At 66.7% G+C, this 51,984-nt stretch carries 46 protein-coding genes, 3 tRNA genes and 1 pseudogene (1 of these 50 cut by a window edge); 24 read left to right on the top strand and 26 right to left on the bottom strand.

The genetic code is table 11. From position 1 onward, the window contains the following. The 3 genes and pseudogenes from B4A39_RS15920 to B4A39_RS15910 form a co-directional block, all read left to right on the top strand. Positions 1-189 (top strand): annotated as a pseudogene (locus B4A39_RS15920) (tyrosine--tRNA ligase); the annotation flags it as partial. Between the two features lie 12 nt (positions 190-201). Next, positions 202-669: a peroxiredoxin gene (locus B4A39_RS15915; protein ID WP_292037564.1), complete on the top strand. Its 468-nt coding sequence runs from the start codon at positions 202-204 to the stop codon at positions 667-669. Between the two features lie 103 nt (positions 670-772). Then, positions 773-1,339 (top strand): bactofilin family protein, encoded by a 567-nt coding sequence (locus B4A39_RS15910; RefSeq protein WP_292037563.1) that lies wholly within the window; start codon positions 773-775, stop codon positions 1,337-1,339. Between the two features lie 49 nt (positions 1,340-1,388). On the opposite strand, the gene prfB is transcribed toward B4A39_RS15910, so the two are convergent. The 4 genes from prfB to dapA all read right to left on the bottom strand — a co-directional run bounded on the left by prfB (position 1,389) and on the right by dapA (position 6,476). Further along, positions 1,389-2,508 (bottom strand): peptide chain release factor 2 gene (gene prfB, locus B4A39_RS15905; RefSeq protein ID WP_292037561.1). Its coding sequence is split into 2 segments (ribosomal slippage): positions 1,389-2,438 and positions 2,440-2,508, totalling 1,119 coding nucleotides; the frame shifts between segments, so codons are not numbered across the junction. A 128-nt stretch (positions 2,509-2,636) separates the two neighbouring features. After that, on the bottom strand, positions 2,637-5,021 hold the full coding sequence (locus B4A39_RS15900; RefSeq protein WP_292037579.1) for a penicillin-binding protein 1A: 2,385 nt from the start codon (positions 5,019-5,021) through the stop codon (positions 2,637-2,639). A gap of 103 nt (positions 5,022-5,124) precedes the next feature. Continuing rightward, entirely contained in the window at positions 5,125-5,592 is a 468-nt protein-coding gene (gene smpB, locus B4A39_RS15895) for an SsrA-binding protein SmpB (protein ID WP_292037560.1), read from the bottom strand. After that, on the bottom strand, positions 5,592-6,476 hold the full coding sequence (dapA, locus tag B4A39_RS15890) for a 4-hydroxy-tetrahydrodipicolinate synthase (RefSeq protein ID WP_292037559.1): 885 nt from the start codon (positions 6,474-6,476) through the stop codon (positions 5,592-5,594). Before dapA ends, smpB begins: the two co-directional genes overlap by 1 nt. 116 nt (positions 6,477-6,592) lie before the next feature. Between dapA and B4A39_RS15885 the strand changes: the two genes are divergently transcribed. Further along, on the top strand, positions 6,593-8,623 hold the full coding sequence (locus B4A39_RS15885; protein ID WP_292037556.1) for a lytic transglycosylase domain-containing protein: 2,031 nt from the start codon (positions 6,593-6,595) through the stop codon (positions 8,621-8,623). A gap of 315 nt (positions 8,624-8,938) precedes the next feature. Here the strand turns inward: B4A39_RS15885 and B4A39_RS15880 are convergent, their stop codons facing one another. From B4A39_RS15880 to B4A39_RS15865, 4 genes are read right to left on the bottom strand one after another with little or no spacing between them, the layout of a single operon-like run. Beyond that, positions 8,939-9,706 (bottom strand): ABC transporter ATP-binding protein, encoded by a 768-nt coding sequence (locus tag B4A39_RS15880; protein ID WP_409449554.1) that lies wholly within the window; start codon positions 9,704-9,706, stop codon positions 8,939-8,941. Further along, positions 9,703-10,692 (bottom strand): FecCD family ABC transporter permease, encoded by a 990-nt coding sequence (locus B4A39_RS15875; protein ID WP_292037554.1) that lies wholly within the window; start codon positions 10,690-10,692, stop codon positions 9,703-9,705. Before B4A39_RS15875 ends, B4A39_RS15880 begins: the two co-directional genes overlap by 4 nt. Next, complete coding sequence (locus B4A39_RS15870) at positions 10,689-11,483, bottom strand: ABC transporter substrate-binding protein (protein WP_292037553.1); 795 nt, start codon at positions 11,481-11,483, stop codon at positions 10,689-10,691. Before B4A39_RS15870 ends, B4A39_RS15875 begins: the two co-directional genes overlap by 4 nt. Next, complete coding sequence (locus B4A39_RS15865; RefSeq protein WP_292037552.1) at positions 11,480-12,112, bottom strand: TetR/AcrR family transcriptional regulator; 633 nt, start codon at positions 12,110-12,112, stop codon at positions 11,480-11,482. Before B4A39_RS15865 ends, B4A39_RS15870 begins: the two co-directional genes overlap by 4 nt. A 119-nt stretch (positions 12,113-12,231) precedes the next feature. Between B4A39_RS15865 and B4A39_RS15860 the strand changes: the two genes are divergently transcribed. The 3 genes from B4A39_RS15860 to B4A39_RS15850 are packed head-to-tail and all read left to right on the top strand — an operon-like array spanning position 12,232 to position 15,379. Next, on the top strand, positions 12,232-13,653 hold the full coding sequence (locus tag B4A39_RS15860; protein ID WP_292037551.1) for a glycosyltransferase family 2 protein: 1,422 nt from the start codon (positions 12,232-12,234) through the stop codon (positions 13,651-13,653). A 17-nt stretch (positions 13,654-13,670) separates the two neighbouring features. After that, positions 13,671-14,567: a class I SAM-dependent methyltransferase gene (locus tag B4A39_RS15855; RefSeq protein ID WP_292037550.1), complete on the top strand. Its 897-nt coding sequence runs from the start codon at positions 13,671-13,673 to the stop codon at positions 14,565-14,567. Then, positions 14,567-15,379 carry a TrmH family RNA methyltransferase gene (locus B4A39_RS15850; protein WP_292037549.1) on the top strand — a complete coding sequence of 271 codons (813 nt, stop codon included), beginning with the start codon at positions 14,567-14,569 and terminating at the stop codon, positions 15,377-15,379. The genes B4A39_RS15855 and B4A39_RS15850 overlap by 1 nt, the downstream gene beginning before the upstream one ends. Positions 15,380-15,382: 3 nt before the next feature. Here B4A39_RS15850 and B4A39_RS15845 read toward each other — a convergent pair whose 3' ends face one another. After that, the gene (locus B4A39_RS15845; protein WP_292037548.1) at positions 15,383-16,672 is read right to left on the bottom strand and encodes an MFS transporter; all 1,290 of its coding nucleotides are present in this window, start codon (positions 16,670-16,672) and stop codon (positions 15,383-15,385) included. 60 nt (positions 16,673-16,732) lie between these two features. Further along, complete coding sequence (gene hrpB / locus B4A39_RS15840) at positions 16,733-19,168, bottom strand: ATP-dependent helicase HrpB (RefSeq protein WP_292037547.1); 2,436 nt, start codon at positions 19,166-19,168, stop codon at positions 16,733-16,735. Positions 19,169-19,324: 156 nt separating this feature from the next. On the opposite strand from hrpB, the gene B4A39_RS15835 reads away from it, so the two are divergent. Beyond that, entirely contained in the window at positions 19,325-20,983 is a 1,659-nt protein-coding gene (locus B4A39_RS15835; protein ID WP_292037546.1) for an amino acid permease, read from the top strand. Positions 20,984-21,139: 156 nt separating this feature from the next. Next, positions 21,140-21,224, top strand: a tRNA-Leu gene (locus tag B4A39_RS15830). A gap of 7 nt (positions 21,225-21,231) precedes the next feature. Here the strand turns inward: B4A39_RS15830 and B4A39_RS15825 are convergent. Continuing rightward, positions 21,232-22,056: an NAD(P)H-hydrate dehydratase gene (locus tag B4A39_RS15825; protein ID WP_292037544.1), complete on the bottom strand. Its 825-nt coding sequence runs from the start codon at positions 22,054-22,056 to the stop codon at positions 21,232-21,234. Between the two features lie 120 nt (positions 22,057-22,176). Between B4A39_RS15825 and B4A39_RS15820 the strand changes: the two genes are divergently transcribed. From B4A39_RS15820 to B4A39_RS15810, 3 genes are all read left to right on the top strand, one after another. Then, a complete protein-coding gene (locus tag B4A39_RS15820) occupies positions 22,177-22,515 on the top strand; it encodes a P-II family nitrogen regulator (RefSeq protein ID WP_292037543.1) in 339 nt (112 codons plus the stop codon). A 74-nt stretch (positions 22,516-22,589) separates the two neighbouring features. Beyond that, the gene (glnA, locus tag B4A39_RS15815; protein WP_292037542.1) at positions 22,590-23,999 is read left to right on the top strand and encodes a type I glutamate--ammonia ligase; all 1,410 of its coding nucleotides are present in this window, start codon (positions 22,590-22,592) and stop codon (positions 23,997-23,999) included. Between the two features lie 80 nt (positions 24,000-24,079). Continuing rightward, positions 24,080-24,466 carry a hypothetical protein gene (locus B4A39_RS15810; RefSeq protein ID WP_292037541.1) on the top strand — a complete coding sequence of 129 codons (387 nt, stop codon included), beginning with the start codon at positions 24,080-24,082 and terminating at the stop codon, positions 24,464-24,466. Positions 24,467-24,472: 6 nt separating this feature from the next. Here B4A39_RS15810 and tatC read toward each other — a convergent pair whose 3' ends face one another. From tatC to B4A39_RS15795, 3 genes are read right to left on the bottom strand one after another with little or no spacing between them, the layout of a single operon-like run. Then, on the bottom strand, positions 24,473-25,360 hold the full coding sequence (gene tatC / locus B4A39_RS15805) for a twin-arginine translocase subunit TatC (protein ID WP_292037540.1): 888 nt from the start codon (positions 25,358-25,360) through the stop codon (positions 24,473-24,475). After that, a complete protein-coding gene (tatB, locus tag B4A39_RS15800) occupies positions 25,357-25,911 on the bottom strand; it encodes a Sec-independent protein translocase protein TatB (RefSeq protein ID WP_292037538.1) in 555 nt (184 codons plus the stop codon). Before tatB ends, tatC begins: the two co-directional genes overlap by 4 nt. A 26-nt stretch (positions 25,912-25,937) precedes the next feature. Beyond that, positions 25,938-26,156: a twin-arginine translocase TatA/TatE family subunit gene (locus tag B4A39_RS15795; RefSeq protein WP_207827173.1), complete on the bottom strand. Its 219-nt coding sequence runs from the start codon at positions 26,154-26,156 to the stop codon at positions 25,938-25,940. A 110-nt stretch (positions 26,157-26,266) separates the two neighbouring features. Between B4A39_RS15795 and rnhA the strand changes: the two genes are divergently transcribed. Continuing rightward, positions 26,267-26,719 (top strand): ribonuclease HI, encoded by a 453-nt coding sequence (gene rnhA / locus B4A39_RS15790; protein WP_292037537.1) that lies wholly within the window; start codon positions 26,267-26,269, stop codon positions 26,717-26,719. 4 nt (positions 26,720-26,723) lie between these two features. Here rnhA and B4A39_RS15785 read toward each other — a convergent pair whose 3' ends face one another. Genes B4A39_RS15785 through B4A39_RS15775 form a run of 3 tightly spaced genes read right to left on the bottom strand, consistent with a single transcriptional unit; the run spans position 26,724 to position 28,713 of the window. Beyond that, positions 26,724-27,182 (bottom strand): NfeD family protein, encoded by a 459-nt coding sequence (locus B4A39_RS15785; RefSeq protein WP_292037536.1) that lies wholly within the window; start codon positions 27,180-27,182, stop codon positions 26,724-26,726. 3 nt (positions 27,183-27,185) lie between these two features. Next, a complete protein-coding gene (locus B4A39_RS15780; RefSeq protein WP_292037535.1) occupies positions 27,186-28,208 on the bottom strand; it encodes an SPFH domain-containing protein in 1,023 nt (340 codons plus the stop codon). A gap of 25 nt (positions 28,209-28,233) precedes the next feature. Beyond that, complete coding sequence (locus B4A39_RS15775) at positions 28,234-28,713, bottom strand: NUDIX hydrolase (RefSeq protein WP_292037534.1); 480 nt, start codon at positions 28,711-28,713, stop codon at positions 28,234-28,236. A gap of 77 nt (positions 28,714-28,790) precedes the next feature. Here B4A39_RS15775 and B4A39_RS15770 point away from each other — a divergent pair, with 77 nt between their 5' ends. The 4 genes from B4A39_RS15770 (at position 28,791) to B4A39_RS15755 (ending at position 32,989) form a co-directional block, all read left to right on the top strand. Continuing rightward, positions 28,791-30,206, top strand: a complete 1,416-nt coding sequence (locus B4A39_RS15770; protein WP_292037533.1) for an FAD-binding oxidoreductase — start codon at positions 28,791-28,793, stop codon at positions 30,204-30,206. Positions 30,207-30,300: 94 nt separating this feature from the next. Then, positions 30,301-31,074, top strand: a complete 774-nt coding sequence (gene yaaA / locus B4A39_RS15765; RefSeq protein WP_292037532.1) for a peroxide stress protein YaaA — start codon at positions 30,301-30,303, stop codon at positions 31,072-31,074. A 65-nt stretch (positions 31,075-31,139) separates the two neighbouring features. Then, the gene (locus B4A39_RS15760) at positions 31,140-31,937 is read left to right on the top strand and encodes a 3-hydroxybutyrate dehydrogenase (protein ID WP_292037531.1); all 798 of its coding nucleotides are present in this window, start codon (positions 31,140-31,142) and stop codon (positions 31,935-31,937) included. A gap of 17 nt (positions 31,938-31,954) precedes the next feature. Beyond that, positions 31,955-32,989, top strand: coding sequence for a patatin-like phospholipase family protein (locus tag B4A39_RS15755; RefSeq protein ID WP_292037530.1), 1,035 nt, complete (start codon positions 31,955-31,957; stop codon positions 32,987-32,989). A gap of 298 nt (positions 32,990-33,287) precedes the next feature. Here B4A39_RS15755 and B4A39_RS15750 read toward each other — a convergent pair whose 3' ends face one another. After that, a complete protein-coding gene (locus tag B4A39_RS15750) occupies positions 33,288-34,208 on the bottom strand; it encodes an L-threonylcarbamoyladenylate synthase (RefSeq protein WP_292037529.1) in 921 nt (306 codons plus the stop codon). A 169-nt stretch (positions 34,209-34,377) separates the two neighbouring features. Between B4A39_RS15750 and B4A39_RS15745 the strand changes: the two genes are divergently transcribed. Beyond that, the gene (locus tag B4A39_RS15745) at positions 34,378-36,162 is read left to right on the top strand and encodes an acyl-CoA dehydrogenase (protein ID WP_292037528.1); all 1,785 of its coding nucleotides are present in this window, start codon (positions 34,378-34,380) and stop codon (positions 36,160-36,162) included. 88 nt (positions 36,163-36,250) lie between these two features. After that, positions 36,251-37,006, top strand: coding sequence for an energy transducer TonB (locus tag B4A39_RS15740; RefSeq protein WP_292037527.1), 756 nt, complete (start codon positions 36,251-36,253; stop codon positions 37,004-37,006). On the opposite strand, the gene B4A39_RS15735 is transcribed toward B4A39_RS15740, so the two are convergent. Next, positions 36,973-37,788 carry a S1 family peptidase gene (locus B4A39_RS15735; protein ID WP_292037526.1) on the bottom strand — a complete coding sequence of 272 codons (816 nt, stop codon included), beginning with the start codon at positions 37,786-37,788 and terminating at the stop codon, positions 36,973-36,975. The two genes, B4A39_RS15740 and B4A39_RS15735, sit on opposite strands and share 34 nt — an antisense overlap. A gap of 66 nt (positions 37,789-37,854) precedes the next feature. Here B4A39_RS15735 and B4A39_RS15730 point away from each other — a divergent pair, with 66 nt between their 5' ends. From B4A39_RS15730 to B4A39_RS15720, 3 genes are all read left to right on the top strand, one after another. Next, positions 37,855-40,032, top strand: coding sequence for a S9 family peptidase (locus B4A39_RS15730; protein ID WP_292037525.1), 2,178 nt, complete (start codon positions 37,855-37,857; stop codon positions 40,030-40,032). Next, positions 40,029-40,571 carry a GNAT family N-acetyltransferase gene (locus B4A39_RS15725; RefSeq protein ID WP_292037524.1) on the top strand — a complete coding sequence of 181 codons (543 nt, stop codon included), beginning with the start codon at positions 40,029-40,031 and terminating at the stop codon, positions 40,569-40,571. The genes B4A39_RS15730 and B4A39_RS15725 overlap by 4 nt, the downstream gene beginning before the upstream one ends. A gap of 99 nt (positions 40,572-40,670) precedes the next feature. Continuing rightward, positions 40,671-40,747 (top strand) — tRNA-Asp (locus B4A39_RS15720). 102 nt (positions 40,748-40,849) lie between these two features. Here the strand turns inward: B4A39_RS15720 and B4A39_RS15715 are convergent. Beyond that, positions 40,850-42,100, bottom strand: coding sequence for a glycosyltransferase (locus B4A39_RS15715; RefSeq protein ID WP_292037523.1), 1,251 nt, complete (start codon positions 42,098-42,100; stop codon positions 40,850-40,852). Between the two features lie 304 nt (positions 42,101-42,404). Between B4A39_RS15715 and B4A39_RS15710 the strand changes: the two genes are divergently transcribed. After that, on the top strand, positions 42,405-45,710 hold the full coding sequence (locus B4A39_RS15710) for an autotransporter outer membrane beta-barrel domain-containing protein (RefSeq protein ID WP_292037522.1): 3,306 nt from the start codon (positions 42,405-42,407) through the stop codon (positions 45,708-45,710). Positions 45,711-45,770: 60 nt separating this feature from the next. Here B4A39_RS15710 and B4A39_RS15705 read toward each other — a convergent pair whose 3' ends face one another. The 5 genes from B4A39_RS15705 to clpX all read right to left on the bottom strand — a co-directional run bounded on the left by B4A39_RS15705 (position 45,771) and on the right by clpX (position 51,067). Further along, the gene (locus tag B4A39_RS15705) at positions 45,771-46,430 is read right to left on the bottom strand and encodes a YidH family protein (protein ID WP_292037521.1); all 660 of its coding nucleotides are present in this window, start codon (positions 46,428-46,430) and stop codon (positions 45,771-45,773) included. Between the two features lie 102 nt (positions 46,431-46,532). After that, positions 46,533-46,609, bottom strand: a tRNA-Val gene (locus B4A39_RS15700). 37 nt (positions 46,610-46,646) lie between these two features. Continuing rightward, the gene (locus tag B4A39_RS15695) at positions 46,647-46,922 is read right to left on the bottom strand and encodes an HU family DNA-binding protein (protein WP_114816229.1); all 276 of its coding nucleotides are present in this window, start codon (positions 46,920-46,922) and stop codon (positions 46,647-46,649) included. 121 nt (positions 46,923-47,043) lie between these two features. Beyond that, complete coding sequence (gene lon / locus B4A39_RS15690; protein ID WP_292037520.1) at positions 47,044-49,443, bottom strand: endopeptidase La; 2,400 nt, start codon at positions 49,441-49,443, stop codon at positions 47,044-47,046. Between the two features lie 355 nt (positions 49,444-49,798). Then, complete coding sequence (gene clpX, locus B4A39_RS15685) at positions 49,799-51,067, bottom strand: ATP-dependent Clp protease ATP-binding subunit ClpX (RefSeq protein WP_292037519.1); 1,269 nt, start codon at positions 51,065-51,067, stop codon at positions 49,799-49,801. Between the two features lie 193 nt (positions 51,068-51,260). Between clpX and B4A39_RS15680 the strand changes: the two genes are divergently transcribed. Beyond that, complete coding sequence (locus B4A39_RS15680; protein ID WP_292037518.1) at positions 51,261-51,908, top strand: HAD-IB family hydrolase; 648 nt, start codon at positions 51,261-51,263, stop codon at positions 51,906-51,908. 11 nt (positions 51,909-51,919) lie between these two features. On the opposite strand, the gene B4A39_RS15675 is transcribed toward B4A39_RS15680, so the two are convergent. Then, positions 51,920-51,984, bottom strand: the end of a protein-coding gene (locus B4A39_RS15675) for a hypothetical protein (RefSeq protein WP_292037517.1). 256 nt of this gene lie beyond the right edge of the window; 65 of the gene's 321 nt are visible here — the last part of the coding sequence; the start codon falls outside the window, past its right edge; its stop codon occupies positions 51,920-51,922.

Here is a 51,984-nt window from a genome sequence, read left to right as displayed (position 1 = left end):
GTCACTAAGGCCGGTCTGACGGCGTCCAACGGCGAAGCCCGCCGCCTGGCCCAGGGCGGCGGGCTGCGGTTGAACGACGAAGCCATCGCCGACGGCGCCCGCCTGATCGAGGCCTCCGACGTCAATGCCGACGGCGTCATGAAGCTGGCGGCCGGCAAGAAGAAGATCGTCCTGGTTCGGCCGGTCTAAGGAGCAAAGAGGATGACCGACATCACCGAAGGTCAGGCCGCGCCTGCGTTCGATCTCGCCACCGACGGCGACGGCCGCGTCACGCTGGCCGGGCTGAAGGGCCGGTCGGTCGTCCTCTACTTCTACCCAAAGGCCGACACCCCCGGCTGCACGACCGAGGGCCTGGACTTCTCGGCCTTGGCCGCTCAGTTCGCCGCCGTTGACGCTGTCGTCATCGGCGTCTCGCGCGATGCGGTGAAGAAGCTGGATCGTTTCAAAACCAAGCACGACCTCAAGGTCGTCCTGGGCTCCGACGAGGACGGCGTGGTCTGCGAGGCCTGGGGCACATGGATCATGAAGAAGCTCTATGGCCGGGAATATATGGGGGTCGAACGCGCCACATTCCTGATCGACGGCGCCGGCGTGGTCCGCCGCGTCTGGCGCAACGTCAAGGTCAAGGGTCATGCCGAACAGGTGCTTGAGGCTGTCCGCGCGCTTTGATCTGAGGCCAAGCTTGCCTCCGTCGACGACCTGACCCTTACTGCCGCCCAAGGGGCTAACAGTAGGATTAGGCCGGCCTTGCTGGCGAGATGCGGAGAGCACCATGTTCAACAAGAGCAAGCCGTTCGACAACGGCCCGTCCAGCGGCCCGTCCAGCGGTCTGGGGATTCCGCCCGCGCCGGAACCGACGCCCGCCGCGCCTTCAGTGGCGCCCGCCGCACCGCGCGCGCCCGAACCCTCGCGCCCCGCAGCGGCTTCGCGCTCGACCAGCCTGTCGACCCTGTCGGCCGGCGTGAAATACGAAGGCAATATCTCGGGCGCGGGCGAGCTTCAGGTCGATGGCTCGCTGAAGGGCGACATCCGCGTGGTGCGCGTCACCATCGGTGAAGGCGGTTCGGTCGAGGGCACGGTTCACGCCGACGTTCTCGACGTGCGCGGCCGCGTCTCGGGGGCCATCGTCGCCAAGCAGGTCAAGCTGTTCGCCACCGCCCGTATCGAGGGCGACATCACCCAGGAACAGCTGTCCATCGAACAGGGCGCCTGGTTCCAGGGGCGCTGCACCCAGGCCAAGCGCGACACACCGGGCGCCAACATGCTGGACGCCCCGACGCCGGCTGAGAAGCCCGCCGCCGCCAAGGCCGACAAGGTCGAGGCCAAGCCCGCCGCCTGATCAGGCGCAGTCCATAAAGGAAAGGGGCGGCCCGCAGGCCGCCCCTTTTTTAGTTCGCCGCCTCGCGGGTCTCGCCGACCCGGGCCGCCAGGGCCGCGCCCATGAACTGATCCAGGTCGCCGTCCAGAACCCCTTGCGTATCCGAGGTCTCGACCTCGGTGCGCAGGTCCTTGACCATCTGATACGGCTGCAGGACGTAGGATCGGATCTGGTGACCCCAGCCGATGTCGGTCTTGGCGTCCGCTAGGGCCTGCGCCGCCGCCTCGCGCTTCTGCAGTTCCAGTTCGTACAGCCGCGCGCGCAGCATCTTCCACGCCATGTCGCGGTTCTGGTGCTGCGAACGACCGGCCTGACACGCCACGACGGTATTGGTCGGAATGTGCGTCAGGCGCACCGCCGAGTCCGTCTTGTTGATGTGCTGACCGCCGGCGCCAGAGGCGCGATAGGTGTCGGTCCGAACATCGGACGGGTTGATGTCGATCTCGATCGTATCGTCCACGACCGGCGACACCCCGATGGAGGCGAAGCTGGTGTGGCGCTTGGCCGCCGCGTCGTAGGGGCTGATACGGACCAGACGGTGCACGCCCGATTCCGACTTCAGCCAGCCATAGGCGTTGGGGCCCTCGATCAGGATGGTGGCCGACTTGACCCCCGCCTGTTCGCCCTCTTCGTGGGCTTCAATCGTGACCTCGTAGCCGTGGGCCTTGGCCCAGCGCGAATACATCCGCAGCAACATCCCGGCCCAGTCGTTGGACTCGGTGCCGCCGGCGCCGGAGTTCACTTCCAGATAGGCGTCGTTGCCATCGGCCTCGCCAGACAGCAGGGCTTCCAGCTCGGCCCTAGCGGCCCGATCCTTCACGCCGCGCAGCTGTTCGCGGGCTTCCTCGAGGGTGGCTTCGTCGCCCTCCTCATCGGCCATCTCGGCCAGCATGACGCCCTCTTCCAGGGCGCTTTCCAGCTCGCGGACGCTGTTGATCTGGGCTTCCAGACGCGAACGGTCGCGGCTGACGGCCTGGGCCTGTTCAGGATTGTCCCACAGGGTCGGATCTTCGACCCGAGCGTTCAGCTCATCCAGTTTTCGAAGCGAGACATCCCAGTCAAAGACGCCTCCTGAGCAGAGCGACGCTCTGCTCGATGTCGGCCTTCATGGCCTCGACATCCGGTCTCATCGCAAACTCCTGCGAAACAACGCCCTCCCTGCAGCAGACCGCACCGCGTGCGGACCGATTGGGACGGCAAGATGGAAAAACGGCGCGCCTGCGGACAGGCGCGCCGGTTGATGGGTCTAACTAGAGCCTCAGTAGAGCCCGCTCAAGTCCTCTGCCGGCTGCTTCTTCGGCGGCGGAGGGGCGACGGCGGCCGGCGCGGCGGCGGCCGGGGGTTGCGCGGCCTCCTGCTCGCGACGGATCACGTCGTTATAGTTCTGCGGCCCGACGGGCTGGACGGGACGCGGCGCCTCCTCGCGAATCTGGCGCTCGGTGCCCGGGCGGAAGGCCTCCTCGATGCCGTTCACCGTGCGGAAGACGGCGTTCTTGGGCCGCACGAACGGCCGCGCCGGACGTTCCTTCAGAGCCACCTGCATGAAATCGGTGAAGATCGGCACGGCGGTCGCCGCCCCGGCTTCGCCTCCGCCCAGCGAGCGGTTGTCGTCAAAGCCGACGAAGACGCCGACCACGATGTCGCTGGAGAAGCCGACGAACCAGGCCGAGCGATACTCGTTGGTCGTCCCGGTCTTGCCGCCGACCCAACGCCCCAGGCCGCGCGCGCTGGCGCCGGTGCCCCGCTGGATCACCCCTTCCAGCATGGAGCTGATCTGATAGGCGGTGATGGGATCGATGACCTGAGCGCCCCGGTCCTGCAGGCGTGGCGATTCCTGGCCGCTGAACCCGCGCGTGCAGTCGCGGCACTGACGTCGGTCGGCCCGGTGGATGGTCTGGCCGTTTCGGTCCTGCACCATCTCGATCAGATAGGGATCGACGCGACGGCCGCCGTTGACGAAGGCGGCGTAGGCCGCGGTGATCCGATACGGCGTCGTCTCCCCGGCCCCCAGCGACATGGCCAGGTTCGGCGACATGTCGTCGACCACGCCCATCTTCTTGGACAGATCGACCACGTTCCTCATGCCGACCGCCTGAGCCAGGCGGACAGTCATGACGTTGCGCGACAGCTCCAGCCCGCGACGCAGGGTCTGGGGTCCATAATACTGACGGCTGTAGTTCTCAGGCGTCCAGCGGCCGCCATTGGCGCCGCCCGGGAAGCTGATCGGGGCGTCCAGCACGATGCTGGCGGGATTGAAGTCACCCTCCAGCGCTGCTGCATAGACGAAAGGCTTGTAGGCCGAGCCGGGCTGACGCTTGGCCTGGGTCGCGCGGTTGAAGCTGGACAGGGCATAGGAATAGCCGCCGACCATCGCCAGGACGCGGCCCGACTGCGGCTCAATGGCCACCAGGGCGCCGTTGACGGCCGGGACCTGCTTCAGGGCGAACTGACCGCCCTGCGGTTCGACGAAGATGAGGTCGCCCCGCTTCAACGGACGGTTGGCGTTGGCCCAGGCGGCGTCCGACACGATCAGCGAGCCGGTGCGGTTGTCGCGCGCGGTGCGAATGCGGACATTGTTGCCGCTGACGCTTTCGACGGCTGCGGGTTGCCAGGTGCGGCGCTCCGGCGGCGTGTTCTTCTTCAGCGCATCGGCCTGCCAGCCTTCTGCGAAGTCGGTCGTGCCCCAGGCGCCGCGCCAGCCGTGACGACGGTCGTAGCGCTCAAGCCCGTTCATCAGCGCGTCGCGCGCTGCCGACTGCAGCTTCGGGTCCAGCGTCGTCCGCATATAGTAGCCGCCGCGGTTGACCTCTTCCTGCCCGAACAGGCCGATGGCGCGCCGCCGCGCTTCCTCGACGAAGAAGTCAGCGTCGGCGTATTCCGCGCGACGCGGCGCGGCGCGGGTGTTCAGCGGGCGGGCCAGCGCCGTCGCCAGCTCCTCCTGCGTCAGCCACTTGTTGTCGGCCATCTCGCCCAGAACCCAGTCGCGGCGGCCCTTGGCGGCGGCCGGATGGCGCTTCGGATTATAGTTGTTCGGCCCCTTGGGCAGGGCCGCCAGGAAGGCCGCTTCGTCCGCGGTCAACTGGTTCAGCGACTTGCCGAAATAGTTGTAGGCGGCCGAGGCCACGCCATAGGAGCGATAGCCCAGGTAGATCTCGTTCAGATACAGCTCGAGAATCTGTTCCTTAGTCAGGGTCGCTTCCAGACGGCTGGAAAGGATGGCTTCCTTCAGCTTGCGGTTCAGGCTGGATTCGTTGGTCAGCAGAACGTTCTTGGCTACCTGCTGGGTGATGGTCGATCCCCCTTCGAGGCGTCGACCCGACAGCACGTTGAACACGTTCTTGAACATGGCCCGACCGATGCCGGACACGTCGATGCCGCCGTGCTGGAAGAAATGGCTGTCCTCGGCGGCCAGGAAGGCGTGGATCACCTGATCCGGCACCTGGTCATAGGTGACGTAGATGCGCCGCTCGTCCGAGAACTCACCGATCAGCGTGCCGTCGCCGGCGAAGACGCGCGTCGCCGTCGCCGGCCGGTAGTCCGCCAGCTCGGACGCATCCGGCATGTCGTGCAGGACCCAGGCCGCATAGATGGCGACGACCAGCCCGGCCACGGCGATGCCGCCCAGCAGGGCGACGCCCGCCATAACGAACCAGCGTTCGGCTATCTTCACCGTGAACTCCGCAAGACGCGCCCCAGGAATTGTCGTTTATCGCGCGTCGCCCGCGCCGCAAAGCGGAACCGCAAACTCAGCCCTTGTCGCGCAGCAGACGGGCCTTGTCGCGCTGCCAGTCACGTTCCGCCGAGGCCTCACGCTTGTCGTGCAGCTTCTTGCCCTTGGCCAGGGCGATCTCGAGCTTGGCCTTGCCTCGCTCGTTCAGATAGAGCCGGACCGGAATGATCGTCCGCCCGTCGCGCTGAACCGCACCGATCAGCTTGTCGATCTGCTTGCGATGCAGCAGCAGCTTCCGATGGCGGCGCGGCTCATGGTTGAAGCGATTGGCCTGCTTGTAGGGCGGGATGTCCGAGTTGATCAGGACGATCTCGCGTCCCTCCACTGCGGCGTAACTTTCGGCGATGTTGGCCCGTCCGTCGCGCAAAGCCTTGATCTCGGTGCCCAGCAACTGGATCCCGGCCTCGATGTAGTCCTCGAGGAAATAGTCAAAGCGGGCGCGCCGGTTCTCGGCGATCACCTTCTTGGGCGCGTCGGCGGCCATCAGACGACCCCGGCTTCCACCATGGCCTGATCAATCTGCGGCTTGACGGCGTCGCGGGTCCGGGACAGCGGCAGGCGAACCTCCTCGCTGCACAGGCCCAGCTTGGCCAGGGCGTATTTGGCCGGCGACGGCGAGTTGTCCAGGAACAATCCCTTGTGCAGGCCGATCAGGCGGTCCTGCCAGGTCCGCGCCGTGGCGTAGTCGCCCGCCGCGACAGCCTCGTACATGGCGACCATGGCTTCCGGCGCGACGTTGGACGTGACCGAAATCACCCCCACCCCGCCAGTGGCGGCGTAGCCCAGCCAGGTGGTGTCGTCTCCGCTGATCAGATCGAACGGACCGTCGATATGACGCCGCATCCAGCTCACCCGCGAAACGTCGCCCGTGGCGTCCTTGATGCCCACGATGTTCGGGTTGTTCGCCAGGTGCGCCACAGCCTCGTTCGACAGATCGACCCCGCAACGGCTCGGCACGTTGTAGAGGATCATGGGGATCTGCACGGCGTCGCAGATCGCCTCGAAGTGGGCGATCATGCCCTCCTGAGACGGCTTGTTGTAATAGGGCGTCACCACCAGGGTCGCGTCGGCGCCGACTTCCTTGGCGAAGGCCGACAGCTCGATCGCCTCATGCGTGGCGTTCGATCCGGCGCCGGCGATCACGCGCACGCGCCCGGCGGCGATGTTCACGCATTGCTCGATGACGCGCTTGTGCTCGTCCATCTTCAGGGTGGCGCTTTCCCCCGTCGTGCCGACCGGCACCACGCCATGGACGCCTGCGGCGATCTGACGTTCCAGGAGTTTTTCAAAAGCCCCTTCGTCCACGTTTCCGTCACGAAGAGGTGTGATCAAGGCGGTGATCACGCCCTTGAACAAGGGGGCGGTCATTGAAACAAGTTACCTGCGCGGTGTTTCGGGCGGCGTACCGCCCTTTTGAAGAGGCAGGGAGCGTAGGTTGCTCGCCGCTCGGCCGCAACCAGTGATGAATGAGGATCGGACATCTGATGATCGCGACGACCGTGGCCGCCGCCCTGGCGATTCTGACTCCGCCAACCCAGGACGTGCTGAACAGCGCCCCTGCTCCGTATTCCTCCAGCCAGAATGGCGTAATCAGCGGCCAGGACATGGCCCTGTTCCAGCAAGGTCTGGCATCGGCCCGCGCCCGCGATGTGATCGGCACGCAGGCGATCATGAGCCGCATTTCCGACCCCACGGCGAAGAAGCTGGTCGAGTGGGCTCTGGTCGACACCTCGGACAGGCAACTGTCCTACGCCGACCTCGCCCGGGCCCAGACCGACCTCGCCAACTGGCCCCGCGGTGATTCGCGACGGGCGGCGGGCGAGCGGGCGCTGAACCTGGCCAACGCCTCGCCCGACACCGTCATCGCCTTCTTCAACGGCGCGCCGCCGACAACCGCCGACGGCGCCATCGCCCTCGCCTCAGCCCTTGAACAAAAGGGTCAGCGTCGCGAGGCCCAGGAGTTGATCCGCGACTGGTGGCGCAACCGGTCCTTTGAAGAAGCTCAGCAATCCGTCATCGCCAATCGCTGGGGCGGCTGGCTGAACGCGGACGACCACGTCGCGCGCCTGAACATGCTGCTGCTCGGCCCGCATGGCCCGGCGACCCGCGCCATGGTCTATATGGTCCCCGCCGACCGCCAGGCCGTGGCCAACGCCGTCATGGCCCTGCGCACCGGCTACGCGCCTGACGCGCTCGTCGCCGGTCTCAGCCCCGCCGTCGCCAACGACCCTGCCGTGGTGTTGGAGCGCGTCCGCCTGCTGCGCTCCGCCGGCCGCCAGTCCGAGGCCTTCCCTCTCCTGTCCGCCCTGCCCGCCGCGCCGTCGCACAAGGAGGGCCAGGACACCCTGTGGAGCGAGCGCCGCAACTACTTCCTCGACGCCCTGCAACAGGGCAACCCGCGCGCCGCCTACGCCTCCATGAACGGCCACGGCTTCCCCTCGGGCGAGCGCAAGGTCGACGCCGAGTTCTTCGCCGGCTGGGTCGCCCTGACCAAGCTGAACGATCCCGCCACAGCCGCCCAGCACTTCGAAGTGCTGCGCAACAGCTCCTCGACCCCGATCACCCAGGGTCGCGCCCTCTACTGGCTGGGCCGCGCCGCCGAGGCGCGCGGCGACCGCCAGGGGGCGCAGGCCTGGTATCAGGCCGGCGCCGAGCACTGGCAGACCTTCTACGGGCAACTGGCCGCCGAGAAGGCGGGGATCGCCACCCTGACCCTGCCGGGCGAGCCCGCCCCCACGCCCGAGGACGTCAATCGCTTCGAGGGCAACGAGGTCGTGCGCGCCACCCGCATCCTCGGGGCGGCGGGTGAGAAGACCCTGATGCGGGTCTTCGCCTATCACCTCGACGACACCCTGCCGTCACCCTACGACCTGACCCAGTTGTTCGACCTGATGCAGGGCTATGGCGACCAGTTCGGCTCCATGATGGTCGGCCGCGCGGCCAGTCAGCGTGGCTTCGTCATGCCCGAGCGGATGTATCCGGTCCGTATTCCGCCCGAGACGTCAGGCGCCGCCCCGCTGGAATTCACACTGGCCATCACACGTCAGGAATCCAGCTTCGACCCGATGGCCCGCTCCGGCGCCGACGCCCGCGGCATGATGCAGTTCCTGCCCGCCACCGCCCAGGGCGTGGCCCGACGCATGGGAATTCCGTTCTCGCCGGATCAGCTCTGGGACCCCGACGTCAACATGCGTCTGGGCAGCTATCATCTGGCGGAGTTGACCAGCAATTTCGGCGGCTCGCCCCTGCTGGCGACGGTCGGCTACAACGCTGGACCTGCGCGCCCGCCGCAGTGGGTGGCGCGCTGCGGCGACCCGCGCAGCAATCAGGTCGACCCCATCGACTTCATCGAGTGCGCGCCCTTCACCGAGACGCGCAACTACATGATGCGGGTGATGGAGAATATGCAGGTCTACCGCGCCCGCCTGAACGGCGGCTCGGCCCCGCTGACGCCCTCGGCCGACCTGGCGCGCGGCACGCCGCCGAACAGCGGACCCCGCGCCTATCAACCGTAAAGCAAGCCGCCTCGTCCCTCTCGGATCACGAGAGGGACGACCGCCATGTTTTTATCTTCAGCAGAGCCAATCCAGACTAGACGGGCGTTCCAGCCCCATTGCCGGCCTTCAGCGCGCCACGGTCAGAAACCGGACTAGGATCCTTTTCCCGGTCTTCGACATCACAGCGAACGTGCCGCCCGAAAGCCAGGGCGCGCTCATCCTCTCCGATGTCGCCCAGGCCAGGATCAAGCTGAAGGATGAGGTGGCCTTGCGGCCTCACCTATTGCACCAATTGGACTGTTTTTTCGCCGCACCGTGCAATCGGCCGCCCTGTCAGCCGACGCTCGAAAGTCTCCGCGCCGCCAACAGCGGCCCATCGGGAGACTCCACCCAGTCTCCGTCCAGATGGAAAGCCGAACGCAACACGGCCGAGCGCAGGGCCTCCACCGGCGGGCCGTCCGCGACCACGCGGCCGGCGGCCAGCACCACCACCCGGTCGGCGATCCGCGCCGCCAGGGTCAGATCGTGGAGGCTGACCAGCACGCCCCCGCCCGCATCGGCCCGCGCTCGCAGCCGCTCCAGGACCAGAAGCTGCGCATCCGGGTCCAGCCCGGCGATGGGCTCATCCGCCACCAGCAGCGGGGCCTGAACCACCAGCGCCCGCGCCAGCAGAACCCGCGCCCGCTCGCCGCCCGACATCTCGGCCACGCCGCGCTCGGCCAGATGCGCCGCCCCGACTTCGTTCAGGGCCGCCCGCGCCCGGTTCAGCGCCGCAGCCCCTGACAGGAAGGGCGCGCCCAGCGCCGCAACCTCGATAGCCGGCAGGTTCCAGGCGATGTGCCGCTCCTGCGGCAGATAGGCCGCGCGAGCCCCGCGTTCGCGCTCGGACAGGCGCCGCACATCCTCGCCGCCCAGCCTGGCCGCCCCGCCCTGCAAAGGCGTCAGCCCCAGGCTCGCACGAACGGCGCTGGACTTGCCCGCCCCGTTCGGTCCGCACAGGGCGACCAACTCGCCCGCGCCGACCGACAGGCTGACGCCATCCAGGACTGTGGCCGCGCCCATGCGGACGACCGCGTCGTCCAACTCCAGCAGGGCGCTCACAGCCGCCACTCCCGCGCCGCGCGCCAGGCGATCAGCGCAAAAAGCGGCGCCCCCACCAGAGCCGTGAACACGCCGAGCTTCAGTTCCTGATCCGTCGGCATCAGCCGCGCCGCCAGATCGGCCAGCACCAGCATCACCCCCCCCGTCAGCGCCGAGGGAAGCAACAGCCGCCCTGGATCACCACGCACCGCCGCCCGCACCAGATGGGGCGCGGCCAGACCGACGAAGCCGATCACCCCCGCCACCGCCACCGCGGCCCCGGCCGCGACCGCCGAGGCGATCAGGGCCAGAACCCGCATCCGCCCCATCGACAGCCCGGACGCCCGCGCCGCCTCCTCGCCCAGGGTCAGCATCCGCAGGCCGGGCGACGCTCCCGCCGCCAGCACAGCGGCGACGGCCAAGGCCGGCGCGACCCAGGCCACGTCGATCCAGCTGCGGTTCTGCACCGATCCCAGCAGCCAGTTCATCACCTCGGCCGAGGCGATGGGCGAAGGCGACAAATTGAAGATCAGGGCCGTCAGCGCCCCCGCAAAGCTCGACAGCGCCACCCCGAACAGGATCAGCGCCTCGGGCGCCCGCACCCTCGCCGCAATGGCGACCAGCAACAGCCCGGCCAGCGCCGCGCCGATCAGGGCCGCCCCCTCGACCAGTCCCGGAAAGGCTGCGGCGCCCGCCACGATGGCGGCCGCCGCCCCCAAAGCCGCGGTCGCCGAGACGCCCAGCACGCCTGGGTCGGCCAGCGGATTGCGCAACAGCCCCTGCATGACCGCTCCCGCCAGCCCCAGGGCCGCGCCGACCATCAGGCCGCAGACCGCGCGCGGCGCCCGCACCTGCCACAGCACCTCGCCCGGCCCCGAGGCGGGATCCGCCATGGCCTGCCCGTACTGCGCCGCGGACAGCCCTGTCTCGCCGAACACCACTGCGCCGATCAGGGCCAGCAGGATCGCGGCCGCCAGGCCGAGGTTCAGACCCACATGCCTGGTCATCGCGCGGCCTCCGCCAGCAGGGCCGCCGCGTCGGCGGCGAACCAGGCCGGGCAACTCAGCGTCGCCGCCGGCAAGTCCGTCACTGTCCGCCCCTCAGCCGCCCGCGCCACCACCGGATGCCGCCCCGGGCCGCGCCAGTCCGCCCGCCATTGCTGGAAGAAGCCGCGCACGAACAGGGCCGGCGGCCTCAGAGCGATCTGCTCGATCCCCAGGGGCTGATAGCCTGGGCCCCTGACGCCGTTGCGGAACCCCGCCGCCTTCAGGATAGAGTCGATCAGCGACCCCGACCCGGTCGTATAGCCGCCCGGCGTGACGTAGACGGCCTCCCGTCCGCGGCCTGCGCCCGCCGCTTGGGCCAGCCTTCGATCCATATGGGCGATCAGGGCCGCGCCGCGCGCCTCCTGCCCCAGCCCGCGAGACACCGCCGTCAGGTTTTCCCGGACCCCCGCCATGTCGGTCGCGTCGTTGATGGTCAGCACCCGTGTCCCGCGCTTCTCCAGCGCCGCCAGCAGCCGCGGCTCCCCGCCCCAGTAGCGGACCACGACGTCAGGCTGGAAGCCGATGGCCGCCTCCAGCGTCGGCCTGACCCGCGGCCTGCCCCGCGCCGCCTCCCGCATCCAGGAGTCCTGGTCATCCGCCCGCGAGGACAGGGCCAGAGCCGCCGTCGGCGCCAGAGCCAGAACATACTGGTCCGCGCACTGATCCAGCGACAGCACGCGCATCGGCCGCGCCTCGGCGCCAACCGGCGTCAGAAGCAGCAGAGCCGGCAAGGCCCAAAGCCAGGACTTCACGACTTCAGAAGGCCGGCGAACAGCGCGTCCAGCATGGTCCGGGTCAACTCGTCGCGATCTGCCCACTCGAAATAGGGCTTGGTGATCCGCAGCGAAACAATGCCATGGCCGCAAGCCCAGATCGCCTGGGCCAGGGTAGCGGGATCGCCCCGCATCCGCCCGGCGGCCACCGCCTGCTCCACCACCGCGACAAAGGCTCGAAACAGTTCCGACCCGGTTTCCTGGGCCACCGTCTGCGCGCCTTCGCGGGCCTCGACCGGACGCGTCAGATAGGTCAGCCGATAGGCGTTCGGGTTGTCGAAGCCGAACTTGATATAGGCCTCGATCATGCGGCGCAGCCGCGCCTCAGGCGGCTCGTCCTGAACCAGAATCTGCTGGTGCGACGCAATCAGCGCCTCGAACGCGCCCCGACAGATTTCATGCAGCATCTCGCTCTTGTCGGCGAAGTGCATGTAGAGCGCCGTCGACGAAAGACCCACCTCGTCGGCGATCTTGCGAATGGTCGCGCCCTCATAGCCATGCTCGACAAATATGCGCTCGGCGGCCGTCAGGATTTCTGCACGCCGCGCGTGGCCTTCGCCCTTGGGCTTGCGGGCGGAGCGCGGCGTGGTGGTCGAGTCGCCGGACAATCCACAACTCCATGATGGGAAGACACCTGCATAGCCCCCCCGATGCGAATCGCCAATCGCTTGCCTCTTTGCAAACATTGACGTTAATAGTGATGGATAACCGCAGGTCGGGGGGCCTGATGAGCGGAATTCCAAAGACCCGCCGGACCGGCCTGTGCGCCAGCGCGGCGCAGAAAACCACCACGCCGCTGCAACTGTTCACAGGCGTCGTGCTGATCAGCGGCGCCGCAGCTTCGGCTCTCGTCTGGCCAACTGCCGGCACAGCCATGCTCGCCCTGCTTCAGGGGGGCTTCCTGATCATCATCCTGTGGCGTTTCCTGACGGTTCTGGTGACCCAGCAGCCCGGCTCACCGCCTCCGTCGGCGCCCGAGGTCTGGCCGCGATACTCTATCGTGGTCGCTCTTCACGACGAGGCCGCGATCCTGCCCTACCTCGTGGAGCGCCTGTCGCGGCTGGACTACCCCGCACCTCTGCTGGACGGCTATCTGGTCCTTGAAACGCACGACCACGTCACGATAGCCGCTGCGCAGGCCATGAAGCGTCCCGAATGGCTTCACGTCCTAGTGGTTCCGCCGGGCGCTCCCACGACCAAGCCCCGGGCTCTCAATCACGCCCTCGCCGTGGCGAAGGGCGACTTCCTGACGGTCTACGACGCCGAAGATGATCCGGATCCCCTTCAACTACAGGAAGCCGCCGCGCGCTTTGCGACGGAGGCAGACGATCTGGTCTGCCTTCAGGCTCCCTTGCGGATCCGTCGCCTGCACCGAGGTTATGAAGACTCTCTATTTCTGGATCGCCATTTCGCTGCGGAATACGCCGCTCTGTTCGAGGTCACCCTGCCGGCGATGGCGCGTCTGGGCATGCCATTTCCGCTTGGTGGCACCAGCAACCATTTCCGCGTATCCGCCCTGCGAGCCTTGGGCGGCTGGGACGCGTGGAACGTCACCGAGGACGCCGATCTGGGCTTTCGCATCTGGCGGCACGGGTGGCGGCTCGGCGTTCTGACCCGTCCCACCTATGAGACGCCGCCTGGCCGCCTCCTTCACTGGCTCCCCCAGAGGACCCGCTGGCTCAAGGGCTATATGCAGACCCTGCTGGTGCATACGCGATCGCCTTCCGGCATGGGATGGCGCGGCTGGAGCGCGTTGTTTCTGACGCTCGGCGCCGCCTTGGCGTCGGCGGCGCTTCATGCCCTGTCCATCGCCTGGATCGCGACATTCTTCCTGCTGGCCGTATTCTCGCGTCAGTTGCCGACCACGCCCTGGATCGGCCTCGGCATCCTGCTGATCGGCGCAGCCGCGGCGGCCGTCACCACCCTGATCGGCGCCCGACGCGCCAATACCCCCTTCACCCTCTGGGATGTTCTGGCGGCCCCCGGCTACTGGTCGCTGCTGAGCCTCGCCTTTATCCACGCCCTGATCAGGCTGGTCGTCGAGCCGCACCGTTGGGACAAGACGGCTCACAAGCCCGACGTCGCGCCTCAGGATTTCCCGCCGTTGCCCGCAACCGCGATCGCCGAGTCTGGACGAGCGGCCGCCTGAGCGCCTATCAGCCGCAGATGGCTCCCGTTCTCTCCTCCTCGCCCGAAACCCTCGTCACGCGAGGCTGGTCAGACTATGCGCTGCTCGACAGCGGCCATGGCCGCAAGCTGGAGCGATATGGCCGCTTCACTGTGGTCCGGCCCGAGCCCCAGTGCTTCTGGGCGCCGCGCGATCCGGCGGCCTTCGAGCGCGCCAACGCCGTCTTCGATCCGCAGCAGGAAGAAGAGGACGCCGGGCGCTGGCGCTTCGACGCCCACGGCCCCATCGACGCCTTCCCGCTGAAATGGCGCGACGTGCGCTTCACCGGGCGCTTCACCCCTTTCCGCCACCTGGCCTTCTTCCCCGAGCAGGCTGCGAACTGGGAATGGATGGACGCGCGTATCCGCACGCTGAAGCAGCCCAGGATTCTGAACCTGTTCGGCTACACCGGCGTCGCCAGCCTGGCCGCCGCCGCTGCGGGCGCGCACGTGACCCATGTCGACGCCTCCAAGAAGTCCGTCGCCTATGCCCGCGAGAACGCCGAGCAGTCCGGCCTGTCCGACCACCCCATCCGCTGGCTGGTCGAGGACGCCCGCAAGTTCGTGGCCCGCGAGGTGCGTCGCGGTTCGAAGTATGACGGCATCATTCTGGACCCGCCGAAATACGGTCGCGGCGCCAACGGCGAGGTATGGCGGCTGTTCGAGGACCTGCCCGATCTGCTGAAGGACTGCGCGGCGCTGCTGTCCGACGACGCCTCATTCCTGTTGCTGAACGCCTATGCCGCACGGATTTCCGGCCTGTCGCTGGCCCACGCCATGGCCGAGGCGACCCATGATCGCGGCGGGCGTATCGACTGGGGCGAACTGGCCCTGTCGGAAGACGGCCCCGACGCCCGCGCCATCGGCCTCAGCTTCTTCGCCAGGTGGAGCGCCTGATGAACGAGCGCGTCATCACCTCCCTGACCAACGACACCATCAAGTCGGTCCGCGCCCTGCACATGCGCAAGGAACGTGACCTGACGGGCCGTTTCCTGGCCGAAGGTCTGAAATTCATCGGCGAGGCTCTGGATCAGGGCCGCGCTCCCGTCATGCTGCTGGTCGGCGACGAAGCTCGCCCGCATCCCTTGCTGGACCGCGCCAAGGCCGAGACGGTCAAGGCGGGTGGTCAGATCATCGTGGTCACCCACGCCATTCTCGAAAAGATCAGCCGCCGCGACAATCCGCAGACGGTGCTGGGCGTGTTCGAGCAGGTCTACACCCCGCTGGACGCCATCCAGCCCGAGGCCAAACCCTGCTGGGTGGCGCTGGAGCAGGTGCGCGATCCGGGTAATCTGGGCACCATCATCCGCACGGCGGATTCCGCCGGCTGCGGCGGCGTCATCCTGATCGGCGATTGCGTCGATCCCTTCTCGGTCGAGGCCGTGCGCGCCACCATGGGCTCGGTCTTCGCCGTCACCATCAGCAAGGCGACGCGTGAGGAATTCCTGGCCTGGCGCGCCAGATGGCCGGGCAGCGTCATCGGCACGCGTCTGGACGCTCAACATGGCTATCGCGACAGCCCGGTGCGCCATCCGGCCCTGATCATGATGGGCAATGAACAGGCCGGGCTGACGGACGAACTGGCCGCCGCCTGCGACCTGAACGTCAAGATTCCCATGCGCGGTCGCGCCGATAGCCTGAATCTGGCCATCGCCACCGGCATCATGGTCTATGCCGTGACCGATGCGGCCTACGGCACGGACATCTAGCCCCTAAACCTCGCCGTCCGTCCTGATCCGGTTCATGCCCAGCAGGGCCAGGATAGTCAGGATGGCGGCCACGGCCAGATAGGCGCCCACGGCCTTCAAGCCGTAATGTCCGGCCAGCCAAGTCGCCGCGAAGGGGGCCAGCGATGCCCCGAGAATGCCCGCCAGATTGAAGGTCATCGACGCGCCGGTATAGCGCACCGCCGTCGGGAAGGGCCGCGCCAGCGCCGCGCCCAGCGGTCCATAGGTGCAGCCCATCAGGCTGAAACCGATGACGAAGAAGGCCACCACGCCAGCCAGTCCGCCGCTGCCGAACAGGGGCGCCAGCACCAGCCCGAACAGGGCGATGCCCACCGATGTGACCAGCAGCGTCCGCCCCTGCCCCCACCGATCCGCCGCCAGCGCCGACAGCGGAATGAACAGGCCGAAGAAGCAGACGCCCAGCAACTGGATCGGCAGGAACTGCTCGCGGGTATAGCCCATCGCCGTCGTGCCCCAGCCCAGGGCGAAGACGGTCATCAGGTAGAAGAGGACAAAGGTCGCCATCCCGGCCAGCGTCCCGGTCAGCAGGGCGAACTTGTGCCGCGCCAGCAGGGTAAGGATCGGCGTCTCGACCCGCTCGGCCTTGTCGATGGTCTTCTTGAACTCCGGCGTCTCGGTGATGCGCAGACGGACCCACAGACCGACGAAGACCAGCAGCGAACTGGCGATGAAGGGAATGCGCCACCCCCAGGCCAGGAACTGCTCGTCCGGCAGGGTCGCCGTCAGGATGATGAAACTCAGGGTCGACAGGATGAAGCCGATCGGCGCGCCCAACTGCGGGAACATCCCGTACCAGGCCTTCTTGCCCGGCGGCGCGTTCTCGGTGGCCAGCAGCACCGCTCCACCCCACTCGCCGCCCAGACCCAGGCCTTGCCCAAAGCGACACAGGGCCAGCATTAGCGGCGCGATCACCCCGACCGAATGCCAGGTCGGCAGCAGGCCGATAGCGACAGTGGACAGGCCCATGGTCATCAGGGCCGCGACCAGGGTCGCCTTGCGCCCCACCTTGTCGCCGAAATGGCCGAAGACGACCGCCCCGACCGGCCTCGCAAAGAAGGCGATGGAGAAGGTGGCAAAGGACGACAGCATGGCCGTCGTCGCGTCCTCGCCTGGGAAGAACAGGGCCGGAAACACCAGCACCGCCGCCGTGGCGTAGATGTAGAAGTCGAAGAATTCGATCGTCGTGCCGATCAGGCTGGCGAACAGAATTCTCCGTTTGGAGGCGACAGGCGGTGAGAGTGCAGCGTCGGCCACGCGAAATCCTTGCATTGCTGCACGGTCATTGCGCCGCGTCGTGCGCCACCGTCAAGACGATCACGTACCCCGCGGCTTGGCCCGACTGGTCGCCTCGGCGTTGGCGGGATCTTCCGGCCAGGGATGCCGCGGATAGCGGCCGCGCATCTCGCTGCGCACCGCCGACCATGACCCGCTCCAGAAACCCGGCAGGTCCCTGGTCACCTGCACCGGCCGCCGCGCAGGCGACAGCAGGGACAGCGTCAGCGGAACCCGCCCGCCGCCGACCATCGGGTGCGTCTTCACCCCGAACAGCTCTTGCACCCTGATCTCGACGCGCGGCCCGCCCTCGGCGGCGTAGTCGATGGAGGCGGATCCCAGCGGCGTGGTCAGGCGTGGCGGCGCCAACTCATCGAGCTTGCGCTGCAGATCCCAGGGGATCAGACCGCGCAGAGCCTCTGCCAGCTTGCCATCGCCGATGTCGCCCAGCGACCGCGCCCCGTCCAGCAGCGGCCACAGCCAGTCCTCGCGCAGAGCCAGCAGCCCTTCGTCCGACACATCGGGCCAGGCCGCATCCAGTCCATGCAGGAAGGCCAGCCGCGCCCGCAGCGCCCCCGCCTGCTCGCCCCAGTTCAGCGTTTCTAACCCACCTGCCTCGATCTCGGATTTCAGCGCGGCCGTCATGGTCGCCCTATCCGGGGCCCCAACGACCTTCTCGTCCAGCACCAGGGCGCCGATCCGGCGAATCCGGCGGATCACCGGCTTGCCCGAGGGTTCGCGCGCCAGTCGGTCCTCGACCGCGATCCGGTGCGACAGATCGGTCTCCAGCGTCGTGGCGTCCAGCGCCGCCGCCAGACGGATGCGGTCACGCGCGTCGCCGCCGCCCAGCTCGGCCACCGCCAGCCAGGGCTCGCGCGCCATATGCTCGGTCTGATCCAGGAATGCCCCGCGCCCAGAGGCCAGCAGCACCTCGCCCGGCTTGCCCCGCGCCCGCGCGATCCGCTCGGGGAAGGCCTCGGCCAGCAGCAGGCCCGCGTCCGCCTCTCCGCCTTCACCGCCGCCCGCCGCCCGCGCCCAGCGCTCGACCAGCTTCATGGCGTCACGCGCCCTCGGCGAACGATCCCGCTCCAGCCCCTTCAACCGGTCGTGCAGATCAACGGCGTTGCCGCCCAGCCCCGTTTCGCTCAGCACCGCCGCAATCCTGGCCCCCGACAGGGCGTCGCCCTGATCCGAGGCGACCGCCACCATGTGCGCCAGTCGCGGCGGCAGGGGGATGCGGGTCAGCCGCCGCCCGTGGGCTGTCAGGTCGCCCTTGGCGTCCAGCGCGTCCAGCCGGGTCAGCACCTTCCTCGCCTCGGCCAGCGCCCCGGCTGGCGGCGGGTCCAGCAGGGCCAGCCCCTCAACCGATCTGGCGCCCCAGCGCGCCAGATCGAGCGCGAAGGCGGTCAGGTCGGCTTCCTGGATTTCCGGCCTCTGATGCGGGACCAGACCGCGCGTCTGTTCCTCGTCCCACAGGCGGTAGCAGACACCGGGCTCGACGCGCCCGGCGCGGCCTCGCCTCTGTTCCGCCGACGAGCGGCTGACCCTGACCGTCGCCAGTCGGGTCAGGCCGCTGGACGGCTCGAAGCGCGGCACGCGCGAGAGGCCGCCGTCGATCACCACCCGCACGCCTTCAATGGTCAGGCTGGTCTCCGCCACCGAGGTGGCCAGCACGACCTTGCGCCGGCCCGGCGGCGCCGGTTCGATAGCCCGATCCTGCTCGCCCTTGTCCAGGGCGCCGTAGAGGGCGACCACATCAACGGAGGGATCGCGCAGCCGCTCGTTCAGGCGCTGAACCGTCCGATGGATTTCGCCCTGCCCAGGCAGGAAGACCAGCACCGAGCCGGTTTGATCGCCCAGAGCCTGCATGACGGCCCGCGCGACCGCGTCCTCGAACCGCTCGGCGGCGTTGCGGCCCAGATAGAGGGTCTCCACCGGGAACATCCGCCCCTCGGCCTCGATCACAGGGGCGCCATCAAGCAGCCGCGACACGCCCGAGATATCCAGCGTCGCCGACATGACCAGCAGCCGCAGGTCGTCCCGAAGCACCGACTGGCTCTCGCGAGCCAGCGCCAGCCCCAGATCGGCGTCCAGGCTGCGCTCGTGGAATTCGTCAAACATGACCGCGCCGACGCCCTGCAGCGTCGGATCCTCCAGAATCATCCGCGTGAAGACGCCTTCGGTGATGACCTCGATGCGGGTCTCAGGTCCGATCCGGCTTTGCAGTCGCGTCCGATAGCCGACGGTCCCGCCCGCCTTCTGCCCCAGGCTGTCCGCCATCCGGTCCGCCGCCGCGCGCGCCGCCAGTCTGCGCGGCTCCAGCACCAGCACCTTGCCGTCGCCCAGCCACGCCTGATCCAGCAGGGCCAGCGGCACGACCGTCGTCTTGCCCGCCCCCGGCGGGGCGGCCAGAACGACCACATTGGTCGCGCTCAACGCCGCTTTCAGCGGCTCCAGGACGGCGTGAATCGGCAACATCACCCTGCGCTCTAGCCGCAACGCCCCGGTTCACGAAAGCGTCGTCATCGCTTCATCCAACCGAAACCGCGTTGCGCGCGGCCGTTCGGATGGTTAGCGTCCGGCCCCAAGAAGACGACCCGGGAGGGGTCGTTGCGTAATTGGGGGCGCGACTTCATGTCCGCAGACGGCGTAAAGCCAGCCGGCAACCGGCTATTCCTTAAAAAGTCCATTGCTCAGATCCAGAAGGAAGCCGCCAAGAGCGAGCTGAAACGGACCCTGGGTCCCATCAACCTCATGAGCCTGGGCATCGGGGCCATCATCGGCGCCGGCATCTTCGTGCTCACCGGTCAGGTGGCCTCGGCCAACGCCGGCCCGGCCATCATGCTGTCCTTCATCGTCGCGGGCATCGCCTGCGGTCTGGCCGGGCTCTGCTATGCGGAACTGGCCTCGACCATGCCGGTTTCCGGTTCGGCCTACACCTACGCCTACGGCACTCTGGGCGAGGTTTTCGCCTGGATCATGGGCTGGCTCCTGGTGCTGGAATACGGCGTGGCGGCGTCGACCGTCGCCGTCGGCTGGTCGGGCTATGTGGTCTCGATCCTCAGTGATTTCGGCATAAGTCAGCAGATATTCCCCGCCATACAATATGCGGGCGGCGAAGGGCCCCAATGGGCGACGCCGCTGGTCCAGCTGGTCCAGAACGCCGGCGCGACCTCATTCCCGATGACTGGCACCTTCAACCTTGTCGCAGCCGTGGGCATCGCCGCCGTCTGCGGCCTGCTGGTGCTGGGCGTGTCGGAATCGGCGAACATCAACAACGCCATCGTCGTCATCAAGATCATCGTTCTGCTGACCTTCATCGCCGTCGGCATCCAGTACATCAACCCCGACAACTGGGTCCCGTTCATCCCTGAGCCCACCGGCCAGGCGGGTCAGTTCGGCGTCGGCGGCATCTTCCGCGGCGCGGCCATCATCTTCTTCGCCTACGTTGGCTTCGAGGCGGTCTCGACCGCCGCGGCCGAAGCCAAGAACCCGTCCAAGGACGTGCCGATCGGCATCCTGGGCGCCCTGTTCGTCTGCACCCTGATCTACATGGCCGTCGCCGCCGTCATGACCGGCGTCGTCCCCTACTTGGAACTGGCCTCGCCGGCTCCCATCGCCGTCGCCATCGACCGCATGGGCCTGGAGTGGGCCAATGTGCCGCTGGCGGCTTCGCCGAACGGCCAGCTGAACCTGATCGCCTTCCTGATCAAGATCGGCGCCGTCACCGGCCTGTCTTCTGTCATGCTGGTGCTCTGCTACGGCCAGACGCGCGTCTTCTACACCATGGCCCGTGACGGCCTGCTGCCGAAGGCCTTCGCCCAGGTTCACCCCAAGTTCCGCACCCCCTGGATCGGCACCATCGTTCTGGGTGTCCTGATCGCCATCGCCGCCGCCTTCCTGCCGATCTCCATCCTGGGGGATCTGGTGTCGCTGGGCACGGCCACGGCCTTCGCCATCGTCTGTCTGTCGGTCATCGTCCTGCGCGTGAAGCATCCCGAGATGCATCGCCCGTTCAAGGTGCCCGGCGGCATCATCACGGCGGTCCTGGGCATCTGCGCCTGCCTGTTCCTGGCCAGCCAGAACCTGATCCCGATGTTCCAGCACGCTGCAGAGGACAACCCCCTGCCGCTGATGCTGCTGGGCGGCTACGCCGTCATCGGCGCGGTCATCTACGCCGCCTACGGCTTCTGGCACTCGAAGCTGGCCAAGGGCATCGACATCACCGAAGACTCCACGCTGGAAACGGCCGTCGAGGCTCTCGGCCACGGCGTCGACAACAAGAAGGACTGATCCTCGGGTCAGTCCGGCCTCAAGCGGCGCTAAGCGCGGTAGGCCAAACCAAGGAGAGAAAGGCCCCGGAGCGATCCGGGGCCTTTTTTGATGCGGGCGCAGCTTATCTCAGTTGCCCAATCCCCCGCCCTCGCCTACAGGCATCCGCCTACCTATGCGGATGTGGCGGAACTGGTAGACGCACCAGATTTAGGTTCTGGCGCCGAGAGGCGTGGAGGTTCGAGTCCTCTCATCCGCACCACTGGCGTTCAGCCGGGATAGAGCTGAGCCAACACCGCCGGGATCAAGTCCGGCAAGTCCTCCGCGATCAGCCCCGGCCCGAAGCGATCCGCCGCATCTGCGTGCATCCACACCGCCGCGCAGGCCGCGTCAAAGCTGTCCATATGCTGGGCCAGCAATCCGCCGATCATGCCCGCCAGCACGTCGCCGCTGCCCGCTGTGGCCAGCCAGGGCGAACCATTGCCATTGACGACGCACCGCCCGTCCGGCGCAGCGATGACGGTGGCGTCGCCCTTCAGCACCACGACCGCCCCTGCCCGCGCCGCCGCTCCCGCCGCCGCCGCTTCGCGCCCCTCGGCCAGCAGGCCAGGAAACAGGCGCTCGAACTCTCCCTCATGCGGGGTCAGGACATCGTCGCGATCCAGACAGGCGAACAGATCGCCGGGCCGATCCCGGAACAGCGTCAGGGCGTCCGCGTCGATCACCAGAACCGCGCCCGTCCGGCCCAGGGCCGCGACATTGGCCCCCGTCGCCTCCGTCAAGCCCGCGGCGGGACCGATAACCACGGCGTCCATCGGTTGGGCCAGCAAGGCCAGTTGATCTGCCGTCGCAAAGCTGGCCAGCATCACCGCCTCCAGCGTCGGCGCCAGGATCGGCGCCGCCTCGGGCGGACAGAACACCTTCACCAGACCCGCTCCGATTCGCAGCCCGGCCCGCGCCGCCAGCCGCCCCGCCCCTGTGGACAGGGCTCCGCCCGACACGACCCCGAGGCGTCCCCGCGCGTGCTTGTGGGTCCCGGCGCCCGGCCATGGCAGCCGGCTTTGCCATGTCACGGGGTCATTGATCGGGGTCATGATCGAATTCCGTTCACGGATGGCCTCTAAGCACGAAAATTGCTTGCCTTATTGTGCAATGCAATGTCCCTTTACCCCCCGAGCGTCGGACCAACCAAGGGAGCCGGCTCGGGACTCGCCATGAAGAAGATTGAAGCCGTCATCAAGCCGTTCAAGCTGGATGAAGTGAAAGATGCTCTCCAGGATATCGGCGTGCAGGGCATGACCGTGCTGGAAGCCAAGGGATACGGCCGCCAGAAGGGTCATTCCGAGCTTTATCGCGGCGCTGAATACGTCATCGACTTCCTGCCCAAGATCAAGATCGAGGTCGTTGTGGCCGACGATCTGGCCCCGGCAGTCGTCGACGCCATCCAGACCGCAGCCCGCACCGGAAAGATCGGCGACGGCAAGATCTTCGTCTCCTCTCTGGAAGACGTGATCCGCATCCGGACCGGCGAAACCGGCGCCCAGGCCATCTGACCCTCACCACCACGGCCGTCCCGCAAGGGCGGCCGCTTTTCGTTCCTCCTCCCCGAACTGACAGGACCTCGAGAATGAGCGCCGCCCAAAAGATCCTTCAAGAGATCAAGGAAAAGGACGTCCAGTACGTCGACATCCGCTTTACCGATACGCGCGGCAAGCTGCAGCACGTGACCTTCGACATCGGCATGGTCGATGAGGACTTCCTGGAAGAAGGCACCATGTTCGACGGTTCGTCGATTGCGGGCTGGAAGGCCATCAACGAGTCCGACATGTTGCTGAAGCCGGACCTGACGCGCGCCTACATCGATCCCTTCTACCAGCAGACGACCCTGTTCCTGTTCTGCGACGTGCTCAGCCCCGACACGGGCGAACCCTACAACCGCGACAGCCGCTCCATGGCCAAGAAGGCCCTGGCCTATGTCCAGTCGTCGGGCGTGGGCGACGTCGTCTATTTCGGCCCGGAAGCCGAGTTCTTCATCTTTGACGACGTGCGCTGGAGCACCGCTCCGCACCAGACCGGCTACAGCTTCGATTCGATCGAACTGCCGTCCAACACCGGCGCGGAATACGCCGAGGGCAACCTGGGCCACCGTCCGGGCCACAAGGGCGGCTACTTCCCGGTCAACCCGGTCGACTCCGCCCAGGACCTGCGCGGCGAGATGCTGGGCGTGATGAAGGATCTGGGCATGGACCCGGAGAAACATCACCACGAGGTCGCCCCGGCGCAGCACGAACTGGGTCTGAAGTTCAGCGACCTGCTGACCATGGCCGACCGCCTGCAGCTCTACAAATACGTGATCCACAACGTGGCCGCGGCCTACGGCAAGTCGGCGACCTTCATGGCCAAGCCCATGTTCGCCGACAACGGCTCGGGCATGCACGTCCACATGTCGATCTGGAAGGACGGCAAGCCCCAGTTCGCCGGCGACAAGTACGCCGGCCTGTCGCAGGAATGTCTGTGGTACATCGGCGGCATCATCAAGCACGCCAAGGCCATCAACGCCTTCGCCAACTCGACCACCAACTCCTACAAGCGTCTGGTGCCCGGCTATGAAGCCCCGGTGAAACTGGCCTACTCGGCCAGCAACCGTTCGGCCTCGATCCGCATCCCGCACGTCTCGTCGCCCAAGGCCAAGCGTCTGGAAGCCCGCTTCCCCGACCCGATGGGCAACCCCTACCTGACCTTCGTGGCCCTGCTGATGGCGGGCCTGGACGGCATCGAGAACCGCATCGATCCGGGCGCGGCCGCCGACAAGAACCTGTACGACCTGCCGCCGGAAGAGCGCGGCTCGATCCCCGAGGTCGCCGGTTCGCTGAAGGAGGCCCTCGACGCCCTCGACGCCGACCGCGCCTTCCTCAAGAAGGGCGGCGTCATGGATGACGACTTCATCGACAGCTACATCGCGCTGAAGTCGGAAGAAGTCGCCCGCCTGCAACTGCACCCGCACCCGGTCGAATTCGACATGTACTACAGCTGCTGATCCCCGGATCAGGCTGACGATCGAGGCGCCGGGCGGAAACGTCCGGCGCCTTTTTCATTCCGACCACCATGGAGGCGAGGATGAGGTCATCGTTGAACGTCTTGCTGGTCCTGGCGGCCATGGCGACGCCGGTCGTTGCAGTCGGCCAGACCGACGTCGGCGCCAACCACCACGGCGGGCTTCACTGGTCGGTGGCGGCGCCCCAGGGCGCGGCGTGGTCGCTATCCTGCGGCTTCAGCCCCGTCACGCTGGACATGGGTCAGTACGATCGAAAGCACTGGGCCAACCGGCTGACACTCAGGGGGCGCGGGCCGCAGCGCGGTCGTCTGCCCGGCGACAACGGCAGTTGCACCCTGACCAAGACAGGCGGCCAGGGTCCGGTCGGAATCGCACTGGTGAAGAACGGCTCAGCGACGGCTGCGGGCACGAACCTTTCGGCCGCGCCCGCTCAGATCAACGTCTTCTAGGCGGCCCTAGGCGATCAGGCCTTCGTCCGCGTTGGCCTTCTTGCGGCGCAACTCGATGATGCGGACGCACCAGATCGAGACCTCGTAGAGCAGCACCATCGGCACCGCGAGCATCAGCTGGCTGATCGGGTCCGGCGGCGTCACGACGGCGGCGACCACCACCACGGCCACGATGGCGTAGCGCCGCCCCTTGGCCATGACGCTGGAGCTGATCAGACCCGCCAGTCCCAGCAGGGTCATGACGACCGGCAACTGGAAACAGAGGCCGAAGGCCAGGATCAGGGCCGTCACCAGATTCAGATAGTCCGACACCTTGGGCAGCAGTTCGGCGGCCACGCCCTCGCCGATGATCTGCTGGCTCAGCGAGAACCACATGACGAAGGGCAGCATGACGAAATAGACCAGCGCCGCACCCAGCAGGAACAGCACGGGCGCCGCGATCAGGAAGGGCAGAAAGGCGCCCTTCTCGTTGCGATACAGGCCCGGCGCGACGAAGCGATACAACTGCCAGGCCAGAACCGGGAAGGCCACGATGACGGCGCCCAGACCGGCCAGCTTCATCTTGGTGAACAGGATTTCCAGCGGCGCCGTATAGATCAGCTTGACGCTCTGGTGATCCACGTCCGGCACCGGGATCAGCCGCGCCGTCCCCAGGATCAGGTCGAACGGCGACACATGGCCGTGGGCGCCGACCGTCTGGTGGAAGGCGGCCGACACCACATAGGGCTGGACCAGGAAGAGGTAGAGTTTCTCGGAAAAGGCGAAGCAGCCGATGAAGGCCACGATGAAGGCCACGACGCAGATCAGCAGCCGCCCGCGCAACTCGATCAGATGATCCATCAGCGGCGCGCGCGAGGCCTCGATATCGGCCTCGTCACGATCGAACGACGTCATAGCTCGACCTTATTCTTGCGCGCGGCCTTCGGCTTTGGAGCGACGACCTTCATGCCGCCCGACTGGGCCTTTGCGGTCGCGGCGGCCTTGGGCTTGGCGGACGCCCTGGCTTTTGCAGCCGCCTTGACCTTGGGAGCGGCCGGAACAACAGGATCGGCGACCGGCTGGGCTGCATCCGGCCATTCTTCGACGCCGGTCGCCACTGGCGTGGCTTCGGGCTCAGCGGGCGCCGCCAGAGCCGGCGCGTCCAGCGGCGCCTCCAGGTCCTTGCGAATATCCTTGAACGCCGCTTCGGCGTCCGCGCCGAGCGGATGCATGCCCTGCCCGGAGCGCAGCGCCTCGACCTCCTTGCGCAGGTCGTCCAGCTCGGACTGGCGCGCCATTTCGTCGAAGCTCGCACGGAATTCGTTGGCCATGCCGCGCGCCTTGGCGACGAACTGACCGACCTTGCGCATCAGCATCGGCAAATCCTTGGGCCCCACGACAAGCAGGGCCACCAGACCGATGACAAGGATTTCGAACCCGCCGACTCCGGGGCCAAGACCACCCATGATTCAGCGTCTTTCCGCGAAAGCTATCAGCGGTTCAGTTCTTCTTTTTCGGCCTCGGTGCGCGGCAGCGAGCTGACGCCGTCCTTCGGACCCTTGGAATCGGTGTCGTCCTTCAGGCCGTCCTTGAAGGCGCGGATGCCCTTGGCGGCGTCGCCCATGATGCCGGACAGCTTGCCGCGGCCGCCAAACAGAAGCGCGACGACGACGATGACGATGGCCCAGTGCCAGATGCTCATGGAGCCCATGGCGTTACCTCCTCAAGGGGACCACGAACGCGGTCCCGTCCGACTGATTGTTGTGCGTCATATAGGCTGACTGATGGCGGCGCGCCAAGGGACGCTGTAGGCATCCCGCCATGAGTCTCGTTGATCACGTCATCATCCATACCGACGGCGCCTGCAAGGGCAATCCCGGCCCTGGCGGCTGGGGCGCCATTTTGCAGACAGGCGGCGGTCACGAGAAAGAACTGTGGGGCGGAGAGCCCAACACCACCAACAACCGCATGGAGCTGATGGGGGCCATCGCTGCGCTGGAAGCGTTGAAGCGCCCCTGCCGCGTCGACCTGCACACCGACAGCAAATACGTCATGCAGGGCATCACCGAGTGGATCCGGGGCTGGAAGGCCCGCGGCTGGAAAACCGCCGACAAGAAGCCGGTCAAGAACGACGACCTGTGGCGCCGTCTCGACGACGCTCGCAGCCGCCACGAGGTCAAGTGGCACTGGGTCAAGGGTCACGCCGGCCACGTCCTGAACGAACGGGCCGACACCCTGGCGAATCGCGGCGTCGACGAGATGCGACGCCGCTAGACCGTCAGACCGGGCGCACCCGCAAACGCGGTCCGTCCACAGATTCAACCACCACGCTTTCACCCGCCAGCGGCGCCGCGTCCTGGATCTCGGCCGGCCATTCAGCGCCCGAGACGAAGACCCGGCCGCGGCCGTCGACAAAGGCTTCGACCACCCGCGCCCGCTCGCCGACCAGACGCAGGTCGCGGTCGTTGATGTCGGGCTCGTCCTTCGGGTTCACCCGCTTGATCAGGCGACGCGACAGGATGGTGGACGCGACCGTCAGCGCGGCGAAAATCCCGATCTCGACCGGCAAGCCCAGGTTCGACGCCAGCGCCGAGATCAACGCCACAATCCCGGCCGAGACGGCGGGCCACAACAGCCATTCCGTCGATGCCGCCGCCTCAATGGCCAGCAGCACCACGCCCACCGCCAGCCACAGCCAGAAGGGCTGGGCGGCGTAGAGGTTCATAATCCAGTCCATGCACTACTCCGTGGTTGGCACGGCGCCGCCCGGACGCCGCGGCGCGGGACGCGCCGGTGCAGCGGGCGCGGGAGCCGGGCGGGACACGGCGCGCGTCTCGGTGCGGCTCTGCTGCTGTTCCTTGGCCAGCCCGACCAGTTCGCCCAGACCGGCGATGGTGCCGACCAGCCCGCCCATTTCGGCCGGCACGATGACCGTCTTGGCCGTGGGATTGCGGGCGAGTTCGCCGAACGCCTCGACGTATTTCTGCGCCACGAAGTAGTTGATGGCGTTGACGTCGCCGCGCGCGATGGCTTCCGACACCATGGCGGTCGCCTTGGCCTCGGCCTCGGCTTCACGCTCGCGCGCCTCGGCGTCGCGGAAGGCGGCTTCACGGCGACCTTCGGCTTCCAGAATCGCCGCCTGCTTGGCGCCCTCGGCGCGGGCGATGGCGGCCTGCTTCTCGCCGTCCGCCTCGGTGATGACGGCGCGACGCTCGCGCTCGGCCTTCATCTGGCGCGCCATGGCGTTGGTGATGTCGGTCGGCGGCGTCAGGTCCTTGATCTCGATCCGGTTGGCCTTGACGCCCCACGGCTCAGTCGCCGCGTCGATGACGTGCAGCAGGCGGGTGTTGATGGCGTCGCGCTGCGACAGTACCTCGTCCAGCTCCATCGAACCGACCACGGTCCGCAGGTTGGTCATGCACAGCTGGGCGATGGCGTAGGGCAGATTGTCGACGCGATAGGCGGCGCGGGCGGCGTCCATCACCTGGATGAAAACAATGCCGTCCACCTTCACCATGGCGTTGTCCTTGGTGATGACCTCCTGGGTCGGCACGTCCAGCACCTGCTCCATCATGTTCATGCGCCGACCGATACGCTCGACGAACGGGGTCAGGATGCTGATGCCCGGCTTCAGCGTCTTGGTGTACTTGCCGAACCGTTCGACCGTGAATTCACGGCCTTGCGGCACGATCTTGATGACGCTGAACAGGAAGATGATCGCGAAGGCCGCGAACATCACCACAAAGATAATCGAGAAATCCATAAGCCCCTCCGGTTGAACGCGGAGCTTAACGGTCGCCTCGCCCTCGCGCCACCGAATCCGGTTCACTGGCGATGACAAGGCCGTCAGCGTTGCGATCCGAGCCATGGGCCGCCGCCATGGCGCGCGCCTGCCGGATGATCCGCCGCGTCTCGGACCAATCCGCCCGCCGCAGCGCCTCCTCAAACGGCACGAAAACCGCCTCGGCGGCGTCGTCGCCCGCCACGGGCTCGCCTCCGGTCCATATTGCGGCGTAGTCGATCAGGACGTAGTGCCGCCCGGCCTCAGGAAACAGGCCGTCCACCACGTCGATAAGCCCGATCAAATTAGCCTCGACGCCGGTCTCCTCGCGCAGTTCGCGCAGCGCCGCCTCGGCCAGCCGCTCACCCGGCTCAATCCGGCCGCCCGGCAAGCTCCACTCGCCCTGACGCGGCGGCGTGCCGCGCCGGATCAGCAGGACTTCGTCGCCCCTCAGACAGACCACGCCGACGGCCGGAACCGGAATCATGTTTTCTCCGCGAAATGACCGCCTGGAGGCAGGGTTTTGCGCTTCCACCACGCCACGCCTTTTGCCACAAGGCGGATATGACCCTCTCCACGCCCGCCGCCCTCTCCGCCGCTCTGGAAGACCTCAAGGCCGCCCTGCCCGGCGCCTGGACCCAGGACGCCGACGACATGGCCCCCTGGTTGACCGAATGGCGCGGGCGCTGGACAGGCGAAACGCCCATCCTGCTGCAGCCGCGCACGACCGAGGACGTGTCGACGGCCGTCGCGATCTGCGCCCGCCACGGCGTCGCGATCGTGACCCAGGGCGGCGGCACCGGTCTGGTCGGCGGCCAGATCCCCTTCGGCGAGGTTCTGTTGTCCACGCGCAAGCTTCGCACCGTTCGCGACGTCACGCCGCTGGACGACGCCATGACGCTGGAGGCCGGCGTCACCCTGCTGGAGGCCCAGCAACTGGCCAAGGAGAAAGACCGCTTCTTCCCACTCAGCCTGGCGGCGGAGGGCTCGGCCACCATCGGCGGCGTGATCTCGACCAACGCCGGCGGCACGGCCGTCCTGCGTTACGGCATGATGCGCGATCTGGTGCTGGGCATCGAGGCGGTCATGCCGGACGGTCAGGTGTTCAACGGCCTGAAACGCCTGCGCAAGGACAACACCGGCTATGATCTGAAGCAGTTGTTCATCGGCGCCGAGGGCACCCTGGGCGTCGTGACGGCGGCGACGTTGAAGCTCTTCCCCATCATGCGCAGCCGCGCCACGGCCATCGTCGGCCTGGACAGCCACCACGCCGCGGTCGCCCTTCTGGCCCGCGCCAAGGCCGAGACCGGCGGCGGGGTCGAGGCCTTCGAGCTGATGAAACGCCTGGGCATGGCCCTGGTGCTCAAGAACATCCCCGACACGCGCGAGCCGCTGGAATCCACGCCCGCTTGGTACGTCCTGATCGAACTGACCTCGGGCGAACCTGGCGGCGCCGACTCGGCCATGGAGCGACTGCTGACCAACGCCTTCGAGGAAGGCCTGATCATCGACGCCGCCATCGCCCAGAACGACGCCCAGAAGGCCGCCTTCTGGCGTCTGCGCGAGGAGCATTCGGCGGGCCTCAAGCCGGAGGGCGGCGGCTGGAAGCACGACGTCTCCGTGCCGGTGTCGCAGATCGCCGACTTCATCGACGAGGCCACGGCGGCGGTCGAGAAGTTCCATCCCGGCTGCCGCGTCTCGGTCTTCGGCCACGTCGGCGACGGCAACCTTCACTATGACGTGATCCCGGGTGCCGGCGAGGACGTGCCCGCCTTCATCGCCCGCTGGATGGAAGGCTCCGAAATCGTCCACGACGTGGTCGCCCGCTACAACGGCTCCATCTCGGCCGAACACGGGCTGGGACGGCTGAAAACCGATGAGGCCCGGCGTTACAAGTCACCGCTGGAAATCGCGACCATGCAGGCGATCCGCCAGGCTATCGACCCCCAGCGGATCATGAACCCAGCCGTCCTCTTCTAGGCCTCACGACCGGATGTGACGCCGCCGACGGTTCAAATCGTCACGGAAGGGGCCTATGAGGCCCGCTTCCCGATGTTTCGGAGCCTGTGTCGCCTTGCTGATCGTCCTGTCCCCGGCCAAACGGCTGGACTTCGCGCCTCCCGCCCTCGACGTGCCCGCCACCCCGCGTCGATGCGCCGACGAGACGGCGGAATTGGCCAAGGTCACGAAGAAGCTGAGCCGCGCCGACCTGCGCCGCCTGATGTCGATCTCCGACGCCCTGGCCGACCTCAACTACGAGCGCTTCCAGTCCTTTGACAACGAGACGACCGAGGGCGCGCTGCAGGCCGTCTTCGCCTTCGCCGGCGATGTCTACGACGGCCTGGACGCACGGTCGCTGGCCGCCGACGATCTGCGCTGGGCGCAGGACCATCTGCGTATCCTGTCGGGCTTCTACGGCCTGCTGCGGCCGCTGGACGCCATCCAGCCCTACCGGCTGGAAATGGGAACCCGCCTCAAGACCAAGCGCGGCGCCAATCTCTATGACTTCTGGGGCGAGCGCATTTCCCAACGCCTGAACGCCGACGCCGAGCCACTGGCCGACCGGACGCTGGTCAACCTCGCCAGCCAGGAATATTTCGGCGCCGTCGACGCCCGGGCGCTGAAGCTGCCAGTCGTCACGCCCCATTTCAAGGAGCGCAAGGACGGCGAGGCGCGCATCATCTCCTTCTTCGCCAAGAAGGCGCGCGGCGCCATGGCGCGTTACGCCATCGAGAATCGCATCGAAAAAGCTGGTGATCTCAAAGCCTTCGACCGTGACGGCTACCGCTTCGACAAGGCGCTTTCCACGGACGCGGACTGGATATTCATCAGGGAAGGAAATTCCTGATCGCCAGATCGACCGACTGCGGTTAGGCTGCACTGCAACATAGCCAATTCACGGGTTCTCTCCGCATGTTCGCCATGAACGATCTCAAGGGCCAGGTCGCCGTCGTCTCCGGCTCGACTTCGGGCATCGGCCTGGCGCTGGCCCGGGCCGTCGCGCAATGCGGCGGCGACGTGGTGCTGAACGGCCTGGGCGATCCCGCCGTCATCGAACAGACCCGCGCCGATCTGGCCGCCGAGACCGGCGTTCGCGTCCTCTATCACCCCGCCGACATGACCCAGCCGGATCAGATCGCCGACATGATCGCCACGGCGCATCGCGAACTGGGCCGTCTCGACATCCTGGTCAACAACGCCGGCATCCAGCACGTCGAGGCCGTCGAGAGCTTTCCCGCCGATCAGTGGGAAAAGATCATCTCGATCAACCTGTCCTCGACCTTCTACGCCACCAAGGCGGCGATCCCGATCATGAAGGCGCAGGGGCGCGGCCGCATCGTCAATATAGCCTCGGCCCACGGCCTGGTCGCCAGCCCGTTCAAGTCGGCCTATGTCGCCGCCAAGCACGGCGTCATCGGCTTCACCAAGACGGTGGCGCTGGAACTGGCCCAGCAGAACATCACCTGCAACGCCATCTGCCCCGGCTTCGTCGAGACCCCCATCGTCGCCAAGCAGATCGAGGATCAGGCCCGCACGCGCGGCATGTCGCCCGAGGACGTGATGAAGAACGTCATCCTCGGCTCGCAGCCGACGAAGCGCTTCGTCACGACCGACGAACTGGCGGGCATCTTCCTCTATCTGGTGTCCGATCTCGGCGCCTCGGCCAACGGGTCGCACTTCTCGGTCGACGGCGGCTGGACCGCCCAATAACGACCTGAACGGGACGGATGATGGCCAGATCAAAGTCCCGCAACCCCATCTGCCTGGCGCTTCAGGGCGGCGGCTCGCACGGCGCCTTTCAGTGGGGCGTGCTGGATCGCCTGCTGGAGGCCGACGTCCTCGACATCCGCGCCGTCACCGCCGCCTCGGCCGGAGCGATGAACGCCGCAGCCCTCATCACCGGACTGGAACAAGGCGGCGCCGAGGGCGGTCGCGCCGCGCTCGACAGGCTGTGGCGCGAGGTCAACCAGTCCGGCGGCCGCAACATCTTCGGCGACAGCGCCATCTGGTCCAAGGCCCTGACGCCCGGCTGGCTCAAGGACAGCCCTATGTGGAAGGCCGGCGAAACCCTGGCCATGTCGATGAGCCCCTACGCCTTCAACCCCTTCAACCTGAACCCACTGAAACGGGTGCTGGAAACCGCCGTCGATTTCGACGTGGTGCGCGGCTCCGACATCCAGTTGATCGTCTCGACCACGGCGGTGCGCGCCGGTCGCTCGCGCCTGTTCCGCTCGGGCGAGATCACGCCCGATGTCCTGCTGGCCTCAGCCTGCCTGCCGCACCTGTTCCAGGCGGTCGAGATCGAGGGCGAACCCTATTGGGACGGCGGATACCTGGCCAACCCGGCGCTGTGGCCGCTGTTCTACGCCGACACGCCGGACGATATCCTGCTGCTGCCGCTCAACCCCTTTGTGCGCGACGAAGCCCCGCGTGAGGCGGGCGAGATCATGGATCGGCTGAACGAGATCCTGTTCAACGCGCCTCTGGTGGCCGAACTGCGGGCCGTCGCCTTTGTTCAGGATCTGATCGCCGAGGGAAAGCTCAGTCGAAACGAGGACCACTATCGCGAGGTGCGCATGCACGCGATCGAGGCCGACGACTGGCTGGGCAGCCTGTCGCTGTCGACCAAGTTCGACACGGAGTGGAGCTTCCTCAACGATCTGAAATCGCGCGGGCGTCAGGCGGCGGAGCAGTGGCTGGAAACCTGCGCGCCTCAAGTTGGCAAGGCCTCCAGCGTCGATCTGAAGGCCCGCTTTCTCTAGCCTCTCCCCGGCAAAAATCTGCACGCGATCATCGCGCGGCTAGCGAAACTCGACGCTCCAATGTCGGGCAGGATCAGGGATTGCCGATCCAACGAGGCTATTCGCTCGCCTGAGCGAGGGTCTGGGCCAAACTGAAGACCTCAAGACGATCTTTGAAATCCCGCTCGCTAAAGCCCGGATCAGGGCCTCAGCTCAGGACTCGCCAGGGCAGCCTCCGCAAACCTGCTCACCCACAGACCGCCGCCTCCGCTCATTGCACCAATTGCACTGTTTTTTTCCTTGCACAGTGCAAGCGCGATCAGCCGACAAACCCGGCCGCGCGTCGCAGGCGATCGTTGATCGCCTCACCCAAGCCCTTGGCCGGGATCGGAGAGACGGCGATGCCGCCAGGCTTGGTCCGGTCGGCCTCGCGCAGCAGACGAAACAGATTGGCCGCCGCCTCACGCAGGTCTCCCGTCGGGCTCAGGCTCCAGCGAGGATCGCCGACGCCGGCGCCGAAGCCCAGCAGGATTTCGCCCTCCCTGGCCGCTTCCGCCTCGATCCGCACCGGGGCGTCGGGGGCGTAGTGCAGGGCCAGCCGACCGGGGGACCGATGTCCCTGCCCGCCTTCGGCCAAGGGGCCGACCACGGCCTCGATCTCTTCGCGCGTCACCGAACCGGGGCGCAGCAGGGCCACCACGCCGTCCAGCACCGAAACCACCGTGCTTTCGACGCCGACCGCACAGGCTCCGCCGTCCACGGCGGCGCCGACGGCATGGCCGGTTTCCTCCAACGCGTCGTCAAAGGTGGTCGGGCTCGGCCGTCCCGATCGATTGGCGGAGGGGGCGACCACGGCCCCGCCGAACGCGGCGATGACAGCCCGCGCCCGGGGATGGCCGGGCACTCGTACGGCGACGCTGTCCAGTCCCGCGCGGGCCAGATCGCAGACGCGGTCGCGATCCCGAACGGGCGCCACGATGGTCAAGGGTCCGGGCCAGAAGGCTTCGGCCAGCGCCCGAGCCCGCTCGTCGAACAGGGCGATCGTTTCGGCGTCCAGCGCATTGGCGACGTGCACGATCAAGGGGTTGAAGCGCGGTCTTCCCTTGGCCTCGAAGATCCGCGCCACCGCCTGCGGATTGGCTGCGTCGGCCCCGAGCCCATAGACGGTCTCGGTCGGCAGCATGATCAGCCGCCCGGTCTTCAGCGCCTCTGCGGCGATTTCGGGCGTGTCGCCCTTCATGACCGGAGAGCCCCCGAACAGGCAGATTGATTTCGAGGTTCGGCCAAGGCTCTTTCCTTCCGCGACGGCACTGGGTCACAGAGTGAAGGAACCAAGACCAAAGTCCAAGCGCCCTTGCATCCGCGACGCCTCGGGCGTCAGAAGCAGTTTGAAGATTCTGGAGACCGCCATGAGCTACCGCGCCCCCGTCCGTGACCTCGCCTTCGCCCTGGAAGCCGTGGCCGGCATCGATCAGGTCGCCGCCACCGGCGCGTTTCCCGACTACGACGGCGACGTCATGGGCGCGGTGCTGGAGGCCGCCGGCCAGTTCTCGGAACAGGTCCTGGCCCCGCTGAACCGCCCCGGAGACTTGGCCGGGGCCAAGTACGCCGACGGCGCCGTCACCGCCGCCCCCGGCTTCGTCGACGCCTATCGCCAGTTCGCCGAAGGCGGCTGGACCGGCCTGACCGCCTCGGTCGATGCCGGCGGACAGGCCCTGCCCAAGGCGCTGGAACTGGCGGCCTATGAAACCGTCCACGCCGCCAACATGGCCTTCGGCCTCTGCCCCATGCTGTCGCTGGCCTCGATTGAGGCGCTGGAAGCGGTCGGCACCGAGCATCAGAAGGCCACCTACCTGACCAAGCTGGTCTCGGGCGAATGGACCGGCGCCATGGTGCTGACCGAGCCGCATGCAGGGTCGGACCTGGGCGCCCTGACCACCACGGCCACGCCGAACGGCGACGGGACCTACGCCCTGAACGGCCAGAAGATCTTCATCACCTGGGGCGACCACGACGCCACGGACAACATCGTCCACCTGGTGCTGGCCCGCCTGCCTGACGCGCCCGCGGGCCCAAAGGGCATCAGCCTGTTCCTGACGCCCAAGTTCGCCGTCAACGCCGACGGCTCGCTGGGCGAACGCAACGCCTTCCACCCGGTCGGCGTCGAGCACAAGCTGGGCATCCACGCCTCGCCCACCTGCGTCATGGCCTATGAAGGTGCCCGCGCCGAACTGGTCGGCCGCCCGAATGAGGGCCTGGCCCATATGTTCGTGATGATGAACGCCGCCCGTCTGGCCGTCGGCGTCGAGGGCGTCGGCGTGGCCGAACGCGCCTATCAGCACGCCCTGGCCTATGCTCTGGAACGCCGTCAGGGCCGCAGCATCTGGACCGGCGAGAAGAACGCCCCGATCTTTGACCATCCCGACGTGCGCCGCACCTTGGGCGTCATGAAGGCCAAGATCGCAGCCGCCCGCGCCATCTGCCTGTCCACCGGCGTCGCCGCCGACCTGGCCCGCCACGCGGCCACAGAAGCCGAACGAAAGGTGTGGAAGGGCCGCGAGGACCTGTTCACCCCCATCGCCAAGGCTTGGTCCACCGACGTCGGCTGCGAGGTCGCCTCGCTGGGCGTCCAGGTCCACGGCGGCATGGGCTTCATCGAGGAAACCGGCGCGGCCCAGTACTATCGCGACGCCCGCATCACCCCGATCTACGAGGGCACCAATGGAATCCAGGCCATGGACCTGGTCGGCCGCAAGCTGTCGATGGACGGCGGCGACTCGGCCAAGGCCCTGATCGCCGAGATGAAGCTGACCCTGATCGAGATCGACCGCCTCTATACGGGCAAGCCGGTGGAGCGCCTCGCCACGGCCATCGAGGCCGTCGAGGACGCCACCCTGTGGCTTCTGGACCGCAAGGCCGCAGCCGACGGCGCCGCGGACGTCTTGGCCGGGGCCGACGCCTATCTGAAGCTGATGGGCGACGTGGTCGGCGGCTGGATGCTTGCCAAAGGGGCGCTGGCCGCCAGGGCCCGCCTGGACGCCGGAAACGGCGATCCCGTCTGGCTGCAGGGCAAGCTGGACCTCTACGAACTCTACGCCGCCAACGTCCTCGGCCACGTCTCCAGCCGCCTGGCGGCTGTCGGTCAGGGCGGCGAACTGCTGCAGGGCCTCAGCTTGGAAGCGCTCGCAGGATAACCACGATCCTTGAGCTTGAAACGCCTCCCGTGCCATCATGGCGTGGGAGGCGTTCACATTGGCAGCATTATCAGTTCTGGCGGTCGCCTTGGCGGTCGGGATCACGCCGCAGACCCCTGCGTCGGCTCCTGCGCCTGATGGATCGGAAACGACCACGCCTCCAGCATGGACGGAACCTCCGGCCCCCACCCCGGACGACTACCCTCAGTTTGCCTCCATACTGGGGATCACCGGCGAAGTTCGGGTTGAATGCCGCGTATCCATAGAGGGGCGCCCGGTCGATTGTCAGGCCGTATCGTCGCGTCCAGCGGGGCTGGGCTTCGATCCCATCGCCACGGCCATCGTCGAACGTGGCCGTCTCTCGCCCGGGCGCGACAAGAACGGCCCGGTGGAATCGAGCATTTCGCTCCGTGTTCCTTTCAGCATCAGTTCCTCCCCCTTCCCTGAGTCGCCCTCCTGGGACGGACCCGAGCCTTCGCCGGCCCAACGCGCGGCTGGCGAGAAATATGCGCGCCGGGCGCTTCTGGACCCCGCCTTTAGCTTGGAGGCCCGATGGGGTCTGCAAGACATGCCGGAGGAAATGCGTAAAACCGTTCACTCATGGATCGACGAACTGTTTCGCGACGACATGTCTTTCCGAACTCTGAGCTTGGCCATGGCGCGCGTGCTGGCGCGGCGCGGCCTTGACAGTTTGCCGCTCGAAAAGCCGGAGGACTGGTCGGATTGGGTGGTCGAATTGCGCAGCGCCAAGAGCGGCTATTTCGATGCCAGATCGGCGAATATCGAGCTGCGTCGTCGGTACTGCGCCCGCTACGACTGCGGCCCCTCGATCGACTTGTCTTGATCCAGCAGCGCGATCGCCTCGCGGACATACTGGGCATGGGCCACCACGCCTAGTTCGAGCCCCTCTCCGCCGCCCTGGACCTCCTGCACCAGAACCCCGGCGATGTAGGGGTGATCCGGCGTTGGCGCGCCCGGCAGGCGATCGACCGCAGGCGTCCAGAACACCGGCCCGCCCGAGTTGCCTTGGGACACCGCGAAATCCAGCAGAAAGATCGGGAAGTGCCGGATCGGCGTCAGCGGCCACGAGCTGATCCGGCCCAGACGCAGGATGGGGAAGCCCGCCTTGTTGGCCGAAAGGCCGTGAGGATAGCCCAGCGCCATCAGTTCGTCGCCCGGCCCAACCCGCCACTGATCGAAGGTGTCCCCATCCGCCAGCCAGCCCACCGGGATCGCGGCGCGGGCGAAGGCCTCGGGCGCGACGATCTCCATGACAGCCACGTCCCGCTCTGGATGCTGGGTCCACAAGGGCGTCCCGGCGGCATCGCGGATTGGCAGGTTGGCAGGCGCGAACTTCCACGCGCCATCCGCCTCAGCCGTGCGCCAGCCGATACGCACCTCCGCGCCCGGCATGACGTTCAGGACGTGGGCGGCGGTGACCAGCACCACGCGAGCCGAGCCGTCGGGCCTGGGCGCGGCCAGCAGAAACCCTGTGCCGACCTTGCGTGAACTCGCGTTCAGCGGCTGGTCCAACTGCACGGTGGCGTTGATCAGGCCGACGGTCAGGTCCCACGGCGCGGGGACGACGACGGCGGGCGGGGCGGGCGGAACGTCCTGAGCGATCATCCAGACATTTGACGCCGCCCGTCGGCGGGCACAAGGTCCGCCCGAACCGCAGGGGAGCCTATGTCCATGAATCGCCGCGAACTGATCGCCTCGACCGCCGCCGTCGGCCTTGCCGCCGCCTCCCCCGCCCTCGCCCGTTCGACTACCGGAGCCTCGATGTCCCTGCCCCAACCGCCCGTCGCCAAGAAGGTCCCCGTCCGCATCGAGCAACTGGGCCGCGTCCGCGTCGATGACTATCAGTGGATGAAAGACGACAACTGGCAGGCCGTGTTGCGCGATCCGTCTCTGATCAAGGCCGACGTCAAGGAACACCTGACCGCCGAGAACGCCTATCGCGAAGCCGTCATGGCCTCGACCCTGCCGATGCAGGCTGCGATGTTCGAGGAGATGAAGGGCCGCATCAAGGAGGACGACAGCTCCGTCCCCGCCGCGGACGGCGCCTGGGAATACTACGTCCGCTATAACACCGGCGACCAGCACCCGCTCTATTGCCGGCGCCCGCGCGGCAGGACCGACGGCGAGACCATCCTGCTGGACTGCAACAAGCTGGCCGAAGGCAAGGCCTACTCGGAAGTCTCCGCGACGGAACACAGCCCCGACCACGCCCTGTTCGCCTATGCCGAAGACGCGCAAGGCTCAGAGGTCTTCAAGATCTACGTCAAGGACCTGGCCAGCGGGGAGGTCCTCCCCAACCCCATCGAATCGGCGACCGAGAACTTCACCTTCTCGCCCGACAGCCAGTGGATCTTCTGGACCAACCGCGACGACAACGGCCGTCCGGACAAGATATTCCGTCGCCCCGCGCGCGGCGGCGAGACCACACTGGTCTATGAGGAAACCGACGACGGCATGTTCCAGAGCGTCGGCCGTACTTCCGACGACGCCTTCATCATCATCGGCATCGGCAATCAGGAAACCTCTGAGGGGCGCATCATCCCGGGCGCGACGCCCACGGCGACGCCCGTCGTGGTCGAGGCGCGCCACGAGGGTCGCCTCTATGATCTGGACCACTGGGGCGACCGCTGGGTGATCCGCACAAACGCCGACGACGCCATCGACTTCAAGGTCGTCGAGGCCCCGACCGCCTCACCCGCCAAGGCGAACTGGAAGGACCTCATCGCCCACACGCCCGGCCGCTTCATCGAAGGCGTGGCCCTGGTGAAGGACTATCTGGGCCGTCAGGAGCGCGCCGACGCCAATACGAAGATCGTTATCCGTGATCGCGCCGGCGCCGAGCATGAGATCGCTGTCGACGAGCCCGCCTACGCCCTGTCGCTGGGCGGGGCGTCGGAGTTCGACACCACGGTCATGCGCTACGGCTACAACTCGCCGTCCACGCCGACATCGACCTATGACTACGACCTGAAAACCCGCGAGCGCACCCTGCGCAAGGTTCAGGAAATCCCCTCGGGCCACAACCCGGCGGACTATGTAGTCGAGCGCCTGAACGCTCCGGCCTCGGACGGCCAACTGGTGCCGGTGACGGTGCTTCGCCGCAAGGACACGCCGGTCGACGGCTCGGCGCCCCTGCTGCTCTACGGCTACGGCTCCTACGGCATCCCGATGGCGGCCAGCTTCTCGACCAACCGGCTGTCGCTGGTGGATCGCGGCTTCATCTACGCCATCGCCCACATTCGCGGCGGTTCGGATAAGGGCTGGGGCTGGTTTCTGGACGCCCGGCGGATGACCAAGAAGAACACCTTCACCGACTTCATCGCCTGCGCCGAACACCTGATCGACCGCAACTACGCCACGGCGGGCAAGATCGTGGCCCAGGGCGGTTCGGCAGGCGGCCTGTTGATGGGCGCCGTCACCAATATGCGCCCCGACCTGTGGGCCGGCGTCATCGGCAGCGTGCCCTTCGTCGACGTCATCAACACCATGTCGGACACCAGCCTGCCGCTGACCCCGCCCGAGTGGCCCGAATGGGGCAACCCGATCGAGGACGTCGCCGCCTACGACTATATGTACAGCTACAGCCCCTACGACCAGATCGAAGCCAAGCCCTATCCGGCCGTCCTGGCTACCGGCGGCCTGTCCGACCCGCGCGTCACCTACTGGGAGCCGGAGAAGTGGGTGGCCAAGCTGCGGCCTGCGACCACCTCGGGCAATCCGGTCCTGCTGAAGATCAACATGACGGCGGGCCACTTCAGCTCGTCTGGCCGGTTCGACTATCTGAAGGACGTGGCTCACGACTACGCCTTCGCCGTCTGGGCCGTCGACAAGGGCTGGCTGAAGGCGTGATCATCCGCGCCACCACGGAGGCCGACCTGGCGGCCATCACCGCCATCTACGCCGACAGCGTGCTGCACGGCACGGGGACGTTCGAGCTGGACGTCCCCACCGCCGAAGAGATGCGGGCGCGTCTGGCCGCGCCCGCCGCGCTCTGCCTGCCTGTCCTTACCGCCGAGATCGACGGCCAGGTTGCGGGTTACGCCTATGCCGGTCCCTATCGCCTGCGCGCCGCCTATCGCTTTCTGGTCGAGGACTCGATCTATGTCGCCGAGATGTTTCGCGGACGCGGGGTCGGCAAGGCCCTGCTGGACGCTCTGCTGGACGCCTGTGAGGCCATGGGGATGCGGCAGATGGTGGCGGTGATCGGCGACAGCGCAAACGCGGGTTCCATAGCCCTCCACGCCGCCGCGGGCTTCGAGCATGTCGGTGTTTTCCACGCCGCCGGGTGGAAGTTCGACGCTTGGCGGGACGTGGTCTTCATGCAGAAGGCGCTAGGTCCCGGCGCGACCGCTTCGCCGGATGCGCCTGGGCTCGATTGCGGGCGCTAGAAACTGAATTCGCAGCTTTTTTCAGCCTCTTCGCACATTGCGCTTGACCCCATCGTGAGTCGCCCTTAATCCGCCCTTCTCCTCCTCGCGGAGGGGAACGCGGGTGTAGCTCAGTTGGTTAGAGTGCCGGCCTGTCACGCCGGAGGTCGCGGGTTCGAGCCCCGTCACTCGCGCCATTCTCTTCAAGAACAAGAGAATGGCGCGCCCCGCCCTCGCAAGAGACGCTTCCTCATTATCGCAGAGCATTCCAGCGCATTTCGCGCCAAAGATTCGCGCCCCTAGTTCAGGGGCGCGATCTCTTGCGGCATGACAAACTCGGGCCGACCGCTCAATTCGCCGTACAGCATCGACAGGTCTTCAAAGACCCGGTTCCAGGCGAACTGCTCGACGGTCTTCACCCTCGCCGCCTGCCCGAGGGCTTCAACGTCCCGAGCAAACAGAGCCTCGATCGCCTCGGCGTAGTCAGCCGGATCGGCGGATTGAGCCAGTTGGCCGACGCTCAGGTCCACTGTCTCAGCCACGCCCCCAGCGTTGACGCCGACGACAGGGCGTCCGCACGCCATGGCTTCCAGCACGATCAGGCCGAACGGCTCCTTGTCGTTGGCGTGAACGAAGGCGTCGCAACTGGCGATGATCCGCGCCACAGCCTTGGGATCCTTTTCATAGGGAAGCGAGATCACGCGATCTTCCGGGGGCATCCCCGCCCCGGCCCCGACCAACACCAGATGATAGGGCGCGCCCAGCCGCTGAACCGCATCGATGAGGACGTCGACGTTCTTCTCCTTGGCCGGACGGCCCGCGAAGCACAGCAGCCGTGCGTCCGCGCCCAGTCCCAGCTTTTTCAGCAGCCAGTCGCGATCGCGGCGGTCAGGTCGGAAGGTGTCCACCTCCACCCCCAGCGGACGAATCACAATGTCGCTGATGCCCGCTTCCTCGAGACGCTGGGCGATAAAGCGGCTTGGCGACACGACACGATCGAACTGCGAAAACAGCTTGGCCCAGCGCTTCTCGACCGGCTTCTTGGCCCATTCCCCGAAGTGCAGGGCCGCCAGACCGGCCGGGTCCGAGTGACAGAAGCCAACCACCGGACAGCCGGCGCGCTGCCCCGCCTCAAGCGCGCCCTGGCCGGGCGTATAGGGATCTCCGGCCTCAATGACGGCCGGGTTCATCGACGCCACCCAGGCGCCCCAACGGCGAACCGAGCTGGGCCAGCGGTAGCCGTCGCCGAACGGCAGCTTCGCCGCCCGAAGCTGAACTATGCCGTCCCCGCCCGCCTTGTGCTTGACGCCCGGCACAACGAGCGTGTGCGCCACAGAAGGGCGATTGGCCTCCAGCCAGGCCTTCTTGGACAGAAGATAGCGTTTCACCCCGCCCGAACGCGGCGCGAACAGCATGGTGGTGTCCACGAGGCGGGGTCTGGCGTCAGCCGTTGACGCCTTCAACACCCTCAACGTCTCGGCGACTTCTTCGTCCAGGCCTGGAAACAGACGCAGTTCGCTTTCCTGAACGTCGATATCGCTCATGCTCATTGAGACAACCTTTCCAGAACTCGATGCCGCAACGCGACTAGCTCGGCTTTGGATGCGACGTGCGCGCTTGGAACTCACCATGAATCGGCCGTAGCGCCGGAAACTGCTCCGCTCAAGCATCCATTTCGACAACCGTCGCCGTGCAGAGCTGAAACCTGGGTTTTCATCTCCCGTTCAGCTTCGCCCACTTACTCACGGCCTTGCATTCGCCTCAAATTCGAGAAACTTGGGGCATGGTGTCGTCGACCCTGTTAAACGGGCGATCGGCGTCCTTGCGCGTGTGTCCTCGAGGGGTTTCTATCTAATGCGTATTCTACTCGCGACCGCAGTGGCGATCGCCCCCTTGATGGCCGCCGCCGGCGTTCAGGCGCAAACGACGCCGACGCCAGAGACCGTGATTTCGACGGCGCGCACCACGCCTATCTCGACGTCTACCGCCACAGGCACTGCGCCCGACAACATCCGCTTCGCCAACGGCGGCTCGATCGCTGTCACCACCGGCGCCGCCGTGACCGTCGATTCGAACAACGGCGTAGACATGGACAGTGGCTCATCGATCACGATGGCCAAGGCCGCAGACGGCGCGACCGGCATCCTTGCGCGAGGCGGGACGACAGGGCCGATCACCATCGGCGGCACGATCTCCATCTCCGACGATATTGAAGAGTACAAGGACACGGACAAGGACGGCGACCCCGACGGCCCCTTCGCATCCGGAACCGATCGTTACGGCGTGCGGGTGACGGGCCCCGGCGCCAAGACCGGGAACATCCTGGTGGAAACCAGCGGCGCGATCCTGGTCGAGGGCAATAATTCCTACGGCATGTCGATCGAGGCGCCGCTGGTCGGCAATCTGACCACCTTCGGCAACGTCACGGTCACCGGCGACAACACCCACGGGATCAGCGTTACCGGTCCCGTGACAGGCAATGTCGATATCTTGGGGAACGTCACCGCGCGGGGCCAGAACGCCGTCGGCGTGGCTATTGAGGGCCCCGTGGACGGGCGCCTCAACATTCAGGGCACGGTCACCTCCACGGGCTATCGCTACACGACCCGCCCCGGCAACAAGCCCACCAGCGGCACGGTCCCGGCCGAAGTTCTCTTCCTGGAAAATCTCGACGCCGACGACCTTCTGCAGGGCGGGCCGGCGGTCCTGATCGGCGGAGATGCATCGCAAGGCGTCGTCTTCGGCGCCGCCCCCTCTTATGGGTCGGCTGGCATCGAGGGCGACGACGACGGCGACGGCGTCAAGAACGGCGACGAGGACGACGACGGCGACGGCGTCAAGAATCGCGAAGACCCGGACCGGGACGGCGACGGCCTTCCTGACGCCAATGAAACCACGGCCAAGATCACGTCCTATGGCGCCGCACCGGGCGTTCTGGTGGGCTCGACCGACAATTCGGTGACGCTGGGCGTCGCCGGTACGGGCGCCAACGCCTACGGCTTCGTCAACCGCGGCGAAATCTTCGGCATCGGCGTCTATGATGACGTCGCTTCAACGGCGCTCCAGTTCGGCGTGGCCGGCGGTCAGGCTGTCACGATCGAAGGCGGCGTGCGCAACGACGGCTCGATCGCCGTCCTCGCCAATAACGCTGACGCCACCGCCGTGCGCTTTGCGGCCGGCGCCACGACGCCGACCATGGTCAACAACGGCACGATCAGCGCCGCATCGGCCACCGACGCCGCCGACCAGGTCACGGCGGTCCGCATCGAAGCCGGCGCCAACGTCGCATCCTTCACCAATGACGGCGTGATCGCCGCCACCGCGGGCGGCGGCAAGGCCAATACGACCGCGATCGCGGACCTGAGCGGCAGCCTGACCTCGATCACGAACACCCGCTCGATCCAGGCCAACGTCTCGGCCAACGCCGCCGGCGACGCGATCACTGGCAAGGCCACCGCCATCGACGTCAGCGCCAACACGTCAGGCGTCACCTTCACCCAGAAGGGTATCGCCAGCACGCCCACGACCGCAGATCCGGACACGGATGGCGACGGCGTGACGGATTCTCGTGAACCCTCGACCTTCGGCGACATCAAGCTGGGCTCGGGCGCCGACGTGCTCGATATCCAGAATGGCGTGGTTCAGGGGAACATCGACTTCGGCGCCGGCGCCGACCGCCTGTCGATCACGGGCGGCGCGGTGGTGCGCGGCGCGATCACGAATGCGGACGGCCTGCTGGACATCAACGTTTCCAAGGGCACCCTCGACGCGCGCCAATCCGGCGTGACGACCATCAGCAACCTGAACCTTGGCGCGGACGGCGATCTGATCGTCACGATCGACCCCGCTGCGGGCGGCAATAGCGGCTTCAAGGTCGACGGCGTCGCCAATATCGCCAACGGCGCCGGTCTGGGCGTGCGTTTCAACTCCCTGCTTCAGGACCCGACCCGCTTCACGATCATCGACGCCAACACCCTCAACGTCGGCGCCCTCGACACCGTTGCGGTCCAGGCCAACTCCCCCTATGCCTTCGTGGTCAAGGCCGGCGCAGACGTGACGGCGGGCGAGGTCTACATCGACGCGCGCCGTCGCACCGCGGATGAGGCAGGCATGATCGCCGTCGAGGCCTCGGCCTATGACTCGATCTACGCGGCCCTCGACAAGAACGAAGCTATCCGCAACGCCGTTCTGAGCCAGACCGGACGCGACGGTTTCTTCGATCTCTACGAGCAGATGCTGCCCGACCACTCCGGCGGCCCCCTGCTGTCGCTGGCCAGCGGCGTCGACGCCGTCAACCGCGCCTTGACCGGTCGCAACGCCTCGGCTGCGCCGGGCGAGACCAGCGCCTGGGTGCAGGAAATCAACTTCTACGCCGACAAGGACAAGACCGACTCTTACGGCTTCCGTTCGGAAGGCTTCGGCGTGGCGGGCGGCGTCGAGCGCGGCACCAGCATGGGCGCCGTCGGCATCACCGCCGCGTTCACCTCCTCCGATCTTCAAGACCCCGAGGCAGCGGCCGAAGAAGTGCTTTCCGCCAACCTGCTCGAACTGGGTCTCTACTGGCGTGCACAGGGCCAGTACTGGACGACCTGGGCGCGCGCAGCGGGGGGCTACGCCTCGTTCAACGCGACCCGTAAGCTGGTCGCCGACGGCCTCAATCTGAAGAACGAATCCGACTGGCACGGCTTCACCCTCGCCGCCGCCGGCGGCGCCTCCTACGAGCGTCACTTCGGTCGCGTGAACATTCGCCCGGAAATCTACGGCGAGTATTTCTCGCTGAACGAAGAAGCGCGCAGCGAAAAGGGCGGCGGTGACGGCTTCGATCTGGATATCGACGAACGCGACAGCCACATCTTCTCTGGCGTGGCCGCTGTGAACATCGGTTACGGCTTCGGCAAGGACGGCTGGATTCGCCCCGAAATCCGGGCGGGCTGGCGTCAGAACTTCTCGGTGGACGCAGGCTCCACGATCGCCCGCTTCGCCTCGGGCGGCGACGCCTTCACGCTTGACCCGGCCAGCATCGAAGGCGGCGGTCCGATCCTGGGCTTCCGTCTGAATGTCGGCAACGACCTCGGGATGCTGTCCATCACCGGCGACGCAGAGCTGCTGGAAGACTATGTCCGCTACACCCTCCTGTTGCGGGCCAGCTTCAAGTTCTGATCTTGGTGATCAATCGAGCTATGAAGGCCGCCGGAGCGATCCGGCGGCCTTTTTCGTATCTCAGCCGAACGGCCCCAGGCCAAAGGCGATCCCCGCCCCGGCCGACAGGCCGAGCAGCAGCAGCAGGATCGCCACCATAAGGGTCAGGGAGACCGGAAAGACGCTTTCGGCGTGAATATAGGCTCCCACGCGCATCGCTTCCCGCTCCCGTCTCAAGCCGATCATGAACTGCACATGGTAGATGATCCCCACCACCAGCATCCCCACTCCCAGCCAGACCAGCGCCTCGCCGAAGAATGTCGCGGCCCGCTGGCCGCTCGCCAGGACATTGCTGCTCTCGAGCCCCCGAAAGAACTGGTAGATGGTGAAGCCGAAGCTGATCATGGAGAGCGATGTTCGAATAATGGACATCAGGGTTCGGTCGGCGCTCATCCGCGTGCGCTGAAACGACATGCCGGTTCTGCGGCCCGACATATCGGTTCGCCGCGTCGACATGTCCGTCCGCTGCGTCGAGAGCGCGGTGCGGTGCTCTGACAGCCCGGTCCGATGGGTGGACAGCTTGGTGCGATATCGCGAATAGGCCACGGACGCCGCATCACTGTCGCCCGGATCGATCACGGGCATGGGCGGCGCCGGAACGTCATCGAACCCTGTTCCGGTGGCGATCGATGGGAAGGCCGGATTTTCGGCGTCCCGTGCTTGGCCCGTGGTAGTCGCCATGACCGGCTCCCGTATGCTGATGACGGCTTACGGTGCCGTCGCTTCCGCAACAGGGTAATCAGGTCTTTCCCGCATCGAGGCGCGAACGAAACCCGGCGTCGTTGGTGGGCGGCGAGGGGTTCGAACCCCCGACCCCCTCGGTGTAAACGAGGTGCTCTGACCAGCTGAGCTAGCCGCCCTTGACGTTCGCCAAGCGCGCTTAATGCCTGCGTCTGCTCAGCCGTTCAAGGCGCTTTTCAATCCTTCCCCAACCCGGAAACGGGCCGTGCGCGAGGCAGGACGGGCAATGGCCTCGCCGGTTTGCGGATTGCGAGCGGTGCCGGCCTTGCGCTCCACGGCGATGAAACTGCCGAATCCGACCAGGCGCACATCGCGTCCACGCGTCAGCGAGGCGGTGACGTTGTCGGTAAAGGCCTCCAGCGCCAGCTTGGCCTGATCGCGGCTGATGCCCGCCGCTTCGGCCATGACGCCGATCAACTCGGTCTTGTTCATTGGTTCTGCTCCCCAGCATTATTCCCCGGGACGCACTTAAATCCTTCCTGACGCTGACGTCAAAAGCAACGCGGCCCGGGTTTCCCCGAGCCGCGCGCGATGAAGCAGATTGTCGTCGAACCTAGTGGCTGACGGAAGCTCCGTCCTGCGTGGACGCCGTTGGCGGCGCGGGCAGCAAGGGCTCGGCCGTCTCGTCCCATTCCACCGGAGTCAGCGTGCCGGTCAGGGCCCACTTGAGCGCCTCGTCCGCAGTCGAGATCGGGACGATCTCCAGCGCCGACTTCACGTTCTCCGGCACCTCCTCCAGGTCCTTTTCGTTCTCCTGAGGGATCAGCACCGTCTTCACGCCGGAGCGCAGCGCCGCCAGCAGCTTCTCCTTCAGGCCGCCAATGGCGGTGACCCGACCGCGCAGGGTGATCTCGCCGGTCATGGCGATGTCCTTGCGGATCGGAATGCCGGTCAGCACCGAGACCATGGCCACGGTCATGGCCACGCCGGCCGAGGGACCGTCCTTGGGCGTCGCGCCGTCCGGCACGTGGACGTGGATGTCGGTCTTCTCGAACACTGGCGGCTTGACGCCGAAGGCGAGCGAGCGGCTCCGGACATAGGAGGCGGCTGCGGAGATCGACTCCTTCATCACCTCCTTCAGGTTGCCGGTCACGGTCATGCGGCCGCGGCCCGGCATCTTGATCGCCTCGATGGTCAGGATGTCGCCGCCGAACTCAGTCCAGGCCAGACCGGTGACGATGCCCACCTGATCCTCGGCGTCCGTCTCGCCGTAGCGGAACTTCTTCACGCCCGCATACTCAGCCAGCTTGGCCGCATCGACGGTGATGGAGACAGCCTTGGTCTTGGCCATCTCTCGCACAGCCTTGCGGGCCAGACCGCCCAGAGCGCGTTCCAGCGAACGTACGCCGGCCTCGCGCGTGTAGTAGCGGATCAGGTCACGGATCGTCTCTTCCGGGACGATCAGTTCGCCTTCCTTCAGACCATGGTCCTTGAGCTGCTTGGGCAGCACGTGGCGCTTGGCGATCTCGACCTTCTCATCCTCGGTGTAGCCGCTGACCCGGATGATCTCCATCCGGTCCATCAGGGGTTGAGGCATGTTCAGGCTGTTGGCCGTGGTCACGAACATGACCTGCGACAGGTCGTAGTCGACCTCCAGATAGTGGTCGCCGAAGGTCGAGTTCTGCGCGGGATCCAGCACTTCCAGCAGGGCCGAAGACGGGTCGCCGCGCCAGTCCGAGCCCAGCTTGTCGATCTCATCCAGAAGGACGAAGGCGTTGGTGGTCTTGGCCTTCTTCATCGACTGGATGATCTTGCCGGGCATGGAGCCGATATAGGTCCGGCGGTGACCGCGGATCTCGCTCTCGTCACGCACGCCGCCCAGCGACATGCGGACGTATTCACGCCCGGTCGCCTTGGCGATCGACTGGGCCAGCGACGTCTTGCCCACGCCGGGAGGGCCCACCAGGCACAGGATCGGGCCCTTCAGGTTGCCGGTGCGCGCCTGGACCGCCAGATACTCGATGATCCGTTCCTTAACCTTCTCGAGACCGTAGTGGTCTTCCTCAAGAATGTCCTCGGCCTTCTGAAGGTCGATCGGCTTGGTCTTGGCCTTGCCCCACGGCACGGACAGCAGCCAATCCAGATAGTTGCGCACCACAGTCGATTCCGCCGACATCGGCGACATGTTGCGCAGCTTCTTGAGCTCCGCATCGGCCTTGGCGCGCGCTTCCTTGGACAGCTTCGTCTTGCGGATGCGCTTTTCGAGTTCCAGCAGTTCGTCGCGCGTGTCGTCGGTCTCGCCCAGCTCACGCTGGATCGCCTTCATCTGCTCGTTCAGATAATACTCGCGCTGGGTCTTCTCCATCTGGCGCTTCACGCGCGAGCGGATCTTCTTTTCGACCTGAAGGACGCTGATCTCGCCCTCCATCAGGCCATAGACCTTCTCCAGGCGCGCCGGCACCTCGATGGTTTCCAGCAGGCCCTGCTTGTCGGCGATCTTCACCGACAGATGAGCAGCCACGCTGTCCGCCAGCTTGGACGGATTGTTGATCTGCGGGATGGAGCTGAGCGCCTCGGGCGGGACCTTCTTGTTCAGCTTCACATAGTTTTCGAACTGCTCGATCACCGCGCGCAGCAGGGCTTCGCTCTGCGAGGCGTCGCCCTCTTCATCGGCGATCTCGACGGCCTCGGCCTCGTAGTAGTCCTCGCGGTCGGTGAAGCGGGTCAGGCGCGCCCGGCCCTTGCCCTCGACTAGCACCTTCACAGTGCCGTCCGGCAGCTTCAGCAGTTGCAGGACCGTGGCCAGAACGCCCGTCTGATAGATGGCGTCCGCCGCCGGATCATCGTCGACGGAGTTCTTCTGGGTGGCGAGCAGGATCTGCTTGTCGCCCTTCATGATCTCGTCCAGCGCCCGCACGGACTTTTCGCGTCCTACGAACAGCGGCACGACCATGTGCGGAAAGACAACGATGTCTCTCAGCGGCAGGACGGGGAGGATTTTGCTCTCGGTCATGATGCGTACTTTCCAGGGCTTTCGTGGATCTCCAGCCCACCAAGCCGATCAGCCTCGGCGCGAATGCCTCGACCTCTCGACTCAGCCCGCCGTTTCTGGCGGCTTTCGTTTCAGTATGTGGCCCTGCGGACGCTGTGTTCAAGCGTAGCGGACGTAAGGCCCACAGAAGCGTGAGATGGTCGTGAAGCTGGATGGCTCGTCCAGAGGCGCGCCCGATGCTGATCAGTCCGTGTCGCCAGCAGGTCATGCCGGCGAATTCCTCACCGATGGCCCCTGTGGCGCCGTTTCATCAGAGCAGAAACCGAAAAGGGCGGTCCGTCGCCGGACCGCCCCAATCATCTCGACCGAAATCAGCTTAGGCGGCGCCTTCAGCCTTTTTCTTGGAGCTTTCCGAGTAGATCAGCAGCGGCTGGGCGCGGCCCTCGATCACCTCGGCGTTGACCACGACTTCCTCGACGCCTTCGAACGTCGGCAGTTCGAACATGGTCTCCAGCAGGATGCCTTCCAGAATGGAGCGCAGGCCGCGGGCGCCCGTCTTGCGGGTGATCGCCTTCTTGGCCACCGCCGACAGGGCGTCGTCGGTGAAGGTCAGCGTCACGTTCTCCATCTCGAACAGGCGCTTGTACTGCTTGACCAGGGCGTTCTTGGGCTCGGTCAGGATGGTGACCAGCGCCGCCTCGTCCAGGTCTTCCAGCGTCGCCAGAACCGGCAGGCGGCCGATGAACTCGGGGATCAGGCCGAAACGCATCAGGTCGTCCGGCTCGACTCCCTTGAGGATGTCGCCCGTTCGGCGTTCGTCGATTTCCTTGACCTTGGCGCCGAAGCCGATGGAGGCCCCTGCCCCGCGCGCCGAAATCACCTTCTCCAGGCCGGCGAAGGCGCCGCCGACGATGAACAGGATGTTGGCGGTGTCGACCTGCAGGAACTCCTGCTGCGGATGCTTGCGGCCGCCTTGCGGAGGGACGGAGGCGACGGTGCCTTCCATGATCTTCAGCAGGGCCTGCTGCACGCCTTCGCCCGACACGTCGCGGGTGATCGACGGGTTGTCCGACTTGCGCGAGATCTTGTCGATTTCGTCGATGTAGACGATGCCGCGCTGGGCCCGCTCGACGTTGTAGTCCGAGGCCTGAAGCAGCTTCAGGATGATGTTTTCGACATCCTCGCCCACATAACCGGCTTCGGTCAGGGTCGTGGCGTCGGCCATGGTGAAGGGCACGTCGATGATGCGCGCCAGCGTCTGGGCCAGCAGCGTCTTGCCCGAGCCGGTCGGCCCGATCAGCATGATGTTCGACTTGGCCAGCTCGACGTCGTTGTTCTTCGTCGCGTGGTTCAGGCGCTTGTAGTGGTTGTGAACGGCGACGCTCAGCACCTTCTTGGCGTGGCTCTGGCCGATCACATAGTCGTCCAGGACGTCGCGAATCTCCTTCGGAGTCGGAACGCCGTCCTTGGTCGTCTTGAAAGCGATCTTGTGCTCTTCGCGGATGATATCCATGCACAGCTCGACGCATTCATCACAGATGAACACCGTCGGTCCGGCGATGAGCTTGCGCACCTCGTGCTGGCTCTTTCCGCAGAATGAGCAGTAGAGCGTGCTTTTGGCGTCTGTGCCGGCGGCTTTGGTCATAGACCCTTCTCACTCCCGCGATCCGGCCCGACATGGGACGAAAGGCGCTTACCTCGTGTTCGATCCGTGAATCTATGCACGAAGGTCTTCAAAAAAAGACAATCACCCATCACACGTTCCGCCACAACCCTGTTGCGACACGACAATGCGCTAACAGGGACGGACAGCACAGTTTCTATGGGGATCACGGCTAATGTCTGACATGGGCGCCGCACAATCGTTTCGCCAGTCCCCCGTTGGGGAGCGCCCGATCGTCGCCTTCGACTTCGACGGCACCCTGACGATTCGCGACAGCTTCACCGCCTTCCTGCGCTGGCGAGCCGGGGCGGCCGGCTGGGCCATCGGCCTGGCCCGGATGGCGCCCGCGCTGGCCGCCTATGTGGGCGATCGCGACCGGGGTCGGATCAAGGCCGCCTCAGTGCGCGAGTTCCTCCACGACATGGATCGTGCGACGTTGGAGCGCGAGGCCGAGCGTTACGCGGAACAGGTCTGGGACCGCTTCATGCGCCCCGACGCCCTCGCCTGTTGGAACGCCTGGGGCGACAAGGGCGCGCACCGCGTCATCGTCACCGCCTCGCCGGAGACGACCGTGGCTCCGTTCGCTCGCCGTTTGGGAGCCGAGGGCCTGCTGGGCACCCAGCTTGTGTTTGACGCCCACGACCGCGTCACAGGAGCCTTCGCGGGCGAGAACTGCCGCGGCGCGGAGAAGGTCCGCCGTCTCCACGCCGCCTACGGGCCAGACATGACGCTGGCCGCCGCTTACGGCGACACTTCGGGCGATACCGAGATGATCGCCATCGCCGCGGAAAAGGGATTCCGTATCTTCAACGGCCGCCCCTGAAACCTGGCCGTTTAGTTCCCGTCGGCGTCCACGTCGAACACCATGGCCTTACCCCGCGAGGTGGGGTTCCAGCCGG

The organism is Brevundimonas sp. UBA4553 (genome assembly GCF_002387245.1).
In the GTDB taxonomy this organism is placed as follows: domain Bacteria; phylum Pseudomonadota; class Alphaproteobacteria; order Caulobacterales; family Caulobacteraceae; genus Brevundimonas.
Note: the sequence above shows the minus strand (reverse complement) of the source record. Positions and strands in the feature narration are given on the sequence as shown.

Bases quoted from the DNA above. Each gene is read 5' to 3' on its own strand.
- B4A39_RS15770 (WP_292037533.1), top strand. From the start codon at position 28,791: ATGACCCTCTCCACGCCCGCCGCCCTCTCCGCCGCTCTGGAAGACCTC.
- B4A39_RS15795 (WP_207827173.1), bottom strand. From the start codon at position 26,156: ATGGGCTCCATGAGCATCTGGCACTGGGCCATCGTCATCGTCGTCGTC.
- dapA (WP_292037559.1), bottom strand. From the start codon at position 6,476: ATGACCGCCCCCTTGTTCAAGGGCGTGATCACCGCCTTGATCACACCT.
- B4A39_RS15780 (WP_292037535.1), bottom strand. From the start codon at position 28,208: ATGGATTTCTCGATTATCTTTGTGGTGATGTTCGCGGCCTTCGCGATC.
- B4A39_RS15750 (WP_292037529.1), bottom strand. From the start codon at position 34,208: ATGAAGGGCGACACGCCCGAAATCGCCGCAGAGGCGCTGAAGACCGGG.
- B4A39_RS15775 (WP_292037534.1), bottom strand. From the start codon at position 28,713: ATGATTCCGGTTCCGGCCGTCGGCGTGGTCTGTCTGAGGGGCGACGAA.
- B4A39_RS15875 (WP_292037554.1), bottom strand. From the start codon at position 10,692: ATGACCAGGCATGTGGGTCTGAACCTCGGCCTGGCGGCCGCGATCCTG.
- B4A39_RS15695 (WP_114816229.1), bottom strand. From the start codon at position 46,922: ATGAACAAGACCGAGTTGATCGGCGTCATGGCCGAAGCGGCGGGCATC.
- B4A39_RS15730 (WP_292037525.1), top strand. From the start codon at position 37,855: ATGAATCGCCGCGAACTGATCGCCTCGACCGCCGCCGTCGGCCTTGCC.
- B4A39_RS15710 (WP_292037522.1), top strand. From the start codon at position 42,405: ATGCGTATTCTACTCGCGACCGCAGTGGCGATCGCCCCCTTGATGGCC.
- B4A39_RS15755 (WP_292037530.1), top strand. From the start codon at position 31,955: ATGATGGCCAGATCAAAGTCCCGCAACCCCATCTGCCTGGCGCTTCAG.
- hrpB (WP_292037547.1), bottom strand. From the start codon at position 19,168: ATGTTGCCGATTCACGCCGTCCTGGAGCCGCTGAAAGCGGCGTTGAGC.
- B4A39_RS15715 (WP_292037523.1), bottom strand. From the start codon at position 42,100: ATGAGCATGAGCGATATCGACGTTCAGGAAAGCGAACTGCGTCTGTTT.
- B4A39_RS15825 (WP_292037544.1), bottom strand. From the start codon at position 22,056: ATGACCCCGATCAATGACCCCGTGACATGGCAAAGCCGGCTGCCATGG.
- B4A39_RS15745 (WP_292037528.1), top strand. From the start codon at position 34,378: ATGAGCTACCGCGCCCCCGTCCGTGACCTCGCCTTCGCCCTGGAAGCC.
- rnhA (WP_292037537.1), top strand. From the start codon at position 26,267: ATGAGTCTCGTTGATCACGTCATCATCCATACCGACGGCGCCTGCAAG.
- B4A39_RS15860 (WP_292037551.1), top strand. From the start codon at position 12,232: ATGAGCGGAATTCCAAAGACCCGCCGGACCGGCCTGTGCGCCAGCGCG.
- B4A39_RS15705 (WP_292037521.1), bottom strand. From the start codon at position 46,430: ATGGCGACTACCACGGGCCAAGCACGGGACGCCGAAAATCCGGCCTTC.
- clpX (WP_292037519.1), bottom strand. From the start codon at position 51,067: ATGACCAAAGCCGCCGGCACAGACGCCAAAAGCACGCTCTACTGCTCA.
- B4A39_RS15900 (WP_292037579.1), bottom strand. From the start codon at position 5,021: ATGGCGGGCGTCGCCCTGCTGGGCGGCATCGCCGTGGCCGGGCTGGTC.
- B4A39_RS15855 (WP_292037550.1), top strand. From the start codon at position 13,671: ATGGCTCCCGTTCTCTCCTCCTCGCCCGAAACCCTCGTCACGCGAGGC.
- glnA (WP_292037542.1), top strand. From the start codon at position 22,590: ATGAGCGCCGCCCAAAAGATCCTTCAAGAGATCAAGGAAAAGGACGTC.
- B4A39_RS15760 (WP_292037531.1), top strand. From the start codon at position 31,140: ATGTTCGCCATGAACGATCTCAAGGGCCAGGTCGCCGTCGTCTCCGGC.
- B4A39_RS15680 (WP_292037518.1), top strand. From the start codon at position 51,261: ATGTCTGACATGGGCGCCGCACAATCGTTTCGCCAGTCCCCCGTTGGG.
- B4A39_RS15785 (WP_292037536.1), bottom strand. From the start codon at position 27,182: ATGGACTGGATTATGAACCTCTACGCCGCCCAGCCCTTCTGGCTGTGG.
- B4A39_RS15885 (WP_292037556.1), top strand. From the start codon at position 6,593: ATGATCGCGACGACCGTGGCCGCCGCCCTGGCGATTCTGACTCCGCCA.
- smpB (WP_292037560.1), bottom strand. From the start codon at position 5,592: ATGGCCGCCGACGCGCCCAAGAAGGTGATCGCCGAGAACCGGCGCGCC.
- B4A39_RS15850 (WP_292037549.1), top strand. From the start codon at position 14,567: ATGAACGAGCGCGTCATCACCTCCCTGACCAACGACACCATCAAGTCG.
- lon (WP_292037520.1), bottom strand. From the start codon at position 49,443: ATGACCGAGAGCAAAATCCTCCCCGTCCTGCCGCTGAGAGACATCGTT.
- B4A39_RS15735 (WP_292037526.1), bottom strand. From the start codon at position 37,788: ATGATCGCTCAGGACGTTCCGCCCGCCCCGCCCGCCGTCGTCGTCCCC.
- B4A39_RS15810 (WP_292037541.1), top strand. From the start codon at position 24,080: ATGAGGTCATCGTTGAACGTCTTGCTGGTCCTGGCGGCCATGGCGACG.
- tatC (WP_292037540.1), bottom strand. From the start codon at position 25,360: ATGACGTCGTTCGATCGTGACGAGGCCGATATCGAGGCCTCGCGCGCG.
- B4A39_RS15910 (WP_292037563.1), top strand. From the start codon at position 773: ATGTTCAACAAGAGCAAGCCGTTCGACAACGGCCCGTCCAGCGGCCCG.
- tatB (WP_292037538.1), bottom strand. From the start codon at position 25,911: ATGGGTGGTCTTGGCCCCGGAGTCGGCGGGTTCGAAATCCTTGTCATC.
- B4A39_RS15820 (WP_292037543.1), top strand. From the start codon at position 22,177: ATGAAGAAGATTGAAGCCGTCATCAAGCCGTTCAAGCTGGATGAAGTG.
- B4A39_RS15915 (WP_292037564.1), top strand. From the start codon at position 202: ATGACCGACATCACCGAAGGTCAGGCCGCGCCTGCGTTCGATCTCGCC.
- B4A39_RS15835 (WP_292037546.1), top strand. From the start codon at position 19,325: ATGTCCGCAGACGGCGTAAAGCCAGCCGGCAACCGGCTATTCCTTAAA.